A 42,082-nucleotide genomic window follows, 5' to 3' on the forward strand; every position below is an offset into this window, starting at 1 on the left:
CGAGGACGCGCTCCTCGAATTCGATCTCGAGGTTCTGCGGTCCGTAGATGAGCGTGGCCACGGGCCCCCTTCGTTCATCGGGCCGGCCCTGGCGGACGGCTCCTCGGGGGACGGTATCCGCTCGGACCCCGGTGCGGGGAATCGGGCGGGAGACACGCCGGACCCCCATTGACAGTCCCGCGGACGGGACGTAGCACTGCCGGGCGTGCTGGGCGCCACGTTAGCCGACGCATGTAGCGAGAGTCGATGCTCCGTCGCGGATCTCCCGTCGGCCGGGGCCGGCCCGGGAGCGAGCGCGGGCACCTCCGGCTGCCGGCCGCGCCGCTCAGGATCCCGTCACGGCCCGGCCGGCGCGTCCCACCCCTCCTGCGGAGTCGCGCAGGTGCCGCGGAAGACGTACTGCGACGGAAGCTTCCGCTGGTGCGAGGACCAGTCGATCGCCGGCCGCCGCTGCTCCGGAGGCAGGTAGCCGAGCCGGTACACCGCCATCAGCTCCAGCTCATCGGGCACGGCGAGCAGCGACTCGATCCGCGCCCACGCTCCCGGCACCTCCATCGGGAACGACACGAACTGGATCCCCATCCCCAGCTCGACCGTGCTCAGCCAGACGTTCTCCATCGCGGCGCCCATGCTGAACACCGAGTAGAAGGAGGAGAGCTCGCCCGGACGGTACTCGGAGCGGTCGAGCATCACGCCGAGCAGCAGCGGCGATCCCGCGACGAGCCGGCGGTTCTCCTCACCGAGCGTCTGCGGGACGCGGAGGGAGTTCATCAGGAACTGCCCGCGCTTCGTGAAGACCTGCTTCGTGAAGGGGCGGAGCGGAGCCGGCAGCTTGTCGAACAGCATCCCGTCGCGCCGCTGCTCCATCTCCTCGCTGCTGAAGCGGAAGTAGGGCTTGTAGCGCTCGAAGAACGTGCCGTTCGACATCGCGGTGGTCATGCTCTCGCCGCTGATCGCGGCGATCCGGTCGATCGTCTCGCGCTCCTCGACGAGCACGAACCGCCACGGCTGGCTGTTGAGCTGCGAGGGCGCCCGGCCGGCCACCTCCATCAGGAGCCGCTGGTGCTCCTCGGAGACGGGGTCGGGCAGGAACGCGCCGTTGGTGGTCTTCCGGCGCCGGACGACATCGAGGAACTCCATGCCTCGATCCTGCCCCGATCGATCGCGCAGAGGGGGGAGCGGCGGCGGCCCGGGGCGCGCGCGGTAGCATCGAGGGTCCTGTGCAGGCTCGAGGGAAGCGGTGGAACGGTGAAGACGAGGGTCATCTTCTACCTTCTCGGAGGTGTGTTCGTGCTCGGCGCGGGCATCAACTCGGTCGTGGGCAGCGGCTTCTCGGTGCCGAACCTGCTGACGATGCTCTGCGGCGCGCTGATCCTCGCGATCGCCGGCTGGCAGGCGCTGCGCTCCTACCGCTCCGACCCCGACCGCGACGTCGAGCCCCCGCGCTAGAAGCCGGGGCGCGTCAGCGCAGGGCTGACCCGGCCCTGAGACGCTGGAGCACTCCTCGGCGCCGCGCCGGCCGCCGCGTCCGCCCGAGAGCGGCGAGCACGAACGGAGCCGCCGCCAGCGCGATCGCCGGGTGCCGACGTCCGTGCGTCCCTGCGAAGGGGATCACCGCCAGCGGGACGGCGGCGGGAGCCAGCGCGGACGCGGCGCGGGTGTCCGACCGTCGCAGCGTCGCCCAGGCCAGAGCGGTGAGCGTCGACGTGCAGATGTAGAGCGCGTGATGGATCCAGTGCCAGCGGCCCGTGCGGAGAGCGCCGGTGGCGACGGCGGTGCCGAGGGCGCAGTTGGCGGAGTAGCTGACAGCGGCGGCGCGCAGCCAGAGCGGACCGGAAGCGCTCACCCTCCGCCGCGTCCTCACACCTCGCCCCGCGCGAGCAGCAGCCGGTAGGGCGCCGCGCGCTCGACCCGCCACCCCTCGGGCGCCACAGCCCGCAGCTCGGCGGCGGTGAAGCTGCGCCGCACCGACAGCGACCCGTCGTAGTGGAGGAACGAGCCGGCCGCGATCGGTCGCGTGGCCAGCAGGTAGGCCGTGTAGGCCAGCCGCGAGCGCTCGATGTCGTTGTGCAGTGCGAGCGGGGCCAGGCGCTCGCTGTCGGCGAGCAGGTCGGCGAGTGATTCCGGCGACAGGTGGTGCAGCACGTGGTTGGAGGTCACCAGGTCGAAGTGCTCGCCCTCGGCGACCAGGTCGGCGCTGCTCGCGCGGCGGAACTCGACTCCGGGCGGCGCGGGCGTCGACGTGGCGAAGGCGGAGGCGCGCTCGTCCGGATCGACGGCGGTGATCGCCAGGCGGAGGCCGTCCTCGCGGGCCCAGCCGGCGAGGGAGTGGGCGACGTCGCCGCCTCCCGATCCGATGTCGAGCAGGCGGAACGGCTCGTCGGGCCGCAGCAGCGGACGCAGGCGCGAGCGGTAGAGGCCGCGCCACCCCGAGACCAGCCGGTTCACGGTGCCGAAGCGGGCGTAGGTGGCGTCGAGCAGGGTCCGGTCGCAGTCCGGGTCGTCCATCAGCTCCTGCTCGGAGACCTCGCGGTGGCGCAGATCCGGCGCGAGAGGGGCGCGCGGAGTCACTCCCCGCCCCGCTTGGTGAGCAGCGCGAGCTCGACGGTGAGGCCGGGCCCGAACGCCATCGCGCCGATCCGCTCGCCGTCGGCCGCCTCGCCGTGCAGCAGGCGCCGCAGGATGAAGAGGACGGTCGCGCTCGACATGTTGCCGTTGGTCCGCAGCACCTCGCGCGACGGGGCCAGCTGCTCGTCGCTGAGGGCGAGCGAGGCCTGCACCTTGTCGAGGATGCTGCGGCCGCCGGGGTGGATCGCCCAGCGCCGCACGTCGCTCCGCTCGACCTCGGCGCCGGCCAGCAGCGGGGCGACGGCCGCCTCGATGTTCGCTCCGATGATCGAGGGCACGTAGGTGCTCAGCCGCATCGAGAAGCCGTGGTCGCCGATCGTCCACGCCATCTCGGTCTCGCCCTCGTCGGTGAGCGTCGTGGCGAGCGCGTCGAGCTCGAGCACCGGGGCGCCGGGCGCGGCCTCGCGGGCGGTGACGACGGCCGCCGCACCGCCGTCGGCGAAGACGGAGGTCGCGACGATCTGCTCCGGATCGTTGGAGCTCGTGAGGTGGATGGTGCACAGCTCGACCGCGACGACGAGGACGACCGCCTCCGGGTCGGCCTCGCAGAACTGGCGGGCGGCGCGCAGGCCGGGGAAGGCGCCGTAGCAGCCCATGAAGCCGAGGTGGAAGCGCTGCGTCGAGGGCGCGAGGCCGAGGCGGCGGACCAGCTGGTAGTCGGGCCCCGGGGCGTAGAAGCCGGTGCAGGAGACCGTCACCACGTGGGTGACGTCCTCGGCGGTCATCGACGCGGACGCGAGGGCGCGGCGGGCCGCCTCCGTGAAGAGCTCGGGAGCGCGCTCGGTGTAGACGGCGTTGCGCGCGGCCGTCCCCGGGTCGAGCACCAGGCCGCTCCCCGCGTCGTAGAAGACGCTCGCACCCTCCCGCTCGACCCGGTCGAGCTCGTCGACCACCGTGCTGCGGGTGTCGATCCCGGACGCGTCGAAGGCCGCGCCGATCAGGCGGGACCCGAGCCGGGTCATCGCGGGCTGGGACGCGAAGAGGTCGCGCACCTCGGACTGGCGCAGGACCGTGGTCGGCACCGCCGTCTCGATGCTGCGGATGTGCACACTCACCCGCAGGAACCTATCGCGGAATCCTGCGGGTGAGCGGTGCCCTGGAGCGTGATCAGAGGATCGGCTTCCCGCCGGTGACGGCGATCGTCGACCCGCTGATGTAGCTCGCCTCGTCGGAGGCGAGGAGGACGTAGGCGGGGGCCACCTCGGCCGGCTGCCCGGGGCGGCCCAGCGGGACCTGCTCGCCGAACTCGGCGACGGCCTCCTCCGGCATGGTCGAGGGGATGAGCGGCGTCCAGATCGGGCCGGGCGCGACGGAATTGGCGCGGATGCCCTTCTCGCCGAGCGCCTGCGCGAACGAGGCGGTGAGGCTGAGGATCGCCGACTTCGTGGCGGCGTAGGGGAGCAGCTGGTACGACGGCTGGTCGGACTGCACCGAGCTCGTCGCGATGATCGACGCGCCCTCCTTCAGGTGGGGCAGCGCCGACTTCACGAGGTGGAAGTAGGCGCTGATGTTCGTCGCGATCGTGCGGTCCCACTCCTCGTCCGGGATGTCGGTGACGCTCTCGCGGCTCATCTGGAAGGCGGCGTTGCTGACGAGCACCTCGAGGTGGCCGAAGCGCTCGACGGTCTCGGTGACGACGGCGCGGCAGTGCGCCGGGTCCTGCAGGTCGCCGGGGAGGAGCAGCGCCTCGCGGCCGGCCTCCCGGACCCACTTGGCGGTGTCCTCGGCGTCGTCGTGCTCGTCGAGGTACGAGATCGCGACGTCGGCGCCCTCGCGCGCGAACGCGATCGCGACGGCCTTGCCGATGCCGCTGTCGCCGCCCGTGATGAGGGCGACCTTGCCGCTGAGGCGGCCGGTGCCGCGGTAGGTGGTCTCGCCGTGGTCGGCCTTCGGCGTCAGCTCGGCCTCGGTGCCGGGCGGTGTCTGCTCGGGGGATTCCGGAGTCATGACTCTCCCTCTCGTGTCGTCGGTCGGTCCCTCCATGCAAGCGGGTGGGAGGGAGGGGGCGCAGGGGGTTGACGCCCGGACCGCTCCGTCGTGTCGTCAAGCCCGCGACACCGAGGGCTCCCTGGGTCTTGACTGAGCGTGTCGCCCTTCTTCGGGGCGCTCGGCCAGGAGGTTCGACATGAGCACGACAGACAGGGATCCGGCTGACGGCGGACTGCCGCGACGGGCAGAGGGCTCGGCGGCGGGCGGCACGGCGCGCATCGGCTCCGCGGGGGATACGGGAGCGGCTGCGGCGACGGACCGCTCCGCGACTCCGGACCGTTCCGCCTCCTCGGACCGCTCCGCTTCGACGGACCGCTCCGACTCCGCGCATTCGGCTCCCGAGCACCGCGCGCCCGTCGACCCCGACTCCGCCGAGGCGAAGCAGGCCCGTGCGGCCGCGCGCAAGGACATCCACCAGCGCGAGCGCGACCGCTTCGGCGGCTTCAAGATCGGCTGCGCCTTCTTCGGCTGGCTCGCCGCCACCGGACTCGCCGTCCTCCTGACCGCCCTCGTCACCGCGATCGGGGCCGCCGTCATCGGCACCCAGGACGTCACCGGCGACCTCGCGGCCGACCCCGCCGCGTTCGGCTGGGCGGGCGCGATCGCCCTGCTGGTCATCCTCCTCGTCGCCTACTACTGCGGCGGCTACGTGGCAGGCCGCATGGCCCGCTTCAGCGGAGCGAAGCAGGGCGTCGGAGTGTGGGCCTGGGCGGTCGTCGTCGCGATCGTCGTGGGCATCGTCTCGGCGATCACCGGCGGCAGCCAGGCGCTCTCCGCGGTGAGCGGCTTCCCGACGATCCCCCTGGACGCCGGCGACGCCACGGCCGCGGCGGTCGTGACGGCGCTCGCCGCCTTGGTCGTCGCGCTGGTCGGCGCCGTGCTCGGCGGTCTCGCCGGCATGCGCTTCCACCGCCGCGTCGACCGCGAGGGCCTCTCCGGCCTCTCCGTCTGACGCTCCCGTCCCTCCTCTCTCCGCGAGACGCCGCTCCGGTACGCCACGCACGCCGTGCAGCGCACCGGAGGGGCAGCTCGCGGAGGGGAGGTAGGGTCCTTCGCGTGACGGGGGAACGAGGGACGCGGCTGGCGGGCGAGCTGCGGGGGTGGGACGCGGGCGCGCTCGCGGACCTGCGGGACGAGTACCTGGCGTTCCTCGAGCAGCGCGGCGAGTCGGCGCTCGAGCGCGACGGCGGCCCCGAGCACGTCACGGCGAGCTGCTTCGTGCTCTCGCCGAATCTGGCGCAGGTGCTGCTCTGCTTCCACCGCAAGGGCCGGTTCTGGGTGCAGCTCGGCGGTCATGTCGAGCCCGGCGACGACTCCACGGCCGACGCGGCCCTCCGCGAGGCGCGGGAGGAGAGCGGAGCGGCACGGCTGCAGCCGCTCGGCGTCCTGCCCCTCGACCTCGACCGGCACGCGCTCGGCGACGGCTTCGGCCGCTGCTCCCGCCACTGGGACGTGGGCTACGGTGCGATCGCCGACCCGGACGCTCCCGTGAGCGTCAGCGACGAGAGCGACGACGTGGCCTGGTGGCCGGTCGACGCGCTGCCCGCCGAGGTGCCGCCGGGGTTCGCCGAGCGGCTGGCCGCGGCGCTCGCCGCGGCGCGGCTGCTCCGCGGTGCGGGGTCGCTCGGCGGCTGACCGAGGCCCGCCTCCACCCACTCCGCGTCCCGGCAGCGCGCCTGCGACGAGTCCTCCCCGTGACTCCGGCGCCGTGCGGCACGATGGGGCGATGAGCAGCACCGCTGACCCCGTCGTCGTCCTCGCCGGTGCGAGCGGATTCCTCGGGACGGACCTCGCCCGCCGCTTCACCGCCGACGGCTGGACGGTGCGGAGGATCGGCCGCTCCGGGCCGGACGCGCGCCGGGGCGACACCGTCGGCATCACCCGCGTGCTCGACGGTGCGCGCCTCCTGGTGAACCTGGCCGGCAAGAGCGTCGACTGCCGGTACACCGCGGCGAACCGCGCCGAGATCCTCCGCTCGCGCGTGGCGACCACCGCGGAGCTGCACCGGGCGGTCGCGGCGGCCGCGACTCCTCCGCCGGTCTGGATGAACGCGAGCACGGCCACGATCTACCGGCACGAGGAGGAGCGGGCGAACACCGAGGACGAGGGCGTGCTCGGCGAGGGCTTCTCGGTCGATGTGGCGCGGGCGTGGGAGTCGGAGTTCTTCGCCGGGGAGACGCCCGGCGTGCGGCGCGTGGCGCTGCGGATGTCCATCGTGCTCGGAGACGGTCCGGCGACGGCGATCCTGCTGCGGCTGGCGCGGCTCGGCCTCGGCGGTCCGCAGTTCGACGGGCCGTGGCCCTCGACGCGCGCGCGCCGCGAGGCCGGCGTGCACCACGAGCACCGGCGCACCCGCGGCCGTCAGCACTTCAGCTGGATCCACGTGGAGGACGTCCACCGGTCGATCCGCTTCCTCGAGGAGTCGACCCTCGACGGGCCGGTGAACCTCGCGTCGCCGAATCCGAGCGACAACACCGAGCTCTCCCGGCTGCTCCGCGCCGCCGTCGGCCGCCGGATCGGCGTGCCGGCTCCGCGCTTCGTCCTCGAGCCCGCGACGCTCCTGCTCCGCACCGAGTCCGAGCTCCTGCTCAAGTCCCGCTGGGTCGTGCCCGCCCGCCTCGAGGACGCCGGCTTCACCTTCGCGCACCCCCACCTCGCCGAGGCCCTCTGCACCCTGGCCTGACCCGCCCCCCGCGAGGCGACCGACCTCCGCCGCGAGCCCGTGTCGCGGAGGTCCGAGTCCGAGTGCGGATCCACCCCACCCCGGCCACCCTCGAGGCGTCGACCGGAACGCGTGCCGAGCGTTCTGGACGCGCCGACCGCGCCCCGCTCTCCGAGTACCCGGCCGGTCTCTGAGTCGACCGCGCCACGCCGCGCGGGGAGCGGCGTGGCCGACATCACGCTGAGGTCGCTCTACTTCGCGACCTTCGCCGCGATGTCGCTCCGATACAGCCCGCCGTCGAGGTGGATCAGGTCGAGCGCGCGGTACGCCCGCTCCCGCGCCTCGGCGAAGTCGGCGCCGCGTGCGACGACGTTGAGCACGCGGCCGCCGGTGGCGACGAAGCTCCCGTCGACCAGCTGGGTCGCCGCGTGGGCGATGGTGACGCCGGGGACGTCCGCCGCCGCGTCGAGTCCGGTGATGGTCCGTCCGGTGACGGCGTTCTCGGGGTAGCCCTCGCTCGCGAGGACGACGGTGACGGCGACCTCGTCCGTGAACGCGGGCCACGGGACGGAGGCGAGCGCGCCGGTGGCCGCCGCGTGCAGCAGCGCGGACAGCGGGGAGGCGAGGCGGGGGAGGACGACCTGGGTCTCGGGGTCTCCGAAGCGGGCGTTGAACTCGATCACGCGCAGGCCCGCGTCGGTCACGATGAGGCCGCAGTAGAGGAGTCCGACGAAGGGGGTGCGCTCGCGCTCGAGCTGGCGGATGGTCGGGATGGCGACCGTGTCGATCACCTCGTCGACGAAGGCGCGCTCGCTCTCCCAGCGGTCGGCGAGCCAGGGGAGCGGGGAGTAGGCGCCCATGCCGCCGGTGTTCGGCCCCTCGTCGCCGTCGCTCAGGCGCTTGAAGTCCTGCGCGGGGGAGAGGGGGACGACGTCGTGGCCGTCGGAGAGGAGGAAGAGGGAGACCTCCTGGCCGGCGAGGAACTCCTCGATGAGGACGTCGCCGGACTGCAGCCAGAACTCGGCGTGCGCGATCGCGGCGCTGCGCGACTCCGTCACCAGGACGCCCTTGCCCGCGGCGAGGCCGTCGGCCTTGACGACCGAGGGGAGTCCGTACTCGTCGATGGCGCGGGTGGCGTCGACCAGGGTGGAGACGCGGGTCGCGCGGCCGGTGGGCACGCGGGCCATGTCCATCACGCGCTTCGCGAAGGTCTTCGAGCCCTCGAGTGCGGCGGCGGCCCGGTCGGGGCCGAAGGTGGGGATGCGGCGCTTGCGGAGCGCGTCGGCGACTCCGGCGACCAGGGGCGCCTCGGGGCCGATGACGACGAGCTCGATGCCCTGCTCCACCGCGAAGTCGCTGACCAGCCGGGGGCTGTTCGTGTCGAAGTGGATGACCTCGACGTCGCGCGCGATGCCGGCGTTGCCGGGCGCCGCGATGATCTCGTGGTGCTCCTCCTCCGCGAGGAGAGCCGTGATGATGGCGTGCTCACGGGCACCCGAACCGAGGACGAGGATCTTCACCCTGACAGGATAGGGCGCCCCGCGCCGGGGCTGGTCCCTGTGACGTCCTCCTCCGCAGGGCGGCGCTGCGGACGCCGACACGCCGGGCGGAGCCACGCGGAGGCCTCCGGGAGCGAGCGGCGGCGGCAGGATGGGTGGATGGCCAAGGGCAGGATCGACGAGGCGAGCGGGCAGTCCGCGGTGCGGGCGGCGCTCGCCGGAGGAGCGGACCGGAACACGACGGCGACGGCGGTGCGGTTCCTCCTGCAGATCATCGAGACGAACGTCCCCGGGCGCAGCGTCGAGGTGCGCGTTCCGCCGTTCGGCGCGGCCCAGTGCGTCGAGGGCCCGGGCCACACCCGCGGGACTCCGCCGAACGTGATCGAGATGGACGCGGCGACCTGGCTGCCGCTCGCGACCGGCTCGCTGCCGTGGAGCGAGGGTCTCGCGAGCGGGCGGATCCACGCCTCCGGAGTGCGCGCGGACCTCACGCCGTTCCTCCCCATCCTGCGCGTCGGCTGAGCGTCGGCGAGTTAACTTCTCGTAAACGCGGCGGCGAGCCGTCGTCAGAACGTTTGACCTGGGCTCCGCCGTCGGGTTGTCTGGGAATAACCCCCTCACGCGGCACGAATCCTCTCCGGATCCACCGCTCGATGCTTGGAGTCCCCTTCACGATGCGCAGTACTTCCCCGGGCCGACGCGGCCTCACCCGACTCCTCTCCGCGACCGCCGTCGGCGCCGTCGCCGGAGCGGCCCTCCTCGGCGCCACGCCCGCCGCGGCGGCCGAGGGCGATGTCGCCATCGACATCCTCTCGATCAACGACTTCCACGGGCGGCTCGCCGCCGACCGCGCCGTCGCCGGAGCCGCCGTGCTCGCCGGTGCCGTCGACTCCTACCGCGCCGCCAACCCGAACACGCTGTTCGTCTCGGCCGGCGACAACATCGGCGCCTCGACCTTCGTGTCGAAGGTGCAGGGCGACATCCCCACGCTCGACTCGCTGAACGCGATGGGCCTCGACGTCAGCACCCTGGGCAACCACGAGTTCGACCAGGGCCGCGCCGACGTCGACGGCCGCGTCGTGGACGCCTCGGCGTTCCCCTACGTGAACGCGAACCTCTACGACACCGCGACCGGCGAGCGCGCCTACTCCCCGTACGTGATCACCGAGCAGGACGGCGTCTCCGTCGCCTTCATCGGCGCGATCACCGAGGACCTCGGCAAGCTCGTCAGCCCCGCCACGATCTCGACGCTCTCCATCGAGCCGATCGCCGAGAACGTCAACGAGGTCGCCGCGCAGCTCCAGGACGGCGACGCCGCCAACGACGAGGCCGACGTGGTCGTCCTGCTCCTGCACGAGGGAGCCGACGCCGACGCGGCCGAGCTGAACACTCCGGAGGCGGACCCCAAGTTCGGCGCGATCGTCAACGCGGTCGCCCCGAACGTCGACGCGATCGTCTCGGGCCACAGCCACCAGGAGTACGACGCGGGCATCGACGCCGGTCGGGCCTTCCCGACCGTCGTGTCGCAGACCGGCAGCTACGCCGAGAACATCGGCCGCATGTCCCTGACCGTCGACCCGGCGACCAAGCAGCTCACCTCGCTCACCAGCGAGGTCGTGCCGCTGACGAAGGTCGTCGACGACCCGACCTCCGACGACCCGGCCAAGACGATCGTCGTCGGCGCCTTCGAGCCCGACCCCGAGGTCGAGACCATCGTCGCCGACGCCCAGGCCGTCGCCGTCCGCGAGGGCAGCGTGAAGGTCGGCACCATCACCGAGGACATCTCGCGCGCCTACCGCCCGGACGGCACCACGACCAACCGCGGCTCGGAGTCGACCCTCGGCAACCTCGTCTCGGACGCCCAGCTGTGGGCCACCCGTGAGCTCGGCACGCAGATCGCCTTCTCGAACGCGGGCGGCCTGCGCGACGACCTCTCCTACACCGCGACTCCGGACCAGCCCGGCGACGCGGACGGCGTGGTCACCTACGCCGAGGCCTCCGACGCCCAGCCCTTCGCGAACACCCTGGTGACCCTGCAGCTGACCGGCGAGCAGATCTCCGACCTGCTCGAGGAGCAGTGGGTGGGCAGCTCCAGCCACCCGCAGCTGAACCTCTCCACCTCGAAGGACCTCACCTACGTCTTCGACGCGACGGCGCCCGAGGGCTCGCGCATCTCGCAGGTGTTCTTCCAGAACGAGCCGATCGACCCGGCCGCGACCTTCACCGTCGTGACCAGCAGCTTCCTCGCGAGCGGCGGCGACGGCTTCAGCACCTTCACCGAGGGCACCGGCACGGCCGACTCCGGCCGCATCGACCTGGACGCCTTCGTCGGCTACATCCAGGACCTCGGCACCGTCAGCCCCGACCCCGTGCAGCGCACGATCGGCCTGACCGACAACGTCCCGGACTCGGGCGAGTACGCGGTCGGCGACACCATGACCGTCGACCTCTCCTCGCTCCTGTTCAGCACCGGAGCCGCGGCCGACACCACCGTGACCGCGAGCGTCGACGGCACCGTCGTCGGCACCGCGACGATCGATCCGACCCGGGCCGTCACCGACGACTCGACCGGTCGCGCCTCGTTCTCGGTCCCGATCGACGAGAGTCTGGCGGGCGGCGCGCACACCGCGACGTTCGCGCTCGACACCACCGGCACCGAGATCAGCGTCGGCTTCGCCGTCGCGGCCGGTGCCGGAGCGGGCACCCCGACTCCCGGACCGACCACGGAGCCGACGCCCGCGCCGACCACGCCGCCCACCACGGGCCCCGCGCCGACGCCGACCACTGCTCCGGTCGCCGGCTCGCACCACCTCGCCGAGACCGGAGTGGACGCGACCCCCGCGTTCGCCGCCGGGATCGCCGCTCTGCTGCTCGGTCTGGGCATGACGGTCGCGCGCCTGCGCCGCCGCACCGCCGCGAAGTAGCCGCACCGCGCGCACGACGGGCCCTCGACTCCGGTCGGGGGCCCGTCGTCGTGTGCGGTGCGAGCCGATGGTCGACCCCCGGGAGCCGCGGCGGGGAGGCGCTCCCCGAGGAGCGGCACCAGCCCCCGGAGACGCGAGAACGCCGCCTCCCGGTCGGGAGACGGCGTCGGAACGCGATGAGGTGCTGTCGCGGAGCGGCGGGGCTCAGTGCTGCGCGGGGACCTGACGGTAGCCGTCGCGGCTGGCGACGAGCACCGTCGACACCGTGCCCCATGCGGCGAGGCCACTGAGGACGACGAGGATTGCGATGCTCATGAGTGTTCTGCCTTTCGTTGCGGCGGCTTCTGATCCATCCGCCGGGATGCTGTGTACAACGTCCAGTGTCCGGCCCCGTGTTCCGTAGGACAATCGAACTGTTCTTGCCCTGACGTGTAGTTTCTCTACATGGACGTGCGACGGCTGGAACTGCTCCGCGAGCTCTCGATGCGCCGCTCGATCACGGCCGTGGCGGAGGCGACGCACCGCACGCCCTCCGCGGTCTCGCAGCAGCTCAAGGTGCTCGAGCGCGAGGCCGGCGTGCCGCTGATCGAGCGCTCCGGCCGCGGCGTGGTGCTCACGGCGGCGGGACGCGAGCTCGCCCGGAGCGCCACCGAGATCGCGATCGCGCTCGAGCGGGCCGACGCCGTCTGGCAGACGTTCAAGAACAACCCGATCGGCGAGGTCACCATCGCGACCTTCCCCACTGCGGGCCAGATGCTCCTCCCGAACGCGCTGGTCGCGCTCCGCAGCGTCGAGGGACTCGTCGTGCAGTGCGAGGACGCGGACCCCGGCACCGACGAGTTCGCCGACCTGACCGCCGACTTCGACATCGTGCTCGCCCACTCGCCCACCGGCAGAAGCGCCTGGGCCGGCCGCGGCCTCGCGATGGCGGAGCTGATGATCGAGCCTCTCGACATCGGCCTGCCGGCCGGGCACCGACTCGCGGACCGGGCGACGGTCTCGGCGGCGGATCTGGTCGGCGAGACCTGGATCGGCGTCCCGGACGGGTTCCCGTTCGAGCGCGTGATGCAGGACATCGAGACCGCGTCCGGCGAGGCGGTGCGGGTGGAGCAGCGCTTCGCGTCGACCCGCGTGACCGAGGCGTTCGTCGCGGCGGGCCTGGGCATCGCGGTGCTCCCGCGCTACACGGCGGGCGGCGCGGGAGTGGTGGTGAAGCCGCTCCGCGGGGTGAACTCCGTGCGGCACATCGTCGCGCTGATGCGGCCGGACCGGGCGGAGCGGCTCTCGGTCCGCACCGTCGTCCGCGAGCTGCGCGCGCAGGCGGGCCGGCTGGTGCACGCGCTCTGAGCGATCACGGTGCCGTGCCCTCGCCCGCACGGGGGAGAATGGAGGCATGAGCGATCCCGCCCGCCCCGAGGTCACCCGCGAAGAGGTCGACGTCCGCCGCTCCCCGCGCGTCTGGCGCATCCTGACCCTCGGCGTCGGGCTCGGAGCGATCGCGGCCTTCGTGCTGACCTTCGCGCTGCCCGAGACGCAGGGCTTCTCCCGCGGGCAGGTCTTCGGCTTCAGCCTGCTGCTCTTCGTGACGCTGTTCGGCGCTCTCGCGGGGCTCGTCGTGGTGCTGCTCGACCGGGTCGTCGGCCGGAAGGTCGTCCGGACCACCGCCGAGCGGATCGTCGAGCGCGAGGACGCGGCCGAGGAGCCCGTGGCCGAGGAGGCTCTGCCCGACGTGCGGACGACGTCCGACGAGGACGACCCGCAGACGGGGTCCGACCGGGTCTAGCCGGCGGAGGCGAGCCGCCCTGCGGCCGCTGCACTCCGCCCTGCGCTGAGGGTCCCGCCCGCGGCTCGCGCTCGCGGACGGGACCGCGGCGTCAGCGTCCCCGGCGCGACGAGGAGCGGCGGCTGCTGCTCGCGCTGGACGTCGGGCGCTTGGCGGCGGCGCGCTTGGCCTTCTGCGACTTCGAGATCTTCTTGGCCACGAAGGTGAGCAGGAACGGAAGGATTCGGTAGAACACGGGGGACTCCTCGGGTGCATGCGCGCGGGGCCGCGCACCCTCCGATCATGGAGCGGCGCACGGATCCGCGGCACCCGTTGCGCCGCGCCCGGCGCTGTGCAGAGCTCAGCTCAGCTGCGTGCGCTCCACCCAGTCGAGGTACTCCGGGGTGACGGTGCCCGTGACGTACTCGCCGGTGAAGCAGCTGGTCTCGAGGTCGGTGACGTCCGAGCCCTCGAGGATCGCCGCCTTCATGTCGGCGACCTCCTGGTAGATCAGCTGGTCGGCGCCGATCGCCTCCGAGATCTCGGGGATGCGGCGGTTGTGGGCCACGAGCTCCTGGCGCGAGGGCATGTTGATCCCGTACACGTGCGGGTAGCGCACGGGAGGCGCGGCGGACGCGAAGGTGACCGTGTTCGCGCCGGCCGCGCGGGCCATGTCGACGATCTCCTTGGAGGTGGTGCCGCGGACGATCGAGTCGTCGACGATCAGGACGTTCTTGCCCTTGAACTCGCTCGACATCGCGTTGAGCTTCTGCCGCACCGACTTCTTGCGGACCGCCTGCCCGGGCATGATGAACGTCCGGCCGACGTAGCGGTTCTTGTAGAAGCCCTCGCGGTACTCGATCCCGAGCTTCTGCGCGACCTGCATCGCGGCGGGGCGGGAGGAGTCGGGGATCGGCATGACGACGTCGATCGCTCCGCCCGGGGTGTACTGCGCGATGGTGTCGGCGAGGCGGTCGCCCAGGCGCAGGCGCGCCTCGTAGACCGAGATGCCCGACATCACGGAGTCGGGGCGGGCGAGGTAGACGTACTCGAACGAGCACGGGATGAGTCGCGGATCCTTCGCGCACTGGCGGCTGGCCATCCGGCCGTCGGGAGTGATGAAGACCGCCTCGCCGGGAGCGACGTCGCGGACGATCTCGAAGCCCTGCGCCTCGAGCACGAGCGACTCGGAGGCGACGACCCAGTCGTCCGGCGCGCCCGTGTTGCTGCGGCGGCCGACGATGAGCGGGCGGATGCCGAAGGGGTCGCGGAACGCCAGCAGCCCGACGCCGGCGATCAGCGCGATGGTGGCGTAGGAGCCCTCGACGCGCTCGTGCACGCGGGCGACGGCGTCGAACACCTCGTCGGCGTCGAGGTCGCGGCCCGACATCGAGGCCTGCAGCTCGTTCGCCAGCACGTTGACCAGCAGCTCCGTGTCGGAGGTGGTGTTGAGGTGGCGGCGGTCGATGCGGAAGAGCTCCTCGGTGAGCTCGCGCGTGTTCGTGAGGTTGCCGTTGTGGACGAGGATGATGCCGTACGGCGCGTTCACGTAGAACGGCTGGGCCTCCTCCTCGCGCTCGGCGTTGCCCTTCGTCGCGTAGCGCACGTGGCCGAGGCCCATGGATCCGAGCAGCGAGCGCATGTCGCGGGTGCGGAACGCCTCGCGGACCTGTCCCGCGGCCTTCTTGATGTGCAGGGTGCTGCCGTCGGCGGTCGCGATGCCGGTCGAGTCCTGGCCGCGGTGCTGCAGGAGGGAGAGGCTGTCGTAGATGGACTGGTTGACCGGTCCGGAGGACACGATCCCAACGATTCCGCACATGCCGGAGGGGCTCCCAAGGGGATAGCAGGGGGGTTTGACGGTCCATCCTGGCACGCGGGGGACTCATCCCCTAATGGTTCGCCGTGGGCGGATCCGTGGTCGTGGGGGTACTCAGGGCGGCGTCGACCGGCGGATCGGCCGGGCGGTCGGTCGGGGAGCCGCGCGGCCGCTCAGCTGCTCGGAGCCGTCCAGGCGCCGGCGAGGCTGCGGTCCAGGACGCGGCGCCAGCCCTGCGGAGCCGCGGACTCGCGGCTGGTCGTGCCCGCCATCCAGAGCAGGGCCATCAGGTCGTCGTGGGTGAAGTCGGGGGAGAGGGATCCGTCGCGGTGGGCGGCCTCGACGAGATCCCGGCCGAGCTCGATCGAGCGGTCGCAGGCCTCGATGAGGGCGACTGCGTCGGGGAAGCGGCGCAGCATCGCGTCGTTGAGGGCGGGGTCCTCCAGCTGGAGGTCGATCATCCCGGAGACGAAGCGCTCCAGGCGTCCGCGGGAGGACCGCTCGGCGAGAGCGCGCTCGGTCAGGCCCTTCAGCTTCTCGCCGGCGACGGCCGGGACGACGGCGTCGATGAGCTCCTCACGGGAGCCGACGCGGTTGTAGAGGGTGCCGATGCTCACGCCGGCGTGACGGGCGATGTCCTCGAGGGGGGCGGCGAGGCCGCGGGAGCCGAAGACCTCGAGGGCGGCGGCGTGCAGCTTCTCGACGTTCCGCTGCGCGTCCCGGCGCAGGACCTTCTGCTCGTCCACGCGATCCTCCCGATGATCTTGAGGTGCCACTCAACTTATGGTCCAATGAGTCTTGAGGCTGACCTCAACTTAGCAGCCCCGCTCATCGCGCCCCGGGGCGCACGACGACAGGACCTCCCATGCCCCTTCTCACCGTCGTCGGCGCGGGCCCCGGCCTCGGCCTCGAGATCGCCCGCGTCTTCGGCCGGGCCGGCTTCACCGTCGCCCTCGTCTCGCGGAACCAGGAGAAGCTGGACGGCCTGGCCGCCCGCCTCGCCGAGGAGGGCATCGAGGCGACGGGGTTCGCCGCCGACATCGCGCAGCCCGAGACCCTGACCGCCGCGCTGCGGGCGATCCGTGCCGACCTCGGTCCGATCGACGTCCTCGAGTTCTCCCCCGCCGACTCCGCTCTCACCCCGGTCGGCGTCCTGGACGTCACGCCCGAGAACCTGCAGCCGCAGATCGACTTCTACCTCGGCGGCGCGCTCCGCGCCGTCGGCGAGGTGGTTCCGGACATGATCGCCGCCGGCAGCGGGACGATCCTCGTCACCACCGGCGGCGGCTCCGTCTCCCCGCACGCGGCGCTGGCGAACATCAACATCGCCGCCGCGGGCCTGCGGAACTGGGTCCTCAACCTCCACTCCGCGCTCGAGCCCCGGGGCGTCTACGCCGCCCACGTGGCGATCACCGCCCTCATCGACGGCGGCCACCCGGACGCGGCGGCCGAGGTCATCGCCCGGTCCTACCTCGACCTCCACCGCAGCCGCGACCGCGCCGAGCTGCACTACGTGGCCTGGGACGCGTGACCGCGGGCGCGGAGCGGGAGCTGCCGGCGAGGCGGACCCGGATCCGCGCCGCGGCGGGAGAGGGCAGTCGGTAGGGTCGTCGCGTGAGTGATGAGACGAGCAGCTACGCCCGCGCAGGAGTCGACACGGCGGCGGGGGACCTCGCCGTCGAGCTGATGAAGTCGGCGGTGTCGGCGACGCACGACAGCCGGGTCCTCGGCGGGGTCGGCGGCTTCGCGGGCCTGTACGACGTCTCCTTCCTCCGCGACTTCCGTGCCCCCCTCCTTGCCACCTCGACCGACGGCGTCGGCACCAAGGTCGCGCTCGCCCAGGCGATCGACAAGCACGACACCATCGGGCAGGACCTCGTCGGCATGGTCGTCGACGACATCGTCGTGGTCGGCGCCCGCCCGTTCTTCATGACCGACTACATCGCGTGCGGCAAGGTGGTCCCGGCCCGCATCGCCGACATCGTCGCCGGCATCGCGCGCGCCTGCTCCGAGACGGGCACCGCGCTCGTCGGCGGCGAGACGGCCGAGCACCCGGGCCTGCTCGGACCCGACGACTACGACGTGGCGGGCGCGGCGGTCGGCGCGATCGAGGCGGACCAGGTGCGCGGCGCCGACCGCGTGCGCGACGGCGACGTCGTGGTGGCGATGGCCTCCTCCGGACTGCACTCGAACGGCTACTCGCTCGTGCGCCACATCCTCGCCGAGCGCGGCATCGGCTTCACCGACCGCTCCGAGGAGCTGGGCGGCGTGGTCGGCGAGGTGCTGCTGGAGCCGACCCGCCTCTACACCCGGCCCCTCCTCGACCTGCTCGACGACGCCGAGCTCGGCCCGGCCGTCCACTCCATCAGCCACGTCACCGGCGGCGGGATCGCGGCGAACCTCGCCCGGGTGCTGCCGCGCGGCTCCTGGGTCGAGGTCGAGCGGGCGAGCTGGAGCCCGTCCGACGTGTTCCGCGCGCTCGCCGGGATGTCCGGCGCGACGCTCGAGAGCACCGAGGGCACCTGGAACCTCGGCATCGGCATGTTCGCCGTGGTCGCGGCGGAGGCGGCCGACGGCATGATCGCGCGCCTCGAGCGCTCGGGCGTCCCGTCGTGGGTCGCGGGCCGCGTCTCGACGGCCGCGCGCGGGTTCGAGGGCTTCGAGCAGGGCGCGAAGGGCGTCGACGGCGGAGCGGTCCGCCTGGTCGGGTCCTACGCGGGCTGATCCCCGGAGGCGCCGCGGATCAGCGCGGTGCGGCGTGCGCGCGCTCCCAGGAGTGCTCGTGCCGGGTCAGCAGCCACGAGCCCGCCGCGCAGAGGGCGCAGGCGGCCGCGGTGGCGAGCAGGGCGGTCGCCCAGGTCGGGGCGTCGCGGCTGACGAGCAGGTTCGCGGAGGCGACCAGCACGCCGAGACCGGCGCCCGCGCTGGTGCCGAGCACGAACGGGCCGTCGCGGCGGCTCGCGACGCGCACCGCGACCATGCCGGCGACCGCTCCCGCGCCTCCGACGACTCCGATGCCCGCGCCGGAGGCCGCTCCCATGAGCAGGCCGAAGCTCACCAGCCCGGGCGGGCCGTCGGCGGCGAGGACGCCGGGCAGGTAGAGGACCAGGGCGACGGCGGCGCCGACCGCGCCGCCCACCAGGATCGCGCCGACCAGCAGGGCGGCGGTGACGTAGCCGACCCGCGCGACAGGCCGCGCGGATCCTCCGGGTTCGAACATTCGCGACTCCATCGACGCGGGCCCGCGGGGCAGCGGGCGGTCCTCGGACAGTACGCCCGAACGCCCCTCGGCGGAACCGCCGTCGGGGATCGGCGGGACTAGCGGCGAAGGGTCTCGCTCGGGAGCTCGCCGAAGCGCGTCGCGTAGTGCTGGGCGAAGCGGCCACCGCTGATGAACCCCCAGCGGGCGGCGACGTCGCCGACCACCAGTGAGCCGGCCGACCCGGACACGAGCTCCTCGTGCGCGCGCTCGAGGCGGACGTCGCGCAGGTAGTGCCGCGGGGTCTCGCCGAAGGCGCGCTGGAACGCCAGCTGCACGCCGCGGACCGTGAGCCCCGCTGCGTCGGCGATGTCGGCCACTCCGAGGGGCAGATCGGCGTTGGCCTGCACGAACTCCACGGCCCGGCGGAGGCGCCGCGCGCTGACCGAGGGCGGCACGGCCGGCAGCGGGGCGATGCGGTGGGCGAAGGTCTGCAGGGCGGCGAGCGCGGCGATGCGGGCGACGCCGTCGCGCTGCAGCACGGTGGGCGTGTGCGCGGAGGCGAGGGTGTCGCGCAGGAGCCGGATCGCCGCCCACCAGGCGGTCGTGTCGCGCGCCACAGGGGCGAACCGCAGCGGGCCGGGCTCGGTGCCGTGCAGCTCCGCGGCGATCGCCTCGAGGTGGGCGGCCTCGAAGTGCACGAGCGCGTCGCGGTACTCGAGGGCCTCGAAGCCGAAGGGCCGGCCGCTCGGGAACATGGCCGGGCGGCCGACGACGAGGCGGTGCTCGTCGCGCCCCAGATCGAGGGAGGCGCGCCCGGCGGTCAGCCAGAGGGCGACGTAGACGTCGCTCGGGGCCACCGTGCCGCGCACCCGGCCCAGGAAGGAGGCGGAGTGGAGGCTGACGGGCCCGGGCCCGGTCGTCGTGTAGCGGAACGCGAACGGCACGACCGAGCGCTCGGCCCGGAAGCCGGAGCCGTTGTACGAGCCGGCGTAGAAGTCGCGCGCCTCGTCGAGGTCGTTCCCGCGACGCTCCGACTGCCACACGGGCAGCCGTGCGGACGGGGAAGTGCTCATTCGGTCAGTGTCCCAGGGGGCACCGACATTCTGCACTCAGTGGCGGAAAGCGGGAGAACGTGCGCAGCCGAGCGACCCGCGCTCCAGGTCGGGTCCCTCACCCGCCGGATCCCCGTCCGCACGCGAATCGGGGCCGCCCCGAGGGAGCGGCCCCGATTCACGGGAGGAGTCACGCACGCTTCTGGTGCGGCTCCTCGACGAGGTCCGTGTCGTCGCCGTCGTCCTCGGCGTCGATCCACTTCGAGTAGTCCGGCTCGTCCGGGTGGCTGAGCTCGCGCTCGAGCGCGCTGTAATCGACCGCCGGGCTGAACGACTTCAGCTCACGGGCGATCTTGGTGTTCTTCGCCTTCTGACGGCCGCGCCCCATGGGTGACCCCCTCACGATGACAGGCCAGACGGGCAGTGAGCCGGCTGGGGAAAAGAGCAGACAGGGAAAGTTGAAATCTACGCGGTAGTTTAGCAGACGGGGGACACGCCACCCCGGGCCTCGATCTGCCGGACGGCCGCCCATCCTCGACCGCGTCAGGAGCACCGTGGACAGCGTCGCCCCACCGTGTCCCGTCGTGGTGATCGGCGCGGGCCAGGCGGGTCTGTCCGTGGCCTACTACCTGCGCCGTCTCGGCCTCGTCCCCGGGCGCGACCTGATCGTCCTCGACCGCGGTCCGGAGCCCGGCGGGGCCTGGCAGTTCCGCTGGGAGGCCCTGCGGCTCGGCTCCGCGCACCGCGTGCACGATCTCCCGGGCATGGAGCGGATGGGGTTCTCGTTCCGCACGGCCGATCACCGGCGACCGGCACGGGACGTGGTCCGCGAGTACTACGGGCGCTACGAGGAGGAGCTCGGTCTCGAGATCCGCCGTCCGGAGTCGGTGCGGCGCGTCACGAGTGCGACGCCGCACGACACGGGGTCGCCGCTCGTCGTCGAGTCCGACCGCGCGGTCGAGCGCGCGAGCCTGCTCGTCAACGCGACCGGCACCTGGGGATCGCCCTTCGTCCCGCACTACCCCGGGCGCGACCGCTTCCGCGGCGTGCAGATCGACCCGACCGAGTACGTCCGCGCCGAGGACTTCGCCGGGAAGCAGGTGCTCGTGGTCGGCGGCGGCACCTCGGCGATCGGCTTCCTGCTGGAGCTCGAGCGGGTGGCGCGCTCGCTGACGTGGGCGACGCGGCGACCGGTGGTCTACCACGACGGCGAGCAGCTGGCGATGGAGTCGGCGGTGGAGGCGGTGGCCGAGCAGGACCGCGCCGCCCGCGCCGGCCTGCCCCTCCCGAGCATCGTCGGCGGCACGGGCGTGCAGCGCACCCGCCGGGTGGTCGCCGGGATCGAGCGCGGGCTCCTGCACGAGCGGGGGATGTTCTCGTCGATCGAGGAGGAGGGCGTGCGCTGGCCGGACGGCTCCTTCACGCGCGCCGACGCGATCATCTGGGCGACGGGCTTCCGGCCGGAGCTGCGCCACCTCGCTCCACTCGGGCTGCGCGAGCGCGAGGGCGGCATCGCGGTCGCCGACGGCGCCTCGCTGACGGATCCGCGCGTCTTCTTCGCCGGCTACGGCCCGACGGCCTCGACCATCGGGGCGAACCGCTCGGGCCGGCGCATCGCGCGCGCGGTCGTGGCGCGTCTGCCCTGAGCGCGCAGTCCCTGAGCCGGTCTGCTCTGAGCCGGTCTGCCCAGAGCGGCGCGGCGCCTCAGATCCTACCGTCCCAGTCCACCGGCACTACCGAGCCGCGGTAGCGGATCCCGTCCACGCGGATCCGCCCGGCGAGCGCGGGCGAGAGCGGCGCGACGACCAGGGTGTCGCCTGCGGGAGCGAGCCCCAGCGCCACCGACAGCACGGCGACGGAGGCGGCCGCCGACCAGGCCTGCGGTCGGCAGGCCGCCGGGTACGGCACCGGCGCGTGCACCTCGGCGGCGGGGTCGCCCGAGTGCAGCTCGGGCATCCGGTAGCCGAAGCTCTCGGCCGCGGCGATCAGTCCGCGCGAGAGGGTCGTCGCCTCCGCCCCGAAGCCCTCCCGGGCGAGCCCGGTGACGGCGATCGCGGTGTCGTGGGCCCAGACGGAGCCGCCGTGGTACGACAGCGGCCAGTAGCCGCCCGAGCCGGTGTCCAGGGTGCGCAGGCCGAAGCCCGAGTCGAGCCCGGGGGAGACCAGCAGCTCGGCGACCCGGGCGGCGTGCTCGGGGGAGAGGATGCCGGTGCCGAGGAGGTGGCCGAGGTTGCTGGTGATCGTGTCGACCGGGCGCCCGGCCGCGTCGAGCGCGATCGCCGGGTAGCCGCCGTCGGCGTCGTCGATCCAGAACGCCTCCGCGAAGCGCGCCTTCAGCGTCGACGCCGCCTCGCGCCACTCCGAGCCGTCGCGGCCGAGGTGCTCGAGCAGCGCCGCTCCGCCTGCCATGGCCTCGTGGGCGTAGGCCTGCACCTCGCAGAGCGCGATCGGACCCTCGGCGAGCGTGCCGTCGCGCCACTGGATCGAGTCGCCCGAGTCCTTCCAGCCCTGGTTGGCGAGCCCGTGCCCCGTGGTGTCGACGTACTCGAGGAACCCGTCGCCGTCCGGGTCGCCGTCGTCGCGGAGCCAGCGCAGCGCCGCCTCCAGAGCGGGCAGCAGCTGGGCACCGGCAACCAGTACCCGCTGCAGCTCGCGGCCGCGGTGCTGATGTCGATCCCGGTGGCCGTGCTGTTCTTCGTCTTCCAGCGGCGGATCATGAACACGACCGAGGGCGCGGAGAAGGGCTGACGCGGGGGCTCCGGCTCCTGCTGAGCGAGCATCACGCGTGGGTGACCGGTTCCTGCTGATCGAGCAGCGCACAGGGCGCGTATCGAGATCCGTGTCCGTGCGACGGGTCTCGATACGCCCCTGCGGGGCTGCTCGACCAGCATGCGGGAGTGCCGCCGCTACTTCGCGAGGAACTCCAGGACGACGCGGTTCCACTCCTCCGGGTGGCTCACGGTCACTCCGTGCGGGGCGCCGTGGACGACGTGCAGCTCGGAGCCGGGGATCGCCGCGTGGGTGCGGGCGCCGGAGCCCTCGAACGGAACCGTGCCGTCGCCGTCGCCGTGGATGACGAGCGCGGGCACCGACACGTTGGGCAGGTCCTCGCGGAAGTCGGTGGTCGCGAACGCCGTCATGCAGGCGAGGGCGGCGTGCTTGGCCGACTGCTTCGCCAGAGCGATCGCCTCCTGGCGCTGCTCCTCCGTCACCTTCAGCACGCCGTCGACCGAGAAGAAGTCGGTGGTGAACTGGTCGTAGAAGTCGTCCTCGCTCTTCGTGAGGCCCGCGGTCATCTGCGCGGCCTGCGCCTTCTCGAGCGGGCCGTCCGGGTTGTCGTCCGTCTTCATCAGGTACGGCGGGACGGCCGAGGCGAAGACGACGCTGTGCAGGCGATCGGCGCCGTACTTCGTGAAGTAGCGGGCGACCTCGCCGCCGCCCATCGAGAAGCCGACCAGGGTGACGTCCTGCAGGTCGAGCTCGGTGAGGAGGGTGTGCAGGTCCTCGGTGAGCGTGTCGTAGCTGTAGCCGGTGAGCGGCTTGTCGCTGCGCCCGAAGCCGCGGCGGTCGTAGGTGACGACGCGGTAGCCGGCCTCGGCGAACGCGGGGACCTGCTCCTTCCACGACTCGCCCGAGAGGGGCCAGCCGTGGATGAGGACCACGGGGCGGCCCGATCCGCCGGTGTCGTCGACGTGCAGGTCCGTGTCCTTGAAGAGTCCGTGGTGGGCGGTGATCTCGGCCATGGCGAGTGCTCCTTCCGGCGCCGACGATCGGCGTCACTCGATGTTCGAGGACGTCCCTGCGAGCGGATGGCCGGGGCGGGGAGGGTTGACAGCTCCCGTCAGTCCGCAACGACGGCCGCGGCGAGCCCCTGCAGCGCCGCGTGCAGCCCAGCGCTCAGGGGCAGCCCGGCGTCGAGCACGGCGTTCGCGGCGGCGACCAGCACCGGTGCCGCGGGGGAGGAGACCACGGTGAGGCCGGCGGGCGGATCCGCGTCGCCCGAGGGCCGCACGACCAGGACGAGCCGGGAGCTGGGAGCGCTCGTGCTGATCGTCGCTCCCGATCGGGCGGGCAGCACCGCGAGGGTGCCGCGGCCGACGAACTCGCGCTCCTCCCGACTGGCGACGGTGAACGCGCCCTCGAGCGGGAGCAGGAGCACCACCGACCCCGGGTCGGCGCGGGGGCTCGGGCGGAAGTCGATCGTGCCGGCCGTGTGCCAGATCCGGCGAAGGAGCACGCCCTCGGCGGCCGCTTCCTGCCCAGTGACGGCGAGGGCGGGGTCGGGCCCGGCCTCGGCGTGGCGGGCCCGCAGCCAGTGCCGGGCGGAGTCGCCGCGGAGGGGCATCGGGTGGATCAGCGGATCGGACACGGCGGCTCCCGAGGAACGCGGACCTGAATCGGCCGAGACAGTGAGGAACCATCATCCTAGGAGCGGCGGGAGGCGTCGTCCCCGGAGTGGCGCGTCCTCACATGCCGATGCCGCCCCGGCCGCGCTGAGCGCGACGCCGGAGCGGCATCCGAAGAGTGGTGCGGACTACTGGAATCCGCCGCCACGGTCCTCCGGGTCCTCGATCGGGTCGGAGTCGGGAGTGTCGATCGAGTAGGTCACGTGGACCGCCTCGCCGACCTCCTTCGCGGAGACGGCGTTGTAGACGAGGTGCGTCTCCTGGCCGTCGACGGCGGCGTAGACGTCGACCTCCTTCTCGTAGCCTCCCTCGGTGCTGACGCGGTTCTCGGTCTGGCCGTCGAACGGCCCGCCCTGGAAGAAGGCGAGGTAGCTCTCGCCCTCGGCGAGTGCGCGGATGTCGTTGCTCATGCCCCCAGGTCTACCACTCGGCGCCTCCCCGCCGCTCGGCCTTGCGCTCGGCGGGCGGAGGAGGGCCGGGGCGGCGGCGGCCTTGCCTCGAGGCGGCGGCACTGCTCGACGGGATCTCTCCGCACGCGCCGTCAGGGCACGAGCCTCTGCGTGATCGAGGCCGTCGGCCCGCTCAGCGCGATCTCGGCGAGCGCGCCGTTGACCAGGGGCATCTGCGGCGGCTGGTGCCCGGTGTCGACGTCGAGGATCACCGGCACGCTGAGATCGCCGAGTGCGCGCCGCACCGCGTCCTCCTGGCTCAGCTCGGGCAGGGACGCGCCCGCGGTCCGGCCGATCAGGACGCCGGTCGCCTGCTCGAACCAGCCCGCGAGGCGGAGGGAGGTGAGCATCCGGAGCACCGAGACGGAGTCGGACCCGGCCGCCTCCAGGTAGACGACGGTGCCCTCCGGCGCGTGCCGGCGAGCGAAGCCCGGAACGTCGCCGTAGGGCGTGCCCGCGAGCAGGGACACCGTCTCGAGGCATCCGCCGATCAAGCGGCCGGACATCGCCGCGTCCGCTGACCCGTCGAGCGAGCGCCAGCGGGTCGGCTCCTCGTAGGCCCGATCGCGGTCGAGCGGCTCGTCCGCCCACGCACCCCACGGACGGCTCCGGCGTCGCGGCGCGGCGTGCTGCGTGAACGCGGCTCCGGGCTCGAGGCCGGCGACCTCCGTCCAGCGGTGGAACCCGACCGGCAGCTCCCACGGCTCGTCCATCAGATTGGCGCCGTGGATCGTCGCGAGCCCGGTCGTCGTCGTCAGGGGCAGGAGCAGCGTCGAGACGTCCGACCAGCCGACGAACCAGGGCCGGGCCTCCGCGAGGGCGTGCCAGTCGAGCCTCTCCAGCAGCTCGACGGCGAGCTCGCCGCCCCATGGAGGAAGGACCGCGTCCCCGCTCCGGAAGGCGTCGTGCAGGTCGGCCGCCCGATCCTCGGCGGACGCCGGAGCGAGTCCGCCGAGGAGGGCGTGCGGCCTGAGCCGAACGTCGTAGCCCGCCGAGCCGAGTCGGCGCGCGGCGTCCTGCAGCCGGTCGTGCAGGTGCGCGGGGACTCCCATCGAGGGCGCGGGCACCTCCACCCGGCCTCCGACGCGGAGGGGCGCGGGGTACGTGATGCTCGCCATCCGACGACGCTAACGCCCCTCGCGGCGACCGGCTTCGGATGCCCGGTCCGGCGAGTACCTCCGCGCCCTTCCTGCCCCGACTCGCCAGCCGAGCGCGATCGCGAGAGGGGTCGGCGCGAGTGCCGCGCCGCCCACCCACCCACTCGTGCGCAGCGCCGCCCGCCGGGAAGAAAGATGGGGCCAGGAGGCGCACCGGAACGTGACGTCCCGGTCTCGCACAGGCGTCTCGGTTCCGCTGCTGCCAGCGGCGATCCGCGACACACGGCTCCTTCAGCTCGTGAGGCGGCCGATCTCGTCCTCGGAGAGGAGGCGGTCGGAGTAGAGCACGATGCGAGCCGCGGGGTCGGGGCTGTGCGCATCGGGGCCCGCCCACCTCCGTTCGAGACCGAGTCGAGCGACCGTGCGGTGCGATCGCTCGTTCCGTTCCGCGACGACCGCGGTCACGGGGAGCTCCGGCCGGAGCCGCCGCGCCCGAGCGATCCCTGCGGAGGCGACCTCCTGGGCGTACCCCCTGCCCCAGTGGTCCGGATGGACGGTGAACGCGACGTTCCAGGCCGTGTCGGCGAGGAGGGTGCATCCGCCGATCCCGATCGCGCCGTCCGCGCCGCCCTCGGGACTCCGCAGCCGGACGACCCAGCTGCTGAGGTCGTCCCGTGCCCACTGCGCCGTCCGGCGGGCGAGCACCGCCCGGGTCTGCTCGACGGAGTCGTGCCGGAGGAGGGGGTCGCCCGCCGCGATCCGCTCGTCGGAGTACAGCCGCCACAGCTCGTCCAGATCGCTCTCGGCGGGACGGAACAGCCGGAGCCGCTCGGTCGTCTCGTCGGGGCGATCACCGGCGCCGATGCTGCTGCCGCTCGCTCGAGGAGGGATTCGGGACCATCGGGGCGGTCGCCGAGGAGTGAGGCGAGCGCGGTGACCGCGCCAGGACGTCCACCCGCTCAGCCCGCGATCAGGCCGGTGAGGCGGTCGGCGGCGGCTCCGACGGTCGAGACCGCGCTGACCGTGACGAGGCAGGCGACGCCCCAGAACCAGGTGCGACCGGGTGCCCCGGCGCTGCGCCGCTCGAAGGCGAGCCACCAGGCGCCGACCACCGAGACGCACGCCGCGACCACCGAGCCGAGCGCCATGCGGACGTACTCCTCCGGTCCGGGGGAGGACCAGGCCGTGGTCGCGAGGACGATGAGCAGCGGGACCACGATCATGCCCAGCGCGCCGAGCAGCACCGCGTGGAGGTGACTGCGGGGAGGGGCCCCGGCCGTCGTCGTCGCGGTCCGCGTCCGAGTCGTGTCCATGCCGCGTCCCCCGTCGCCGCGGTCCGGTCCGCGCTGCCCCGACGCTATCCGCTCGCCGTCCCGCCGTCACCCAGCACCTCGAAGTGGGCCGCGTGCCCGGGTGGGGTCAGCACCGCGCCGCCCCGGCCGAACGCCGAGAACGTAGGATGTCCGGGATGACGATCGGACGCCGCCTCTTCCTCTCGGGAGCCGCCACGGGAGTCGGGCTCCTGGCCCTCGCGGGCTGCACGCCGTCGCGTCCGACGCCGACCCGCTCGGTCACGAAGGCCCCCGTGCCCACGCCGAGCACCACCGCCGTCCCCGCGCCGGCCGCCTTCGTGCGCTCCGCCTGGGCCGAGGATCCGTACGCGCTCGGCTCCGTCTCCTACCTGCCCGTCGGCGCGACGCCGCAGCACCGCACCGACCTGGGTACCGCGGTCCTCGACCGCGTCTTCCTCGCGGGCGAGGCCACCGACACGGAGGCGCCCGGCACGCTCCAGGGCGCCTGGAGCTCCGGGGTCCGCGCGGCCGCCGAGATCAGCGCCGTCGCCGACGAGGGCGAGCGGATCGCGATCGTCGGGGCCGGTCTCGCCGGAGCGGTCGCCGCGCGGCGCCTGTCCGACGCGGGCTTCGACGTCACCGTGGTCGAGGCGCGCGAGCGCACCGGCGGCCGCATCGCCACCGCGACTCCGGACGGCTGGCCGATCGCCGTCGAGACCGGAGCCTGGGCCCTCACCGGCGCGGGAGCCGCCCTGCGCGAGAGCATCGCGGACGCGGGCGTGGTCACGACCGCGGTCGACCTCGCCGACGTCCGCTCGAGCGACGCCGACGGCGCGGCTCTCGACACCGGCACCACGGGTGCCGACGCCCTGACCCGTGCTCTCGAGTGGGGAGCGGAGCAGCCGGAGGATCTGGCGCTCGCCGAGTCGTTCGCCGGCTCCGGAGCGCCCGATCCCGCCGAGGCCGAGCCGGGCTCCGGCGACGGCGACGTCGCCCGCGTGGCGGCGCACCTCGCCGGGACGACCGCGCTGCGCACCGGCGCCGCTCCCGAGGAGCTCTCCTCCTGGTACGGACTGGGCGACGCCTCCGCCGCCACGACCGCGGAGGAGCTGAGCGACGACTCCGGCGACGCGCTGCTGACCGACGGGCTCGCGCCCCTGGTCGACACCTTGCTCGCTGACGTCGAGGTCTCGCTGCGCGCCGTGGTGAGCGGCATCGGCTACACGGAGACCGGCGTCAGCATCCGCCTGGGCACCGGCGAGTCGTTCACAGCCGACCGGGTGCTGGTCACCGTGCCGATCGGGGTGCTCCAGACGGACGCGATCGCCTTCGACCCGCCGCTCCCGTTCGCGCAGCGCGCGGCCGTCGCGGCCCTCGGCTCCGGTGTCGTCGAGACGCTGTGGCTGCGCTTCGACGAGGCGTTCTGGGAGGCCGACGCCCCCGCGCGCTGGTCGCTCGTCGGCTCCGAGGCGGGCATCACCGAGTGGCTCAATCTTCAGCCGTCGACCGGCGAGGCGGTGCTCGTCGGGCTGGTCGGAGCGGATCAGGCCCTCTCGCTGCAGGACCTCAGCGACGACGAGCTGGTCACCCTCGCGCAGACGGCGCTCGAGCCGTTCGCCGTCGTCCCCGGCTGACGAGCTCGCGGAGCCGCGCCAGCGGGCCCCTCCACTCCGACGCGTGCGCCGCCCCGAGCGGCCGCACCCGGCTGAGCGCGAGGACGAACGCGGCAATGCCGGAGATCAGGCTCAGCACGATCACGTCGTAGAGCACGAACATCACGGGGCCGTCGACCTGGCCGGGGTCGAGGAAGAAGTAAGGGTACCAGCCGATGAGGGCCCCGCGGACCAGGGTGATGACGCCCCAGACGATCGGGAAGCCGAGCACGGTCAGCGCCCCGCGCCAGGCGACCGGGCGGCGGCCGGGTCCGAGGATCCAGTCGAGGATCGCGAGCGTCGGGATCACGAAGTGCAGGAGCGCGCTCGACCAGGGCACGTCGACCCGCACGCCGCGGTTGTTGGCCTCCACCGCGATCAGCCCGAAGACGATCCCCGACACGACCATGTAGGTGAGCACGAGCGCCCGCACGGTGCTGAGCCAGCGCGGCTCCCGCTCGCGCGCGAGGGCGACCAGGCCGGACAGGCCCAGCACCACGACCCCGGCCATGTTCGACTGCGTCGTGAAGTAGGCGAAGAAGTTGTCGATCTGGAACGCGCGGAAGCCCAGGGTGTAGAAGAAGTCGCCGACGAGTCCGACCGCGCCCAGCCCGGCGAGGGCCAGGCGGAGGATCGCGAACGCCTTCCGCACACCCGCTCCGATCCGTCGCCGCTGGGCCCGGAGGGCCGGACTTCCGGACGATTCTACGGTCGCCGCGCTCGGAGCTCCCCGAGCGCGCGGCTCCGCCGGACGGGGGAGGCGGGCCCCGCGGAGGCGATCTAGCGTGGAGGGATGGCGCGCGCACAGGACGGGAAGGGTTCGGGTCGGATGTCGTCGGAGGAGGCGTCCCGGCGCTGGAACGCGGTCACGGGTCCGCTGTTCCTCGCGGCGGGAGCGGTCTTCGCGGTCCTCGGGAATCCGGTCTGGCCGGTGTTCCTCGTCCTGGGGATCACGTTCCTCGGGCTGACCGCCGGCCCCGGGAGGCCGACGAGCCGGAGCGGAGCGCAGGAGCCGGACCGCGATCGGTGACGCGCGCTTCGCGACGCGGACACTCGCCGGTCGCGTTGCCGGGATAGCGTGCGTGTCATGCCCTTCACGCCGAGCCACGCCGTCGTCGCGCTCGCGTTCTCGTACGGCCGGATCCCCGCCGCGGCCGTGGCCATCGGCGCGATGGTCCCGGACATCGGCATGTACCTCCCGATCGCCGTCGCCCGCGAGTCCACCCACTCCCTCCTCGGCGTCGTCACCGTCGACCTGCTGCTCGGAATGCTCGGCCTCGTGCTGTGGAGCGCGGTCGTCGCTCCGGCCTGGCGCGACCTCGCGCCCGCGCTGGTCCGCTCGCGCCTGCGTCCCCGGCGCTCGCCGCCCCGCGGGGCCGCCGAGTGGATCCGCGTGCTCGTCTTCGCGGCCGCCGGCATCGCCATCGGAGCCGCCAGCCACGTGATGTGGGACGGCTTCACCCACAGGGGCGGCCTCTTCGTCTCGGCGATCCCGCTGCTGCAGCAGGAGCTCGGGTCCTTCCCCGGCTTCCGATGGGCGCAGTACGCGAGCGGCGTGCTCGGGCTGCTCGGGCTCGGGATCGGCGCGGTGGTCTGGTACGTCGGTCGCCGTCCCCGGAAGCTCCGCTCCGACGGCCTGCAGCCGGTGCGCATCGCGGCCGCGGCCGTGGTGCTCGCGGCCGCGGTGGTGCCCGCCGGGATCGTGCTGGCGGGGGCGGGCATCGATCCGCTCGACGCCGCCTACCGGGCCCACGTGGTGCGGGCGGCGATCCTGCTCGTGGGCGGCGGCGCGGCGGCCGCGGTCGCCGTCGCGGCGGTCTGGTGGCTCACCGGCCGAGGGGTGCGCGGGGCCGTCGTCTGAGACGGCGGAGGACGAGCCTGTCGTCTCAAGGGAGCACGGGCATCCGTCGCGAGGAGGATGCGCCGGTGCATAGCCCACCGATAGCGTCGGACACGGCCCGTTGGGGCGGGCCGCCTTCGGGGGAAGGCACTAAGGGGAAATCGGGGGCTCGCGGCACACGCCGCGGGCCCTCTACCCGTTTCCGGGCCCCCGCCGGCTCGGAGCTCCCGCCGCCTCAGCGCCGCTTCGAGCGCGGCCGGTTCTGCGCGGCCGGGCGCTGCGGGATGCGCGGAGCGCCCTCGCCGGCGGCCCCCTGGGGGAGCGAGGACGCGGGCGGGATCGGGCGGCGGGTCACCGGGCGCACAGGCTCGCCGCGGCGCGTCTGGCCGGGGATCGGCCGGGAGCGGCGTCCGTAGATCAGCTCGGACGAGTCGAGCAGCCACGGCACCAGCGCCACCGTCACTCCGTGCACCAGCAGGAGCTTCTGGCGGATCCGCCGCGACTTGTGGTTGTGGAGGAACGCCTCCCACCAGTGCCCGACGATGTACTGCGGCATGTAGACCGTCGTGATCTCGGAGCCGTGCTCGAGGCGGTGGGCCTTGATGTACTTGATCAGCGGGTACGAGATGTCGCGATAGGGAGAGGCCACGCAGCGCAGCGGCACCTCGATGTCCATCTGCGCCCAGTCGGCCTTGAGCTGCGCGGTCTGCGCGTCGTCGATGGAGGAGTGCACCGCCTCCAGCGTCTCGTGCCGCGCCGCGATGGCGTAGTCGAGCGCCTTCAGCGTGGGCTTGTTCATCCGGCCCACCAGCACGATCGCGTGGTCGCCGTTGGCGCCGAAGGTCGTGGTCGGGTCGACCTCGATCTCCTTCTCGACGTCGCGGTAGTAGCGGTAGACGCCGGCCATCAGGACGCCGAGGATCGGCATCACCAGGTAGACGAGCCAGGCGCCGTGGGTGAACTTCGTGATCGTGACGACGACGAGCACCGCGAACGTCAGCGTCGCGCCGAACAGGTTGATGGCCAGGCTCGTGTAGACGGTGCGCGAGCCCTCGCCGTTGCGGATCATCCGCACCCAGTGCTTGACCATGCCCGACTGCCCGAGCGTGAACGAGACGAAGACGCCGATGATGTACAGCTGCACGAGGCTCGTGAGCGAGGCCTGGTAGACGAGCAGGATGATCGCGGCGACGAGCGCCAGGATGATCACTCCGTTGGAGTAGATGAGGCGGTCGCCGCGGGTGTTCAGCGACTTGGGCGCGTAGCCGTCGCGAGCCAGCACGGAGCCCAGCAGCGGGAAGCCGTTGAACGCGGTGTTCGCCGCGAGGAGAAGGACGGCGGCGGTCGCGGCCTGGATGATGAAGAACAGGATCGTGTTGTTGCCGAACGTGGCGGCGGCGACCTGCGCGATCACGGAGCGCTGCGGGGTCGTGGCGCAGTCGGCGAAGCCCACCAGATGGCAGGCGTTCTCGGCGTAGTGCACGTTCGAGAGCAGGGCGAGGGCGGTCAGGCCGACGAAGAGCACGATCGCGATCGTGCCCATCGCGACGAGGGTGCGCTGGGCGTTCTTGACCTTCGGGGCGCGGAACGCGGGCACGCCGTTCGAGATCGCCTCGACGCCCGTGAGCGCCGCGCAGCCGCTGGCGAAGGAGCGCAGCAGCAGGAGGACGACGGCCGCCTGCGTGAGCTGCTCGCCCTGCACGGTGAAGCCCGCCGACTCCGCGACCGGGGTGTCGCCGAAGGCGGTGCGGACCAGGCCGACGACGACCATGACGAAGACGCTCGCGACGAAGAGGTACGTCGGGACGGCGAAGGCGCGGCTCGACTCCGAGACGCCGCGGAGGTTCACGGCCGCCAGCAGCACGACGAAGAGGATGGCCAGCTCGACCCGCAGCGGCGCCAGCTCGGGCACCGCGGAGATGATGTTGTCGACTCCGGAGGCGACCGACACGGCCACGGTGAGCACGTAGTCCACGAGGAGGGCGGCGGCGACCGTGAGGCCCGCCGTCTCGCCCAGGTTGGTGCGGGCGACCTCGTAGTCGCCGCCGCCGGACGGGTAGGCCCGGATCAGCTGGCGGTAGCTCAGCACCACCACGACGAGGAGGACGACCACGCATGCGGCCACCCAGGGGGCGAAGGTGAGGAAGGAGAGCCCGCCGAGCAGCAGGATCATCAGCAGCTCCTGCGGCGCGTAGGCCACGGAGGAGAGCGGGTCGCTGGCGAAGATGGGGAGCGCGAGCCGCTTCTGCAGCAGCTGTCCCTCGAGCTTGTCGCTGGGGAGCGGCTCGCCGATGAAGAAGTGCTTGGCGGTGCGCAGCTCGGTCGCGTCGGCCGACGATCCGTCCGCGGCGGACGGGGGGCCCTCGTGTGTCACGAGCGATGACACTACTCCGTACGAGGGGGCAGTCAAGACGGCCGGGAGCGGGCCGAGCGGAGGCTGATCCCGCCCTGTGACCGGGAGTTTCCCGGTGCGGCGGGGAGCGGCGGCCGGCGTGCTCGCGGCCGGCGCCCCGAGCGGGGGGTCAGCGGCCGTCGCGGGTCGCGGCTCCGATCAGGCCGGTGAGGCTGTCGCGGAGCGCGATGAGCTCCTCGAGGGGGACGTCGAGCCGCTCCACGATTTGAGGAGGAACCTGCAGGGCCTGCTCGCGGAGGGCCGCTCCGGAGGGGGTCAGCGCGACGTCGAGTCGGCGCTCGTCGTCGCTGCTCCGGGCGCGCGTGACGTGGCCGCTCGCCTCCAGGCGCTTCACGAGCGGGCTGAGCGTGGCCGGCTCGAGGCGGAGGGCGGAGCCGAGGTCGGCGAGCGAGCGGGGGCTGCGCTCCCAGAGCGCGAGCATCACGAGGTACTGCGGATGCGTGAGTCCGAGCGGCTCGAGCACGGGGCGGTACAGCCCGATGACGGTGCGCGCCGCGACGGCGAGGGAGAAGCAGACCTGGTTCTGGAGGGCGAGCGGGTCGGTTTCCACGGCGTCATCCTCTCATCGTGCCCTGATGGTTAGTACACTAAGGATATGACGCGGAAGAAGACCGGCTCCCTCTACCAGCGCTTCAACGCGCGGCTGTTCCCCTGGATCGGCCCGCCGCCGCTCGGCCCGTACGACCAGCCCGAGCAGGAGGCGCCCGCGGGGCAGGCGTGCCCGCTCTGCGGTCGGCCGATGTCCGAGCACGTCATCGACCGCTCCGGTCCGCGCACCCAGCTGTACTGCCCGAGCGACCCCTCCTGAGTCGCACGCCCCCGTTCGGGGGTCGGGGGCTTCGGGCGGCGGGGGCGGATGATGAGCGCATGTCCCGTCTGAGCCCCACCGCCGCCCGCGTAGTCCAGTACAGCCGTTTCGGCGACGCGGACGTCCTCGAGATCGTCGAGGTCGAGCGGCCGAAGCCCGGGGCGGGCGAGGTGCTGGTCGAGGTGCTCTCCGCCGGGGTGAACCACATGGAGGCGTTCATCCGGCAGGGCCAGTTCGACTCCGACCACTCCGCGGCCTTCCCGATGCGCCAGGGCACCGACTTCTCGGGCGTCGTCGTCGCCCTCGGCGAGGGCGTCACCGACATCAAGCTCCGCAGCGACGTGGTCGGCCACGCGCTCGTCGGCTCCCACGCGACCCACGTCGTGGTGCCGCGCCGCAACCTCGTCGCCAAGCCCGCCTCCGTGAGCTGGGAGGTCGGCGGCGCGCTGTTCCTCGCCGGAGTGACCGCGTGGCGCGCGCTGGAGGCCACGCATGTGGGACCCGACGACACCGTCCTCGTCTCCGCGGCGGCCGGAGGAGTCGGCAGTCTCGAGATCCAGCTGGCGAAGCTCCGCGGCGCGACGGTGATCGGCACCTGCGGCGAGCGCAACTTCGACTACCTCCGCCAGATCGGCGTGAAGCCGGTGGTCTACGGCGACGGGATCGCCGACCGCATTCGGGCCGCGGCGCCCGGCGGGGTCACGGTGTTCCTCGACAACTTCGGCGGGGAGAACGACGCCCTCGCCGACGAGCTCGGCATCGCGGCGGGCCGCTTCCACTCCAGCGACGACCGCAAGGAGATCGAGCTGCGCGCCGTCTGGCCCGACGCCGAGACCGCCCAGCGCGACACCGAGATCCTCGGCGAGCTGGTCGGCCTCGTCGGCGAGCAGAAGCTGCGGGTGCTCGTCTCGGGCTTCTACCCCTTCGACCAGGTGCAGGACGCCTTCGACGACCTCGAGAAGCGCCACTCGCGCGGCAAGATCGTCCTCGGCATGAACCCGGTGGACCCGGCGAAGGTCACCAAGGCGCGCGACATCCACGAGGCCGGCCGCTAGCCGCACCCTCCCGGCGGCTGTCCGGGCTGCTCTCCGGGCGGCCACAATGGGGCCGTGGCGCGCGGACGCCCGGGAGGAGTGACGCGATGGAGGAGCCCGTCGTCGCGATCGTCTGGATCGTCTCGTTCGTGGTGGTGACCGTCCTGGTCACCGGGCTGTCGGGGCGGGTGAACTGGTCCGCTCCCGTGGCGCTCGTCGCCGTCGGAGCCCTCGCCTCCTTCGTCCCCGGGATCCCGGAGGTGGTGGTCGAGCCGGACGTGGTGCTGTTCGGGATCCTGCCGCCGCTGCTCTACGCGGCGGCGATCCGCACCTCCGTCCTCGACGTCCGCGCTCGTGGCGACAGCATCCTCCTGCTGTCGGTCGGGCTCGTCGTCTTCACGGTCGCGGTGGTCGGCGCGGTGGCCTGGATGGTCGTCCCGGCGATCACGGTCGCCGCGGCCCTCGCGTTCGGCGCGATCGTGGCGCCCACGGACGCGGTGGCGGTCACGGCGATCGCGGGGCGGCTCCGCCTGCCGCGGCGCATGCTCACGGTGCTCGAGGGCGAGAGCCTCCTCAACGACGCGACCGCGCTGGTGGCGCTGAACGCCTCCCTCCTGGCGATCGTCAGCACGGTCACTCCCGGGCGCATCGCGCTCGACTTCGTGCTGGCCGTGGCGGTGGGCGGCGGGGTCGGGATCGGCATCGCCGTGCTGCTCGGGTTCTTGCGCAAGCAGGTGCAGTCGTCCGTCCTGGACACGAGCCTCTCGCTGGTGACGCCCTACGTCGCGTTCATCCCGGCGCAGCTGCTGCACGGCTCCGGGGTGCTGGCGGTCGTGGTCGCGGGGCTCTACCTGGGCTACCGGGCGCCGGTCATCCAGTCGGCGCAGGCGCGGATCGCGGAGTCGCTCAACTGGCGGACGATCCAGTTCCTGCTCGAGAACGCGGTGTTCCTCTTCATCGGGCTGAGCCTCTCGTCGGTGGTGGAGGCGACGGCCGACTCGGGCATCGGGGTCTGGCAGACGGTCGGCATCGGCGCGGCCGTGCTCGCGGCGCTGGTCGGGAGCCGCGTGGCCTGGATGTGCATGACGACGCTGCTGTTCCGGCACGGTCCGCGCCGGCTGCAGCAGCGCGGGTGGACCTGGCCGACCGCGATCGGGGTCTCGTTCGCGGGCATCCGCGGCGTGGTCACCCTCGCCGCCGCGTTCCTCCTGCCCGCGGAGACGCCGCAGCGCGCGTTCCTGCAGTTCCTCGCCTTCATCGTGGTGGCGGGGACGCTCGTCGAGGGGCTCGCGCTCCCGCGGCTCGTCCGCGCCCTGAAGCTGCCGGCCCCGAACGAGATGCAGGAGCACGTCGAGAAGCAGATGCTGCTCGCCGAGGCGCAGGCCGCCGGGCTCGCCCGGCTCGACGCGGAGCCGCAGGACGGAGTGGAGGACCGCGTGCTCGACCGGCTGCGGCGGAACGCGACGTTCCTCGCCGACGCCCTGGAGAACCCGCCGGAGGGCGAGGGCGTGGAGCCGCTCCCGCAGGCCTACAACCGACTCCGGCGCGTGATGATCGCGGCCGAGCGGGAGGCGGTGCTCCGCGCGCGCTCCGAGGGGCGGTACCAGGAGCCGGCGGTGGTGAGCGCTCTGGCGTTCCTCGACGTGGAGGAGGAGGCGCTGGCGGTCGGGCGGCAGTAGCACCGGGAGGGCGGGGACCCCGGGCGGGATCCCCGCCCTCTCGGCGGTACGGTGTCCGGGCTCAGTCCAGGGTGGAGCGGACCGAGGCGCGGGCCTCGTCGAGCGCGGCGCGCAGGGCGTCGACGCTCGCGGTCGTCACGGATCCCGAGGAGGCGGCGGTGCGCAGCTCCGCGCGCAGCTCGTCGCGGAACTCGGTGAGCAGCACCTCGGCGTCGCGCAGGGCGATCCGCGAGGCGGTGCGCGCGTCGGGCGAGGCCGGCGCGGCCTGCTCCGGCGCGGGCTGCTCGGAGGGGGTGCCGGACGTGTCCTGCGGGCGCGGCTCCTCGGCGGAGTGCTCCGGTCGGCGTCCGGGCTCCCGCGAGTCGCGCGCGGCGCTGGCCAGGTCGGCGCGGAGGCTCTTCATCGCCTCCGCGACGCCGAGGCGGACCTCGTCGGCGAGCCGGCGGACGGAATCGGTGAGCTCCTCCTCGATGTCGCCCAGGTCGGTCGCGCGGTTCGCGAGCTCGGCGCGGCCGGCGTCGGTGATGGAGTAGACGGTCTTGCGGCCGTCGGCCTCCTTCGTGACGAGTCCCTCCTCCTCGAGCTTCGCGAGGCGCGGGTAGACCGTGCCGGCGCTGGGCGCGTAGGTGCCGCCGAAGCGCTCGCTGAGCGCCTGGATCAGCTCGTAGCCGTGGCGCGGCGACTCGGCGAGGAGGTTGAGCAGGTAGAGGCGCAGGCGGCCGTGCGCGAAGACGGGGCTCACAGCGAGCTCCCGTCCATCGGGCGGCGGTCGTCGGCGGGGCCGGTGCCGGGAGAGCCCCAGCCCTCGCCCACCGAGGCGGAGGACGCGGCGACGGACCGGCGGACGACGACCACGTCTCCCGAGACGGAGTTGGCGGCGACGTCGACCCACTTCGAGTCGAGCGAGCCCGTGGTCGAGGTGAAGCCCCGGCCGAAGGTGCCCTTGACGACGGAGCCGTCGAGCTGGAGCGTGCCCGAGACGGTGTTGATGCGGTAGCGGGCGCCGAGGCCCTCGTCGACGCGGATCGTGAGGTCGCCGCTGACGGTGTTGGCCTGGATCCGGTCGGGGGTGCCCTCGGCGTCGACGAACACGCTGCCCGAGACGCCGTCGACGGTGAAGCGGGTGAGCTCGCCGGTCGCGGTGACGTCGCCGGAGACGGTGCGCGCGGTGACGCGGCCGGTGTGGCTGCGGACCGAGAGCTCGCCGTGGACGGTGTTCACCTCGATGTCGCCGTGCAGGCCGTCGACGACGATGTCGCCGCCGACCGTCGAGACGCGGGCGTCGCTGTGGAGGCCCGAGACCAGGCCGTCGGCCGAGACGGTGTCGAACTTGAGGTCGACGCCGCGGGGGACGAGGAGGCTGATGTCGGCGCGGTCGCCGCGGCGGCCGAGGCCCTTCACGACGTCGACGATGGTGTCCCAGCGGAGCTGGACGTGGTCGATCTCGAGGCGGTCGCCGTCCATCGAGACCTTGAGCGGGCGGCCGTCGACGCTGTGGACCTCCACGCGGGCGGTCGGCTCGTCGTGGGCGATGACGTCGATCTGGCCGCCGACGAGGGCGACCTTGACCGAGCGGACGACGTCGAGGTCGATGACCTTCGTCTCGCCGGCCTGTACGAGCCATTTCTCGAGGGACATGAGCTCCTCCTCCTGCACCGGAGTGCCTTTCTGAAACGCGATACATCGCGAGTGGACGAGGGTCACGATATATCTCGATCGCTGCGGCCGGCAACGGGGCTCGGCCGGTTCCCAGCGTCGAGGGGCCGGGACCGGGGCGGGCCGAGGCGGGATGAGGCCGGGGGCCGGAGCCGAGGCCGCCGTCGAGGGGGTGAGGCCGCGGCGGGCGCCGTGGTAGACCGGGCGCATGGACCCGATCGCGGCACTCGAGGAGATCGCAGCACTGCTCGAGCGGGAGCGGGCCTCCCGCTACCGGGCGAAGGCGTTCCGCCGGGCGGCCGCGGTGCTGGAGGGGATGGCGTCCGCCGAGCGGGACGACCTCGCCCTCGTGCGGCGGGCCTCCGGGATCGGCGACACGACCTTCACGGTGATCGAGCAGGCGCGGTCGGGCCGGGTGCCCGACTACCTCGCGGAGCTGCGCGGCTCGGCTCCTCCGCCCGCGAGCGCCTTGCGGGGACGGCTGCGCGGCGATCTCCACAGCCACAGCGAGTGGTCCGACGGGGCGACGCCCGTCCTCGCGATGGCGGACGCGGCCCGCGCGCTCGGCCACGAGTACCTGGCGCTCACCGACCACTCGCCGCGGCTCCGGGTCGCCCACGGTCTCAGCGCGGAGCGGCTGGAGGAGCAGCTGGCCCATCTCGCGGGCCTCGACACCGGGACCTTGCGGCTGCTCAGCGGGATCGAGGTCGACGTCCTCGAGGACGGCGCGCTCGACCAGACGGACGAGCTGCTGGACCGCCTCGACGTGGTCGTCGCGAGCGCCCACTCGAAGCTGCGGCTGCCCTCCCGTGAGATGACGGCCCGGCTGGTCGCGGCGGCCTCGGATCCGCGGACCGACGTCCTCGGCCACGTCACGGGGCGGCTGGTGTCGGGCGAGCGCGGCACCCGCCCGCCGTCGACCTTCGACGCCCGGGCCGTGTTCCAGGCGTGCGCCGACCACTCCACCGCGGTCGAGATCAACGCCCGCCCCGAGCGCGAGGATCCGCCGGACGAGCTGATCGCGCTCGCGCTCGAGGAGGGCTGCCTGTTCTCGATCGACAGCGACGCGCACGCTCCGGGCCAGCTGGGCCTGCTCGACTACGGAGCCGAGCGGGCGGAGCGGCTCGGCGTCCCGGAGGAGCGGATCGTGACCACCTGGCCGGTCGAGCGGCTCCTGGAGTGGACCCGCGGCTGAGGGTCCTCGCGCGTTGCGCAAACGAACTGCGGCCATCACCCCCTTGACAGGAGGCCGTACCGCGGGAGGAGATCCGACGCAAGTGGCGAAATCCCAGCCGCCCACGCGGCATGCTCGGTACCGGCCCGCTCCTCCTGGGCCGCTCCAGCGGTCGGGAGTCGCGCTCCGTCGCACTCTCCACTCCGACAGACCAGGTGAACCATGGCCACGCAGACCGCTCTCGACGCCGTACGCGCCGCTCCCACTCTGCTCGAGGCCGTCCGGATGGCGGATGAGCTGACGGTCGCCGCGGTGAGCGACGGCGGCGGCCGCGCGGTGCGCCTGCTCACCCGCGCCGCTCTGGACCCCTCGGACCAGCTCACCGCGATCGCGGCCGTGCACTCGCTCGCGCAGGTCTTCGACGAGGAGGCCGACCTCGCGCTGCTGATGCTGCTCGAGGACGAGCGCCCGTACCTCCGCGAGCACGCCGCCTGGGCCTTCGGCGGGCGCCTGCCCCGCCCCGCTGCGCTCGGACCGCTGCTGCGCCTGGTCCGCGACGGCGGCTTCTCCGGCATGCTCGCGCAGCGCACCGTCCTGCTCTGGGCCTCCTCGACCCCCGACCTCGTCGCCGTCGCGCTCGAGGGCGCGCTGCTCGGCGAGCGCGAAGCGGCGGCCCGGGCACGGCTCGTCGAGACCCTGGGCCTCGTGCCCGGCGCGATCGCCGAGCGCACCCTCCTGCACGTGGCCGCCGATCGCGCGGAGGGGCTGGAGGCGCGGGCCGCCGCGACGGACGCGCTCGGCGAGCGCGGCTCCGACGACGCCGAGCTCCTGCTCACCGGCCTGGCCGAGGAGGCGGCGCCGATCGGGCCCCTCGCCCGGCTCGCCCTCGGAGACCTCGCCCCCGCACCGGCCGTGGAGGCCGGGCCGACGGTCGCGCAGCTCTTCGTCCACGCCGACATCGACGGCACCCTGACGCGGGTGGGCGCGGGCGACAACGGCGGCATCGCGACCCTGCTGGTGCGCCTGGGCGACTCGCTCGTCGAGCAGGAGGGCATCGACCGGGTGCTCACGCTCTCGCGCGGGACTCCGGCCGAGGCCGAGCGCGCGCTCGGCGAGCTGCCCGACTCCGGCCACGGCTTCGCTCCGGTCCCGTTCGTGGGGCTGCCCGTGGCCATGCCTCAGGCGTGGAGCCGTCGCATCGCCGCCGAGCGCGGCATCCGCCGGATCCTGCGCGCGGCCGGCCGGGTCGACGTGCTGCACCTGCGCATGGCGGACGTCGGATCCCTCGCGGCGGCCGCGGTCGCCCGGGAGCTCGAGATCCCCGTCGTGTTCACCCTCGCTCCGGACCCGCACGCCCTGATCGCGGGCCTGGACGCCTCCGGCGCCCTCACCCGCGCGGACTTCGGCGAGCGCGACGCCGCCGAGCACTTCTGGTTCCGCGTGCGCCTGGTGCAGCGCCTGGCCGCCGACGCCGCGCACACCGTCCTGTTCCCGCGGGAGGAGCTGGCGGCGACCATCCGCGAGCTGATCGGCGTCGACATCACCGCGCACCCGGAGCGGCACACGATCGTCCCGGAGGGGATCGACGTCGGCCTGGTCGAGCGCGGCGAGGCGGCCGCACGGGCCTCCGCCGCCGGTGAGCCGGTCGCGCTGGACGAGGGCGGGGACCTGGCCTCGCTCGACCTCCTGCTGAATGAGCTGCCCGAGCACCGCCGCGGCCTCCCGCTGCTGCTCAGCGTGGGCCGCCTGCACCGGGTGAAGGGAATGGCGGCGCTCGCCGAGGCCTGGGCGTCCGACCCCTCGCTCCGGGAGCGCGCCAACCTGCTCCTGGTCGGCGGCGACCTCGCCGACCCGAGTCCCGACGAGCGCGAGCAGCTCGACCGCATCCGCGCCGTCGCGTCCGACGGGCTGCTCCTGGCCGGCCACCGCCCGAACGGGACCGTGGCCCGCTGGCTCGGCGCGATCCGGCACGGCCGACCGGGGCTCTCGGCTCCGGGAGGCGCCTACGTCTGCGCGAGCGTCAAGGAGGAGTTCGGCATCGCCCTCCTCGAGGCGCTCTCCGCAGGACTGGTCGTCGTCGCTCCGGCGACAGGCGGGCCCGCGACCTACGTCGAGGAGGGGGAGACCGGCTTCCTGGTCGACACCGCCGACCCCGCGGCACTCGCCGCCGGCGCCGCCGCCGCACTGGATCTCGCAGGAGGGCCTCTCGGCGAGCACGCCGCGGCCCGCGGGCGCGCGATGGTCGCCGAGCGCTACACGGTGCAGGCCATGGCTCATGCCCTCTCGGGCGTCTACGCGCACGCGACCGCGGACCAGGAGCGTCCCCTCCGCTCGCCGCTCGTGCTGGGGGCCTCGTGACCCTGCTGATCATCAGCCCCGACTACGCGTCGCACCTGCTGCCGCTGGCGACCCTCGGCACGGCGTGGCAGGAGGCGGGCGGGCGCGTCGTCGTGGCCACCGGCGACGCGACGCGCTCCATCGTGGACGGCTTCGGATTCGAGCACGTCGCGCTCCGGCTGGGGCGCGGCTCCAATTCGGGCACGATCCGCGCGGAGGAGCAGGCGCCCGACGAGGGCGCGTCCCTCCGCGGCTTCTTCGACGCCACCCGGCGCGGGATGGTCCCGACCCTCGCCTACCAGGCACGGGAGCGGCTCACCGACCTGCTCTGGGATCCGGCCGGCGTCGCCGCGCGCCTGCGCGTGATCCTCGACGAGGTGCAGCCCGACGCGATCGTGGTCGACCACCTCGCCTTCACCGCGCGCGTGGCGCTGAAGGCACTCCGCGTGCCCTACGGCGACGTCGTGCTCGGCCACCCCAGCGCGCTCACGGTGCCCGGCGAGGTCTACGGCTTCCCCCCGGTCTGGCCGGACGCCTTCGCTCCGGAGCCGGACGACCTCGATGCGCTCCGCGCCCTCTGCGAGCGTGTGCGCGACTCTTTCACCGCGGAGTGGAACGCCGCCCTCACCACCCTCGACCCCGGGGCGGCGCCCAGCGCCGACGCCTTCGCCGAGAGCGGCGACGTCCTGCTGCTCAACTACCCGGGCGAGC

Annotated in this window: 42 protein-coding genes and 3 pseudogenes; 21 read left to right on the forward strand and 24 right to left on the reverse strand. The window is 73.5% G+C overall.

The window, feature by feature from the left end; genetic code table 11:
- Nucleotides 1-336: 336 nt before the first annotated feature.
- Nucleotides 337-1,140, reverse strand: a complete 804-nt coding sequence (locus C5D04_RS10785) for a nitroreductase family protein (protein ID WP_104256039.1) — start codon at nt 1,138-1,140, stop codon at nt 337-339.
- Between the two features lie 108 nt (nt 1,141-1,248).
- On the opposite strand from C5D04_RS10785, the gene C5D04_RS10790 reads away from it, so the two are divergent.
- A complete protein-coding gene (locus tag C5D04_RS10790) occupies nt 1,249-1,449 on the forward strand; it encodes a hypothetical protein (RefSeq protein ID WP_104223776.1) in 201 nt (66 codons plus the stop codon).
- Between the two features lie 13 nt (nt 1,450-1,462).
- On the opposite strand, the gene C5D04_RS10795 is transcribed toward C5D04_RS10790, so the two are convergent.
- The 4 genes from C5D04_RS10795 to C5D04_RS10810 are packed head-to-tail and all read right to left on the reverse strand — an operon-like array spanning nt 1,463 to nt 4,575.
- On the reverse strand, nt 1,463-1,846 hold the full coding sequence (locus C5D04_RS10795) for a hypothetical protein (RefSeq protein ID WP_104247377.1): 384 nt from the start codon (nt 1,844-1,846) through the stop codon (nt 1,463-1,465).
- 14 nt (nt 1,847-1,860) lie between these two features.
- A complete protein-coding gene (locus tag C5D04_RS10800; protein WP_258068891.1) occupies nt 1,861-2,571 on the reverse strand; it encodes a class I SAM-dependent methyltransferase in 711 nt (236 codons plus the stop codon).
- Entirely contained in the window at nt 2,568-3,683 is a 1,116-nt protein-coding gene (locus C5D04_RS10805; protein ID WP_104347679.1) for a type III polyketide synthase, read from the reverse strand. Before C5D04_RS10805 ends, C5D04_RS10800 begins: the two co-directional genes overlap by 4 nt.
- Nucleotides 3,684-3,735: 52 nt before the next feature.
- A complete protein-coding gene (locus C5D04_RS10810) occupies nt 3,736-4,575 on the reverse strand; it encodes an SDR family oxidoreductase (RefSeq protein WP_104233826.1) in 840 nt (279 codons plus the stop codon).
- A 178-nt stretch (nt 4,576-4,753) separates the two neighbouring features.
- Here C5D04_RS10810 and C5D04_RS10815 point away from each other — a divergent pair, with 178 nt between their 5' ends.
- The 3 genes from C5D04_RS10815 to C5D04_RS10825 all read left to right on the forward strand — a co-directional run bounded on the left by C5D04_RS10815 (nt 4,754) and on the right by C5D04_RS10825 (nt 7,300).
- Nucleotides 4,754-5,569 (forward strand): hypothetical protein, encoded by an 816-nt coding sequence (locus C5D04_RS10815; RefSeq protein ID WP_258068892.1) that lies wholly within the window; start codon nt 4,754-4,756, stop codon nt 5,567-5,569.
- Between the two features lie 104 nt (nt 5,570-5,673).
- Nucleotides 5,674-6,252, forward strand: coding sequence for an NUDIX hydrolase (locus C5D04_RS10820; RefSeq protein WP_258068893.1), 579 nt, complete (start codon nt 5,674-5,676; stop codon nt 6,250-6,252).
- Nucleotides 6,253-6,343: 91 nt separating this feature from the next.
- Nucleotides 6,344-7,300 carry an epimerase gene (locus C5D04_RS10825; protein ID WP_104347680.1) on the forward strand — a complete coding sequence of 319 codons (957 nt, stop codon included), beginning with the start codon at nt 6,344-6,346 and terminating at the stop codon, nt 7,298-7,300.
- A 230-nt stretch (nt 7,301-7,530) separates the two neighbouring features.
- On the opposite strand, the gene purD is transcribed toward C5D04_RS10825, so the two are convergent.
- The gene (gene purD, locus C5D04_RS10830; protein ID WP_104233829.1) at nt 7,531-8,799 is read right to left on the reverse strand and encodes a phosphoribosylamine--glycine ligase; all 1,269 of its coding nucleotides are present in this window, start codon (nt 8,797-8,799) and stop codon (nt 7,531-7,533) included.
- A 138-nt stretch (nt 8,800-8,937) separates the two neighbouring features.
- On the opposite strand from purD, the gene C5D04_RS10835 reads away from it, so the two are divergent.
- From C5D04_RS10835 to C5D04_RS10850, 4 genes are all read left to right on the forward strand, one after another.
- Nucleotides 8,938-9,300, forward strand: coding sequence for a sterol carrier family protein (locus tag C5D04_RS10835; RefSeq protein ID WP_104223770.1), 363 nt, complete (start codon nt 8,938-8,940; stop codon nt 9,298-9,300).
- 152 nt (nt 9,301-9,452) lie between these two features.
- Nucleotides 9,453-11,702, forward strand: coding sequence for a bifunctional UDP-sugar hydrolase/5'-nucleotidase (locus C5D04_RS10840; RefSeq protein WP_104282656.1), 2,250 nt, complete (start codon nt 9,453-9,455; stop codon nt 11,700-11,702).
- Nucleotides 11,703-12,146: 444 nt separating this feature from the next.
- On the forward strand, nt 12,147-13,049 hold the full coding sequence (locus tag C5D04_RS10845; protein ID WP_104223768.1) for a LysR family transcriptional regulator: 903 nt from the start codon (nt 12,147-12,149) through the stop codon (nt 13,047-13,049).
- Nucleotides 13,050-13,095: 46 nt separating this feature from the next.
- Nucleotides 13,096-13,485, forward strand: coding sequence for a hypothetical protein (locus C5D04_RS10850; RefSeq protein ID WP_104226813.1), 390 nt, complete (start codon nt 13,096-13,098; stop codon nt 13,483-13,485).
- A 91-nt stretch (nt 13,486-13,576) separates the two neighbouring features.
- Here the strand turns inward: C5D04_RS10850 and C5D04_RS18235 are convergent, their stop codons facing one another.
- From C5D04_RS18235 to C5D04_RS10860, 3 genes are all read right to left on the reverse strand, one after another.
- Nucleotides 13,577-13,720: a hypothetical protein gene (locus tag C5D04_RS18235; RefSeq protein ID WP_181137697.1), complete on the reverse strand. Its 144-nt coding sequence runs from the start codon at nt 13,718-13,720 to the stop codon at nt 13,577-13,579.
- Between the two features lie 105 nt (nt 13,721-13,825).
- Nucleotides 13,826-15,283, reverse strand: a complete 1,458-nt coding sequence (gene purF, locus C5D04_RS10855; protein WP_104223766.1) for an amidophosphoribosyltransferase — start codon at nt 15,281-15,283, stop codon at nt 13,826-13,828.
- 170 nt (nt 15,284-15,453) lie between these two features.
- Nucleotides 15,454-16,026, reverse strand: a complete 573-nt coding sequence (locus C5D04_RS10860; protein ID WP_104233833.1) for a TetR/AcrR family transcriptional regulator — start codon at nt 16,024-16,026, stop codon at nt 15,454-15,456.
- Between the two features lie 119 nt (nt 16,027-16,145).
- On the opposite strand from C5D04_RS10860, the gene C5D04_RS10865 reads away from it, so the two are divergent.
- Both C5D04_RS10865 and purM read left to right on the forward strand, forming a co-directional pair.
- Nucleotides 16,146-16,811, forward strand: coding sequence for an SDR family NAD(P)-dependent oxidoreductase (locus C5D04_RS10865; RefSeq protein ID WP_104260845.1), 666 nt, complete (start codon nt 16,146-16,148; stop codon nt 16,809-16,811).
- An 83-nt stretch (nt 16,812-16,894) separates the two neighbouring features.
- Nucleotides 16,895-18,004 (forward strand): phosphoribosylformylglycinamidine cyclo-ligase, encoded by a 1,110-nt coding sequence (purM, locus tag C5D04_RS10870; RefSeq protein WP_104292525.1) that lies wholly within the window; start codon nt 16,895-16,897, stop codon nt 18,002-18,004.
- Between the two features lie 19 nt (nt 18,005-18,023).
- Here the strand turns inward: purM and C5D04_RS10875 are convergent, their stop codons facing one another.
- From C5D04_RS10875 to C5D04_RS10885, 3 genes are all read right to left on the reverse strand, one after another.
- Nucleotides 18,024-18,500 carry a hypothetical protein gene (locus C5D04_RS10875; protein WP_104226816.1) on the reverse strand — a complete coding sequence of 159 codons (477 nt, stop codon included), beginning with the start codon at nt 18,498-18,500 and terminating at the stop codon, nt 18,024-18,026.
- A 98-nt stretch (nt 18,501-18,598) separates the two neighbouring features.
- Nucleotides 18,599-19,555 (reverse strand): AraC family transcriptional regulator, encoded by a 957-nt coding sequence (locus C5D04_RS10880; RefSeq protein ID WP_104288438.1) that lies wholly within the window; start codon nt 19,553-19,555, stop codon nt 18,599-18,601.
- A 169-nt stretch (nt 19,556-19,724) separates the two neighbouring features.
- The gene (locus tag C5D04_RS10885) at nt 19,725-19,922 is read right to left on the reverse strand and encodes a DUF3073 domain-containing protein (RefSeq protein ID WP_097167615.1); all 198 of its coding nucleotides are present in this window, start codon (nt 19,920-19,922) and stop codon (nt 19,725-19,727) included.
- A 196-nt stretch (nt 19,923-20,118) separates the two neighbouring features.
- Between C5D04_RS10885 and C5D04_RS10890 the strand changes: the two genes are divergently transcribed.
- Nucleotides 20,119-21,180, forward strand: coding sequence for an NAD(P)/FAD-dependent oxidoreductase (locus C5D04_RS10890; RefSeq protein ID WP_258068894.1), 1,062 nt, complete (start codon nt 20,119-20,121; stop codon nt 21,178-21,180).
- Between the two features lie 58 nt (nt 21,181-21,238).
- Here the strand turns inward: C5D04_RS10890 and C5D04_RS10895 are convergent.
- Nucleotides 21,239-22,153: pseudogene (locus C5D04_RS10895) on the reverse strand (amylo-alpha-1,6-glucosidase); the annotation flags it as partial.
- On the opposite strand from C5D04_RS10895, the pseudogene C5D04_RS10900 reads away from it, so the two are divergent.
- Nucleotides 22,136-22,282, forward strand: a pseudogene (locus C5D04_RS10900) (carbohydrate ABC transporter permease); the annotation flags it as partial. The pseudogenes C5D04_RS10895 and C5D04_RS10900 overlap by 18 nt on opposite strands.
- 158 nt (nt 22,283-22,440) lie before the next feature.
- Here C5D04_RS10900 and C5D04_RS10905 read toward each other — a convergent pair.
- The 6 genes from C5D04_RS10905 to C5D04_RS18690 form a co-directional block, all read right to left on the reverse strand.
- Nucleotides 22,441-23,277, reverse strand: a complete 837-nt coding sequence (locus tag C5D04_RS10905; protein ID WP_104223760.1) for an alpha/beta fold hydrolase — start codon at nt 23,275-23,277, stop codon at nt 22,441-22,443.
- Nucleotides 23,278-23,375: 98 nt separating this feature from the next.
- On the reverse strand, nt 23,376-23,903 hold the full coding sequence (locus C5D04_RS10910) for a hypothetical protein (RefSeq protein WP_104267867.1): 528 nt from the start codon (nt 23,901-23,903) through the stop codon (nt 23,376-23,378).
- A 165-nt stretch (nt 23,904-24,068) separates the two neighbouring features.
- Nucleotides 24,069-24,350 (reverse strand): oligoribonuclease, encoded by a 282-nt coding sequence (locus C5D04_RS10915; protein WP_104223758.1) that lies wholly within the window; start codon nt 24,348-24,350, stop codon nt 24,069-24,071.
- A 131-nt stretch (nt 24,351-24,481) separates the two neighbouring features.
- The gene (locus tag C5D04_RS10920) at nt 24,482-25,507 is read right to left on the reverse strand and encodes a S66 peptidase family protein (protein WP_104347682.1); all 1,026 of its coding nucleotides are present in this window, start codon (nt 25,505-25,507) and stop codon (nt 24,482-24,484) included.
- 270 nt (nt 25,508-25,777) lie between these two features.
- Entirely contained in the window at nt 25,778-26,539 is a 762-nt protein-coding gene (locus C5D04_RS10925; RefSeq protein ID WP_258068896.1) for a GNAT family N-acetyltransferase, read from the reverse strand.
- The gene (locus C5D04_RS18690) at nt 26,446-26,799 is read right to left on the reverse strand and encodes a hypothetical protein (RefSeq protein ID WP_258068895.1); all 354 of its coding nucleotides are present in this window, start codon (nt 26,797-26,799) and stop codon (nt 26,446-26,448) included. Before C5D04_RS18690 ends, C5D04_RS10925 begins: the two co-directional genes overlap by 94 nt.
- A 155-nt stretch (nt 26,800-26,954) precedes the next feature.
- On the opposite strand from C5D04_RS18690, the gene C5D04_RS10930 reads away from it, so the two are divergent.
- Nucleotides 26,955-28,412 (forward strand): NAD(P)/FAD-dependent oxidoreductase, encoded by a 1,458-nt coding sequence (locus tag C5D04_RS10930; protein WP_181137699.1) that lies wholly within the window; start codon nt 26,955-26,957, stop codon nt 28,410-28,412.
- On the opposite strand, the gene C5D04_RS10935 is transcribed toward C5D04_RS10930, so the two are convergent.
- On the reverse strand, nt 28,363-29,082 hold the full coding sequence (locus tag C5D04_RS10935) for a Pr6Pr family membrane protein (RefSeq protein ID WP_104233845.1): 720 nt from the start codon (nt 29,080-29,082) through the stop codon (nt 28,363-28,365). The two genes, C5D04_RS10930 and C5D04_RS10935, sit on opposite strands and share 50 nt — an antisense overlap.
- Before the next feature lie 141 nt (nt 29,083-29,223).
- On the opposite strand from C5D04_RS10935, the gene C5D04_RS10940 reads away from it, so the two are divergent.
- Together C5D04_RS10940 and C5D04_RS10945 are read left to right on the forward strand one after the other, a co-directional pair.
- Complete coding sequence (locus C5D04_RS10940; RefSeq protein ID WP_146076574.1) at nt 29,224-29,460, forward strand: hypothetical protein; 237 nt, start codon at nt 29,224-29,226, stop codon at nt 29,458-29,460.
- A 57-nt stretch (nt 29,461-29,517) separates the two neighbouring features.
- Nucleotides 29,518-30,291 (forward strand): DUF4184 family protein, encoded by a 774-nt coding sequence (locus C5D04_RS10945; protein ID WP_104347685.1) that lies wholly within the window; start codon nt 29,518-29,520, stop codon nt 30,289-30,291.
- Nucleotides 30,292-30,505: 214 nt separating this feature from the next.
- Here the strand turns inward: C5D04_RS10945 and C5D04_RS10950 are convergent, their stop codons facing one another.
- Together C5D04_RS10950 and C5D04_RS10955 are read right to left on the reverse strand one after the other, a co-directional pair.
- A complete protein-coding gene (locus tag C5D04_RS10950; protein ID WP_374952928.1) occupies nt 30,506-32,644 on the reverse strand; it encodes an APC family permease in 2,139 nt (712 codons plus the stop codon).
- 148 nt (nt 32,645-32,792) lie between these two features.
- On the reverse strand, nt 32,793-33,233 hold the full coding sequence (locus C5D04_RS10955; protein WP_104263100.1) for a MarR family winged helix-turn-helix transcriptional regulator: 441 nt from the start codon (nt 33,231-33,233) through the stop codon (nt 32,793-32,795).
- A gap of 45 nt (nt 33,234-33,278) precedes the next feature.
- Here C5D04_RS10955 and C5D04_RS10960 point away from each other — a divergent pair, with 45 nt between their 5' ends.
- The 3 genes from C5D04_RS10960 (at nt 33,279) to C5D04_RS10970 (ending at nt 36,204) form a co-directional block, all read left to right on the forward strand.
- Nucleotides 33,279-33,491, forward strand: coding sequence for a hypothetical protein (locus tag C5D04_RS10960; RefSeq protein WP_104223750.1), 213 nt, complete (start codon nt 33,279-33,281; stop codon nt 33,489-33,491).
- A 59-nt stretch (nt 33,492-33,550) separates the two neighbouring features.
- Nucleotides 33,551-34,546 (forward strand): NADP-dependent oxidoreductase, encoded by a 996-nt coding sequence (locus tag C5D04_RS10965; protein ID WP_104223749.1) that lies wholly within the window; start codon nt 33,551-33,553, stop codon nt 34,544-34,546.
- Nucleotides 34,547-34,632: 86 nt separating this feature from the next.
- Nucleotides 34,633-36,204: a sodium:proton antiporter gene (locus tag C5D04_RS10970; RefSeq protein ID WP_104347686.1), complete on the forward strand. Its 1,572-nt coding sequence runs from the start codon at nt 34,633-34,635 to the stop codon at nt 36,202-36,204.
- A gap of 61 nt (nt 36,205-36,265) precedes the next feature.
- Here C5D04_RS10970 and C5D04_RS10975 read toward each other — a convergent pair whose 3' ends face one another.
- Together C5D04_RS10975 and C5D04_RS10980 are read right to left on the reverse strand one after the other, a co-directional pair.
- Nucleotides 36,266-36,946, reverse strand: a complete 681-nt coding sequence (locus C5D04_RS10975; RefSeq protein WP_104239545.1) for a PadR family transcriptional regulator — start codon at nt 36,944-36,946, stop codon at nt 36,266-36,268.
- Nucleotides 36,943-37,842: a hypothetical protein gene (locus C5D04_RS10980; protein WP_244230533.1), complete on the reverse strand. Its 900-nt coding sequence runs from the start codon at nt 37,840-37,842 to the stop codon at nt 36,943-36,945. Before C5D04_RS10980 ends, C5D04_RS10975 begins: the two co-directional genes overlap by 4 nt.
- 226 nt (nt 37,843-38,068) lie before the next feature.
- On the opposite strand from C5D04_RS10980, the gene C5D04_RS10985 reads away from it, so the two are divergent.
- From C5D04_RS10985 to C5D04_RS10995, 3 genes and pseudogenes are all read left to right on the forward strand, one after another.
- Nucleotides 38,069-39,055 (forward strand): PHP domain-containing protein, encoded by a 987-nt coding sequence (locus C5D04_RS10985; protein WP_104347687.1) that lies wholly within the window; start codon nt 38,069-38,071, stop codon nt 39,053-39,055.
- A 201-nt stretch (nt 39,056-39,256) separates the two neighbouring features.
- On the forward strand, nt 39,257-41,392 hold the full coding sequence (locus C5D04_RS10990; RefSeq protein ID WP_104347688.1) for a glycosyltransferase: 2,136 nt from the start codon (nt 39,257-39,259) through the stop codon (nt 41,390-41,392).
- Nucleotides 41,389-42,082, forward strand: a pseudogene (locus C5D04_RS10995) (glycosyltransferase); the annotation flags it as partial. The gene C5D04_RS10990 and the pseudogene C5D04_RS10995, both read left to right, overlap by 4 nt.

It is taken from the genome of Rathayibacter sp. AY1D2 (assembly GCF_002932695.1).
Lineage (GTDB): Bacteria > Actinomycetota > Actinomycetes > Actinomycetales > Microbacteriaceae > Rathayibacter.

Bases quoted from the DNA above. Each gene is read 5' to 3' on its own strand.
- C5D04_RS10785 (WP_104256039.1), bottom strand. From the start codon at position 1,140: ATGGAGTTCCTCGATGTCGTCCGGCGCCGGAAGACCACCAACGGCGCG.
- C5D04_RS10810 (WP_104233826.1), bottom strand. From the start codon at position 4,575: ATGACTCCGGAATCCCCCGAGCAGACACCGCCCGGCACCGAGGCCGAG.
- C5D04_RS10815 (WP_258068892.1), top strand. From the start codon at position 4,754: ATGAGCACGACAGACAGGGATCCGGCTGACGGCGGACTGCCGCGACGG.
- C5D04_RS10825 (WP_104347680.1), top strand. From the start codon at position 6,344: ATGAGCAGCACCGCTGACCCCGTCGTCGTCCTCGCCGGTGCGAGCGGA.
- C5D04_RS10835 (WP_104223770.1), top strand. From the start codon at position 8,938: ATGGCCAAGGGCAGGATCGACGAGGCGAGCGGGCAGTCCGCGGTGCGG.
- C5D04_RS10840 (WP_104282656.1), top strand. From the start codon at position 9,453: ATGCGCAGTACTTCCCCGGGCCGACGCGGCCTCACCCGACTCCTCTCC.
- C5D04_RS10845 (WP_104223768.1), top strand. From the start codon at position 12,147: ATGGACGTGCGACGGCTGGAACTGCTCCGCGAGCTCTCGATGCGCCGC.
- C5D04_RS10850 (WP_104226813.1), top strand. From the start codon at position 13,096: ATGAGCGATCCCGCCCGCCCCGAGGTCACCCGCGAAGAGGTCGACGTC.
- purF (WP_104223766.1), bottom strand. From the start codon at position 15,283: ATGTGCGGAATCGTTGGGATCGTGTCCTCCGGACCGGTCAACCAGTCC.
- C5D04_RS10865 (WP_104260845.1), top strand. From the start codon at position 16,146: ATGCCCCTTCTCACCGTCGTCGGCGCGGGCCCCGGCCTCGGCCTCGAG.
- C5D04_RS10875 (WP_104226816.1), bottom strand. From the start codon at position 18,500: ATGTTCGAACCCGGAGGATCCGCGCGGCCTGTCGCGCGGGTCGGCTAC.
- C5D04_RS10880 (WP_104288438.1), bottom strand. From the start codon at position 19,555: ATGAGCACTTCCCCGTCCGCACGGCTGCCCGTGTGGCAGTCGGAGCGT.
- C5D04_RS10885 (WP_097167615.1), bottom strand. From the start codon at position 19,922: ATGGGGCGCGGCCGTCAGAAGGCGAAGAACACCAAGATCGCCCGTGAG.
- C5D04_RS10905 (WP_104223760.1), bottom strand. From the start codon at position 23,277: ATGGCCGAGATCACCGCCCACCACGGACTCTTCAAGGACACGGACCTG.
- C5D04_RS10915 (WP_104223758.1), bottom strand. From the start codon at position 24,350: ATGAGCAACGACATCCGCGCACTCGCCGAGGGCGAGAGCTACCTCGCC.
- C5D04_RS10920 (WP_104347682.1), bottom strand. From the start codon at position 25,507: ATGGCGAGCATCACGTACCCCGCGCCCCTCCGCGTCGGAGGCCGGGTG.
- C5D04_RS18690 (WP_258068895.1), bottom strand. From the start codon at position 26,799: ATGGACACGACTCGGACGCGGACCGCGACGACGACGGCCGGGGCCCCT.
- C5D04_RS10930 (WP_181137699.1), top strand. From the start codon at position 26,955: ATGACGATCGGACGCCGCCTCTTCCTCTCGGGAGCCGCCACGGGAGTC.
- C5D04_RS10940 (WP_146076574.1), top strand. From the start codon at position 29,224: ATGGCGCGCGCACAGGACGGGAAGGGTTCGGGTCGGATGTCGTCGGAG.
- C5D04_RS10945 (WP_104347685.1), top strand. From the start codon at position 29,518: ATGCCCTTCACGCCGAGCCACGCCGTCGTCGCGCTCGCGTTCTCGTAC.
- C5D04_RS10960 (WP_104223750.1), top strand. From the start codon at position 33,279: ATGACGCGGAAGAAGACCGGCTCCCTCTACCAGCGCTTCAACGCGCGG.
- C5D04_RS10965 (WP_104223749.1), top strand. From the start codon at position 33,551: ATGTCCCGTCTGAGCCCCACCGCCGCCCGCGTAGTCCAGTACAGCCGT.
- C5D04_RS10970 (WP_104347686.1), top strand. From the start codon at position 34,633: ATGGAGGAGCCCGTCGTCGCGATCGTCTGGATCGTCTCGTTCGTGGTG.
- C5D04_RS10980 (WP_244230533.1), bottom strand. From the start codon at position 37,842: ATGTCCCTCGAGAAATGGCTCGTACAGGCCGGCGAGACGAAGGTCATC.
- C5D04_RS10985 (WP_104347687.1), top strand. From the start codon at position 38,069: ATGGACCCGATCGCGGCACTCGAGGAGATCGCAGCACTGCTCGAGCGG.
- C5D04_RS10990 (WP_104347688.1), top strand. From the start codon at position 39,257: ATGGCCACGCAGACCGCTCTCGACGCCGTACGCGCCGCTCCCACTCTG.